The following is a 57,671-nucleotide window of genomic DNA, read 5'->3' on the forward strand; positions in this document are numbered from 1 at the left end:
AATCCATGTTGCAAAGCGACTGAAGCAATTGAAACGTCCGGTGCTTTACAAGCCTGAACGATCTGCTGTTTAAATTCAGCACTGTATGTTCTTCGTTTTTTCGCAAGAGATGCGATGGATGTCTGATGATTTGTAGTCATAAATTTAAGTCCCCACTTGTTTCTAAGTGGGGACTAAATTAAGGCTTATAGGATGAATTCATAAGGTGTGTTCAGCGGACGCTTACTAAATTACCCCTGCCCGATCATCCGAAAAATAAAAAGATTTTTCATCGATCTTATAAATATCAGCAGGTCGCCCAATTACCGTTTTCCCGACTAAAAAGCCATTCATAAAGGTTTCAAGTTTTTGTCCTTTACGCATAATTGCAATTTGATAGCCATGGCCAATCGCTTCTTCGGTAGAGCCATGCAAGGCCACTAAAAAAGAATTTTTGATGGTGTCATCTGTGTCTGGATGATCAAAATAATCAAAACCCAGTGCTGAGGAATGCGAAGGGAAATAAGCATAGGGCGATGGAACATTTTTACAGCCAGATGCACGTTTAAATTTAGAGTCCGCCAAGACTTTTCCCTGCCATGCATAACATGCGGGCCAACCATAATCGACATCCTGTTTTAGCGCATAAAAAGTTTCATCTGGTTTTTTACTTCCCAAATGATCAGAACCTTGATTGGTCGCAAATAGAAATCTACCGATCCATTTTAGCCCAACAGCATTACGCAAACCTGCCGCATACACCCGTTGCTCTGAACCATCAGGATTCATCTCGATGACGGATGCTCGCACTTTTTCTTTTTCTACACAGGCGTTACAACTCGAACCAACCGACACATAAACTTTTCCATTTCCACCGATAGCAATCGTCCGCGTCAGATGCCAACCGCCGTATTTATAACTCAAACCATAATCAGGAAATGTCGCTAAAACTTCAGCCTTACTCGAAGGCTGAGTTTCTCCTCTACTAAATTTTTGCCGTGTCAGTTGGTCCGTTTCCGCCAAATAGAGCCAATCCTGTCCTTGAGCATCGGTATAAAACTGAACTGAATTTGGATTTCTCAAACCGGTCAGATAAGGAATGATTTTGCCAAATTTACCGGTGTCAGCATTCCAATCATCCAATATATATACAGTACCTTTTTTATTATCTGTTAGATCATACATATCCGTGACAAACATTCTGCGATCAGGCGCTTGCGAAAAAAAGCGTACCCGTTTGAGACCTTCAGCAGCAGGAATGATCTCGAAATTTGCAGGCAAATTTAATGAAAACTGCTTGCCATTTTTTAAATGGATTGGATGAGGTACAAGCTTGGGTTGTTGAGCCCAACTGGTCATTGAACAAACGAAACTAAGGATCAAGATGGCACTTATTTTTATCATATTTAAATACATCTCAATGAATCATGTATATCTGTATTCATCATAGACGCCTTGTATCTATTTTATTCAATTTATATTTTTAGAAAATATTATAATTTTGAAAATTAAGGTTTTTTAAATCATATACGCTGGTGCAGTACACAACAGTCAAAAATAAGGAGGAACTGTATTCCCCCTCACGTCTTTGTTTTTAAATCATGATTTTAATCAAAATCCATGAAACAACTTATTCATGTCTTTGCATACATATTCTTTAAAATGATTGGCGCGCGCATGTTTGGCATCAAATTTAGCTTCTAAATCGCCTTTTTTGAAAATATAAACACGATCCTCTTTACTGACTAAAAACTCTGCGCCCAGTTTCATCAAAAGCGCATCAATTTTATCTTCATCTGCAATCGATTCATCTGCATTGATTTTATCGTAATTGCGTTTAATGCCTTTAATAAACATCGCGCTGCCTCAGAGAAAATAACAATGCGCGATTAAATCAGAGTCCTGCTTTTTTGCAAAGGCTTTTGATGCAATAAAGTCATGGCATTTAAAACGCTAAGGGCAATCAACATTATTTTATAAAAACGCTTTAAATCACAATTCCTCACTTTACATTTACGTAAATCTACCTATGATGTAAAAACCGACAAAAATAACCACCAAAACACATAAACGGAATTATGTGTATGATTTATAAAAGGTTTAAAGATGAAAAAAATCCTATTCGCAAGCATTTTAGCAATGAGCACTCAATTGGCTTTTGCTGAAACCAAAACAGATGCCGTCGATCCTGAATTTGCTAAAGTGGAAGCCATGGTCAAGGCCAAAGATATGAATGGCGCCTACCAAACACTGAGCAAGCTTGCAGCAAAAGGTAATGCTCAGGCCACTTATAATTTGGGCTATCTTACTCAAACAGGTCAAGGCGTAGCGAAGGATGAGAAAAAAGCCATCCAACTCTATGAACAGGCTGCAGCCAAAGGCTACCCAGTTGCTAACTATGTGTTAGGTAAAAATTATGCAACGGGCACGCTGGGCTTAAAACAAGATACCAACAAGGCCAAACAATATTTAGAACGCGCATCTTCGGCAGGTTTTGACGATGCCTCCATCGACTATGCCATTTTACTTTTTGCAGAAAATAAACCTGAGTCAGATAAATTGGCACTCAGTAAACTTGATCCGCTGATTAAAAAAGGCAACTACCCTGCGATTCATGCCAAAGCGCTTTATGACATCAGTGCCGGCTTTAAAGCTAAAAATGAAAAGCCTATTCAACAAGGTCTAAATAGCATTCAAGAGTTAGCGAAAAAAGGTTATGTCCCTGCATTGATGGCAGTGGGCAATATGTTTGTAAATGGCAATATCATCCCGCAAAATTTGCCTGAAGCTAAAAAAATATTTAGCGCATTAGCCAAAGAAAATATTCCGCAAGCCAAAGAATCTTTGGCAACCGTGGATAAAATGATCGCTGAACAAGCCAAAGCACCTAAAGCCAATGCGAAAAAGAGTTAATTAAGCATTAAAAAAAGCCCTGCATATGCAGGGCTTTTTCATGGGACAAAGAAAATCTTGAGCTGATCAAAATCACGCCCACCACAGACTGATTAATACACCTGTTACGACAAAGCCCAAGATGGTACTCATCAACAAAGGCGTTAAGGTCTTTTCATTTAAGCCATAAACTTGTCCTAGCATGGCAAAAATCGTCGGCATCGGTAATGCGGCAATAATCGTCCCTGCATATAACATCTCTTGGCTGACATCAGTCAAATAGCGTAAGCCCAAATAAGTCAGTAAAGGCATCACCAAGTTGCTTGAAATCACCAAATAGAAGCTCTGAGCATTCACATACTTTAAGCTCATACCGACAATCCCACCACCAATTGCAAACAGCGCCAGTGGTGAAGCCGTTTGACCTAACATCGCCAGTACATCATTGATTTGATGAGGCAAACGGATTTGGAAAATTGCAAACCCAATCCCTAGCATTACCCCTGCAAAGAGTGGATTTTTTAACAGGGTCATTAAGGTATTTTTGATGATGTCGCCAATATTGGCTTTTTGCTGTGAACTTCCTAAATGTGCAAGGACCAGCACCGTTGGAATCAGTAGCACACTTTCAATAATGACGATCAGTGAGGTATAGGTCATCGCATTTTGACCGACCAACAAGCTTAGCACTGCAGTGCCAATTAAGCCTGTATTTGACATGCCAGCGCCTAGTGACAGTACTGCTGTTTGCGACATATTATTTTTAAAATGTGTCGACAATAGCCAATAGGCCATGCCATACAGTAAAAACGTGACTCCGGTATAAACAAAGAAATAGCCGGGATACCAAATTTGATGCAAATCTTTAGAAGCTAATGACTGAAAAAACAAAGCCGGCAGTGCAATCTTAATCACAAATGCACCAATGGTTCCGACCTGTTCTTTACTCAATAAACTGCATTTTACAGACAGATATCCCAAGGCCAAAAGAAAAAAGATTGGACCAATCACCTCAAAGACCATACGAAATATCCTGTGTAATAGACTCTTCCATCCACACCCTCAACCTAAGAGTGTAGATCGGACCGCTATAAATTTTGATAATTAGAAAGCCGTAAATTGACTTCTTTGTGCATGCGGCTGACAGCGTAAGTACTGCGGAGAAATTTTTAAATTTTCACCGAGTTCTGCAGCAGCATGCCATGGCCAACGCGGGTCATATTGAATTGCACGAGCAAGACCAATCGCATCTGCCATGCCATATTGTAAGATGCCTTCGGCTTGCATTGCTTCGGTAATTAAACCCACAGCAATTACGGGAACCTGAACGGCTTGCTTAATGGCTTCAGCAAAAGGCACTTGATAACTGGCTTGTAATTGAATTTTTTGCGCAACATCTAAGCCGCCACTAGAAACATGAATATAGGCTGTGCCTAGTTGTGCAAGCGCTTTTGACAAACCAACAGCCGAGTCTAGATCCCAACTCGGTGCTTCAGTATATTCCATCCAATCAGTTGCGGAAATACGTACCCCTATTGGATAATCTTCAGGCACGGCATTTTTCATGGCTTGGAACACTTCAAGGGTTAGACGAATGCGATTTTCCAAACTGCCACCATATTCATCGCTACGTTGATTCGACAATGGTGACATAAATTGATGCAGTAAATAACCATGTGCAGCATGTAGCTCAATTAAGTCAAAGCCTGCATCTACCGCGCGTTTTGCTGAATCGGCAAAGTCTTGAATGATCTGCTGGATTTCATCTCGACTTAAAGCATGGGGTGCATGATCTGTGACATTAAAGGGCAAATCACTGGCTGAAACAGTTTGCCATCCTTGAGGATGATCTGGGGGTAATTGTCCACGTCCTGCCCACGGTTTATCTGTCGATGCCTTACGCCCTGCATGTGCCAACTGGATAGCAAATGGCATAGGTGAAAGTGATTTCACCTTGGCCAATAGTGCCTTCATCTGTGCGCGTTGCATATCATTCCAAAGGCCGAGGTCCGCATAGCTAATGCGCCCCTCTGCCTGTACAGCCGTTGCCTCGATGATACATAGTCCGGCACCTGACAAGGCATAATTCGCCCATTGTTGCTCATGCCAATAGCTTAACTCCCCTTGCTCATTGGCAGAATATTGACACATGGGTGCAATCACGATTCGATTAGTCAGCCCCAATGTTCCAAACTGAATTGGTTGAAATAACAACGCCACATCACTCTCCTTTTAGAAGGCTTTGGTCACACTTAATCCTGCACTCCAATTCAAACCATCCGCTGGTTCAAAGAAGCGTCCGTTTCCATCATTGACGATCACTGAACCGACATAGTTTTCATCAAACAAATTATCTGCACGTACATAGGTTTTAACTTTCCAATCTGCTTGTTTCCACACATAACCTGCGTTGGCAGAAACCACGGTATAGCTCGACGCAGCATCACTGTTGGCATCATCGACATAGACTTTATCCATATAGCGAACATCTAGGCCGGCATTAAAGCCAATATCTGGCAGCCAATTCAGTGCGGCAAACGCTTGGTTTTTGGCAATACCCGGAATATAGGTGCCTTTGACGACATCACTGTCAGGAATTGCGGCATCAAAAGTGGCATCGATATAACTGTAACTTGCTTGCGCGCTTAAATCTCGCCATAGCTGTTTATTCCACGAAAGCTCCACACCTTCACGTAAGGTTTTATCGGCATTTTTATAGGTTGCACGACCATTGATACTTCCTGCAGAGACGATGTCATCTTGAGTTTTGCTTTGGAACACCGCTGCAGTGAAATTCCCCAATGCATTTTGTGATTTAAGCCCAAGCTCGTAGTTATCGCTACTGGCCGGTTTTAAATCAAAATTCATACCGTCATCTTTAGAATAGGCCATTTCTGTAAAGGTCGGTGTTTCAAAACCTTTGGCATAACTGGCATAGGCATTCAGTTGAGGCGCAATATTCCAACTTAATGCTGCTGAAGGTAAAACTTTGTCATAGTCGGTTTTACCGCTGTCATCCTTATTTAAACCCACGACATATTTATCGTCAGATTCATAATGAACATTGCTATATCGTAGCCCTGTATCTAAAGTCCAATTGGGTAAAAAATTCCACGAAGCTTGGACATAGGGATCTAAATTCCACAAGGTGTTATTTTCATTTCGACGAATATTGCCATTCTTGCCAAAATTTCCATTGGCATCAAAATTTTCATAGCCCTTACGGTCTTCATCCATATAATCAAAGGCAAGGCCTGCAGTAAAACGCGTATTCGGCAAAAGGTCTTTGCCTGTCCAGCGAATATCTGTTCCATAATAATCACGGCTAAAATCAATCACACCACCTGCATGGCGCGCATTATTTTGTGGATTTTTGGGGATGGACTGATACTGCACCACATCACGTTGCCCCATATACACCATTGCATTGAGTTCATGCTGCTCATTCAATGGTTTTTTCCACGTCAACCCAGTTTGAGTTTGGCTAATTTCCTTACGTACATCATAGGTATTATTGGCATCATTAACTTGTTTCGGATTTTGACGCAATTGCTCCCGATTCAGACCTTGTGGATCATCGGCATTGATATCCACATGATTCACAATCCAATTGACCTTGGAACCATCATCCAAATCCCACGTCAGTTTTGCATTGCTGAGTACCTTATTTGCAGCACTATGATCACGGTAGCCATCGGTTTCAAAATAAGAAGAACTCACAACATAGCTAGGTTCATTGGCCTGTTCTGAGCCACCTTGCAGCACAATATCAGCACGGCTTTTATTATGACTGCCGCCTGAATAGCCGAGTTCGATGGAGTCTTTTCCAGTACCTTGCTTGGTCGTTGTTAAAATCGCCCCACCCGAAGAGTTACCATATAAAGAGGAAAATGGCCCGCCCAATACCTCGATATGATTTAAGCTACTCATATCGATATTTGACGTCTGTCCCTGACCATCCGGCATGGTCGCAGGGATTCCATCAACATATAAACGGATACCACGCACACCAAATGTTGAACGTGCGCCAAAACCTCGCATAGACAGTTGCAAGTCTTGTGCGTAGTTTTCACGGTTATTCAGTTGCAGGCCGGGCACACCTTTTAAGGTTTCGGACAGATTTACACCCGTATTGTTATTATTTTCAGCCTGCTGTACACGGTATACCGATGCAGGTGTTTTTAACCACGTGGTATTGGTTCGTGGTGCTTCAATGGTAATCTCAGGAAGTAAAACAGGTTCCGTAGAACCTGTTTCTGCATACAGCTGTTGGCTAATACATGCCGTCAGGCAAAGTAAATGTGTCTTAAATGATGTGACGTTAAATTTACTTTGCATAGAGCACCTATTTTAACATTAGAAGATTACCTTAGAGCTTAAACCAATTAGGAAAGCATCATCAACTCGATTTGTTGAGCCTGGGTTAATCACATATTGTAAACTTGGACGAATCATCAACCATTTCGTCGGGTTATGGCTATAGTTCAACTCGACATTATATTCTGCACTTGCATCAAATTTCTCAGCAGAAAGTCGATCATTGACATGCACACGGTTCACGCCCAAGCCAACCATATCGTTTGGTAAACGATCGGCCAATCCAATGTATTTCAAACCCAACTGCTGTGAGTTATCAACTTTTGTGGTGACACGATCATGCCAAGTAAAATTGGCAAAGCTATGCAAACCACGTTTGCCTTCACCTGTAGACGTTAACTGTTGCTCAATCGCGACCCAACCACCAAAGGTACGATCTTCTGCTTCGCCCGAAATAATGTCTTTTTGATTTTTGACATTATCTGCGGTGTTGTACATCGCACCAAAGCGGTAGCTCCCCGGTAAGCCATTGACCAATGATTTTGGTGTCCAAATGATTTCTACAGGAATAGTTACACCATCGGCATCATCGGTATCCAAATTCCAACCATGGCGTTCCAAAGCATTTTCAGGGTTGTATTCATACACACCCGCTTGTACAGCAAGTTCTGGGCTAAGCTCTTGCTTCACACGTGCGCCCCACTGTGAAACTGGGGTATTCATCCAAATATTGCCTTGCCATTTACCCATTTGCGCAGCGCAAAACGCAGTACTGGCAAAGTCACAGCCCATCACGTTAAAGTCCATGCCCAAACCTAAACGGCCTGCTTTAATGCTTAAGCCTTGCTGTTTAAATTGCTTTTCAATAGACAGTTCAGATAAGCGAGTTTTCTGATTACCACGACCAAAATTGGCTTGTGCATTTGCTAATTGATGAACATCTCCTTGCAAATCACGAACTGAGGTACTTTGACCTTGACGTGCAGTCATCACGGCACGCACAGTCACGCCATCCCAACCTGCGAGTTTTTCCATATCAAGCTGTGTACCTAACCACAATTGGCTAGCTACCGTTGCTGAATGTCCCGGATTACGACCACCATCGGCAAGATAGGCAGCATCAGCAGCAATATTGGCCTCAAACTTCACACCTTGTTGTGCAAGTTCGGTACGTTTACCATCCCAATCCCCGAGCATGTACTGACCTTTAGTATCGAATGCTTCTGCGGCGTGAACATGTGTCATGGCTGCTGCAACAAATGCAGGTAGAAGAGCTAGACTGTATTTTTTCATGGTAAAACCTAAATCTGGAGAGAGTCCCTAGACAAGCCTTAAGGCTTGAAATCTAATGTCACAAAAATTACATAATTTTTCACGTTCTATCTCAGCATTATTTTTATCATTCACAAAACTTTAATTTATTAATAAGTGATTTTAAATAAATCTATTGTTATGGAATATTTTTAGTTTTTATTTTTCAATATCTTATATTTTTTAAAAAATTAAATTTTAAAATTCTGATCGCTTGCTTAAACTCATCATCGTGACTTATTGGTTTATTATTCTCACAATTAATAATCAATAACCTGTTCATGCATTCCTCAGACCGCGATGAAACTTGCATTCTGTAGGGCTAGACCCAATAGTATGCATAACTTGAATGACCCATTGCTTCGACCTTTATGCCTGAATTACCAGAAGTAGAAACCACTAAAACCAGTTTATTGCCATTATTGAATGAAAAGGTTCTCAAAGTTGAGGTTTTTCAGTCGAGTCTGCGTTGGCCAATTCCTGACGACATTCAAAAACTCGCCGGACAAAAGCTGCTTCAGCTCAGCCGTCGATCAAAATATATTTTGGCTGAATTTGAACAGGACAGCATGTTGTGGCATTTGGGCATGTCTGGCAGTTTTCGGATTTGTGAAGGTCATGAAGCATTACGCAAGCATGATCATCTGGTGATTCATTTTGAAGATATGCAATTGCGCTATCACGATCCACGCCGTTTTGGCTGTATTTTATGGTTAGATGCATCGTCTCGAAGCAAACTGATTGACACGCTTGGCCCTGAACCGCTGAGTGATGCGTTTAATGCTGAATACTTATTCCAAAAATTTAAAAATAAGCAGACCGGTATCAAAGTATCGATCATGGACAATCATATCGTGGTCGGAGTCGGCAATATTTATGCAACGGAAAGCTTATTTAACCTCGGCATACACCCTGCGCAGCCTGCATCGAGTTTGAGTTTTGAACAAGTTGAAAAAATGGTCATCGAAATCAAACGCATTTTAAAACAGGCGATTGATTTAGGCGGTTCAACTTTACGCGATTACAGCAATGCGATGGGTGAAAATGGTTATTTCCAGCAAACCCTGCTCGCCTACGGACGTGCCGGTGAAATGTGCATCAACTGTGAAACCACGTTGCAAAATATCAAACTGGGACAACGTGCATCGGTGTTTTGCCCTGAGTGCCAGCCTTTAAAAAAGGTTAAAATGCAGACTAAGAAAACTCTGAAAGGAAATAAAGCATGAAGTCTGCGATTGTTCGCCACATATTAGTCAAAGATAAAGAACTATGTGAGCAACTGAAAAAGAAAATCAAAGGCGGTGCGGACTTTGCCAAAATTGCGAAGCAGCATTCGACATGTCCTTCGGGTAAAAAAGGCGGCGAGCTTGGCGACATTAAAAAAGGCCAGTTGGTTGGCCCAATTGATAAAGCGGTATTTACCCTACCTGAACGTGAACTGCATGGTCCGATCAAAAGCCAATTTGGCTGGCATTTATTAGAAATTAAGTTTCGGATGTAACATAGCACCCACATTGAACATGCTATAACGAGTATATCGCGAATATGTGCTTTTCATCTTAAAGCACATAATCCCAGTATTTTTTTCAATCGTTCAGAACATTGGCTGGCGGTTTTCAATCATATAATATAAATCATAGCAACCAGATAACATTGCACTAAATCAATTCTACTTAATAATAAACAAAGGACATTCCATTGGGCTATTACAACTATTTTCGTCTTGGCACTGTCGATACAACAGATTTTACAATCATTCGAGGTGAACGAAAGCATGCACTTATCCAAGCATTATATGATGATCAAGATATGAACCCTCATGGTGAAGTCCAGTTGGCACTAGATTTAGATGGGAATCGTAACGATGAATCAAAATGGTATGATGCGATACAGCAAATTAGCAAATTATCCAAAAATCACCCTTTAGTCTTATTTATATTAGGTCAACAAGCCTGCGCACCCGAATCACCTGAAGAAGCAAATGAAGTATTTACAGGCATTCGAAATGGCATTGTTTTTTCGACATCAGAACCTAAGTTTATGAAAATGGCGCCTCAACAAAATTCACAATAAAAAACGGCGCTTTAAGCGCCGTTTTCACTGCTAAAGGATTAACCTTTACGTTTTAATTCATCACGAATTTCACGAAGTAATTCGATATCTTCTGGAGTCGCCTCTGGAGCTGGCTCTTCAACTTTTTGACGGCGCAATTTGTTCATCAATTTCACTAACCAGAATACGACCCATGCCAAAAGCAAGAAGTTGATTAAGATAGTTAAGAAGTTACCGTAAGCCAAAACATTAAGGCCTGCATCCTGTGCTGCTTTTAGCGTGGTTAAATTGTTTGGGTTATCGCCCAATACTAAGAACCAATTTGAATAATCAACGTCACCACCAAGGATCCAAGAAATAAAAGGCATGATAATGTCTTTTACCATTGAATCGATGATTTTACCGAAAGCACCACCAATGATGACACCTACAGCCAAGTCCATCACGTTGCCTTTTACGGCAAATTCTCTAAATTCTTGAATAATACTCATGTGATCTCCAGAAATTTTTTCAGCTTTAATTTTGTGACGAAGTATACATTATATCTGTATAACTATTTCCACCTAATTTACTTGGTTTATATTAGATTCTAAATGCCATGTATAAAAATTCACACAAAACATTTTTGATTTTGGTAATACATTCTATGAAAAAGGATTTATCAAAATTATGCATGTCGAATTAAATGAATAAAGTCATTCAATTTTTGCATTTTTATTCAAAACGCCCATGCATAAAAAAACCGCTAACCTAAGTCAGCGGTTTTTTTGAAACTGTAAAATTAAACGTTACGGTTACGTTTACGTTCGTTTTCAGTCAACCAGCGTTTACGGATACGGATTGACTTAGGCGTTACTTCAACTAATTCGTCGTCTTCAATAAATTCAAGCGCTTGTTCAAGCGTAAATTCAATGTGCGGAACAAGAGTCAACGCATCATCAGTACCAGAAGCACGTACGTTAGTTAACTGTTTCGCTTTAGTTGGGTTAACAGTCATGTCGTCTGAACGCGAGTTAATACCAACGATCATACCTTCATAAACTTCTAACTGAGGTTTAGCGAATAGACGGCCACGGTCTTGTAAGCTGAATAGTGCATAGCCCAAGCAAGTACCTTGAACCATAGAAATCAACACACCATTTTGACGTTTCGCAACAGTACCTTGTTTCATAGGACCGTAGTGCGAGAAGCTTGAAGTCATGATACCTGTACCTGAAGTCATAGTTAAGAATTCAGAACGGAAACCAATCAAACCACGTGAAGGAACTGTTGCTTCAATACGGATACGGCCTTTACCGTCAACTTCCATATTGGTCATTTCACCTTTACGGTGACCCATTTGTTCCATTACAGCGCCTTGGTGCTGCTCTTCAACGTCAAACGTTACGTTTTCGTATGGCTCTTGTTTTTCACCATCAATTTCTTTGATGATTACTTGTGGACGAGATACGCCCATTTCGAAGCCTTCACGACGCATGTTTTCAATAAGAACTGAAAGGTGAAGCTCACCACGACCAGATACTTTGAAACGGTCAGGACTGTCAGTATCTTCAACACGTAATGCTACGTTGTGAATCAATTCGCGATCTAGACGTTCACGGATATTACGTGAAGTTACGAATTTACCTTCTTTACCAGCAAACGGTGAGTTGTTTACTTGGAAAGTCATCGATACAGTAGGTTCGTCTACAGAAAGTGCAGGTAAAGCTTCAACTGCTTTTGGATCACAGATTGTGTCAGAGATATGAAGTTCATCAATACCCGTTACACAAACAATGTCACCAGCAGAAGCTGATTCAACATCGATACGCTCTAAACCATGGTAACCCATGATTTTTAAGATACGACCGTTACGTGTTTTACCGTCTTTGTCAATTACAGTTACAGGAGTGTTTAATTTCACTGAACCACGTTGAATACGACCAACACCGATAACACCTACGAAGCTGTTATAGTCAAGTGAAGACACTTGCATTTGGAATGGACCGTCAACGTCAACCGCTGGTGGTTCAACGATGTCTACAATTGTTTCGAACAATGGAGTCATGTCTTCAGCAAGTTCTTCTGGAGATGGACCAGCCACACCACGAAGACCTGAAGCATATACAACTGGGAAGTCTAACTGTTCGTCAGAACCACCAAGGTTGTCGAACAAATCAAATACTTGGTCAATTACCCAGTCTGGACGAGCGTTTGGCTTGTCCACTTTGTTAATAATTACGATTGGTTTCAAACCACGTGCGAACGCTTTTTGCGTTACAAAACGAGTTTGTGGCATTGGGCCTTCTTGAGAGTCAACAAGAAGAAGTACGCAGTCGACCATTGACATTACACGTTCTACTTCACCACCGAAGTCGGCGTGTCCCGGGGTGTCCACGATATTGATACGGTATTCAGTATCAGTACGTTTGTCTAACCATTTGATTGCAGTGTTTTTTGCAAGAATGGTAATACCACGTTCGCTTTCAATAGCGCCCGAATCCATTACACGTTCGATCTCGCCTGCGCGATCGCCAAGAGCACCTGATTGCTGTAAAAGTTTGTCTACAAGAGTAGTTTTACCATGGTCGACGTGCGCGATGATGGCAATGTTACGGAGAGTTTTAATATCTGACATGTGAATTCGATACGCCTAAAGTTTGAGGGCAAATTATACAGAAAAAATATAGATTTTAGTAGTGACAGTTTATTGACAATCGCATTTTTTTTGACGACTGGCACGCTTTTGGTTTTGTTAAGCTGTGTAAACAGATTAGAATAGCGCCACCTAGCCTTAATTTTCAGTGCCGCATGTCTGATTTAAACCAATCTCCCGAAGCAAAAGATCAACTCGATTTAGTCTATGGATTGAATGATCGACCAAAACCTTTTATTGCTTTTCTCGCTGCGTTCCAACATTTATTGGCCATTATTGTCCCAATTGTGACGCCGGGTCTGCTGATCTGTTTGGCACTTGGTGTGTCAAAAGAAGACACCAATATGATTCTGTCGATGTCATTGGTGATCTCTGGTATCGCAACCTTTTTACAATGTAAAAAAGTCGGTCCATTTGGTGCAGGTCTCCTGATTGTACAAGGAACCAGCTTTAACTTTATTGGTCCTATTATCGGTATTGGTTCTGCAATGGTTGCGGCAGGTACACCTGTAGAAGCAGTGATGGCATCTATCTTTGGTGTGGTGATCGCGGGTTCATTCATTGAAATGGGTGTGTCACGGATCTTACCGTGGGTGAAAAAACTGATCACTCCATTGGTAACAGGTATCGTGGTGTTATTGATTGGTCTGACTTTAATTAAAGAAGGCCTGATCAGCATGGGTGGTGGTTATCAAGCCATGGGCGATAAAACATTTGCCAATGCAGACAACCTCATCATGTCATGTACCGTTTTGGCACTGATCATTTTATTGAACCGTGTGCGTATTACATGGGTAAAAAGTTCTGCCATCCTAATTGCCTTAGTCGTGGGTTACATCCTTGCAGGCTTTATGGGTCATTTAAACTTTGATGGTTTAAAAGATGCGCCACTGGTTCAAATTCCAACACCGATGCACTTTGGCTTAAGCTTCTCTTGGAGCTTGTTTATTCCAATGGCATTTATCTACCTTGTGACATCTTTGGAAGCGATTGGCGATATTACCGCGACTTCTAAGCTTTCAAATCAAGCTGTAGATGGCCCTGAATGGATGAAGCGTATTAAAGGTGGTGTATTGGTGAATGGTGCAAACTCATTCCTTGCCGGTATCTTTAACACGTTCCCAAGTTCTGTATTTGCGCAAAACAACGGTGTTATTCAGTTAACAGGTGTTGCAAGCCGCTATGTAGGCATTTGGATTGCTGCCTTATTGGTTATTTTAGGCTTACTTCCTGCTGTAGCAGGTGTCATTCAGGCGGTTCCACAAGCCGTGCTTGGTGGTGCTGTGATGGTGATGTTCGGTGCTGTGGCTGCCTCTGGTATTAATATTTTGTCAGGCATTCATTTAGACCGCCGCGCACTATTAATCATTGCGATTTCATTGGCATTGGGTCTAGGTGTTGCACAAGTACCACAAATCCTTGAACATCTTCCTGAATTGTTCCGTAATATCTTCAGTTCAGGCGTTGCCACTGGTGGTATCGCTGCCCTTATTTTGAATATTGTTCTTCCTGAAGTGAAGAAGTAAGTTCATTTGTCAAAGAACACTGCCTAGGTTCCGCCCTAGGCAGTGTTTTTTATGATGGAGAAATCTATGGATCTCACAAGTGAAGTCGTTATACGACAGATCGATTTATTACAAGATCGCGTGCTTTTCGTAAATGCACCGACAGATGACTTACTCAGTCAATTGAATGACAATATTAAGCCATCGATTTGGTGCTGGAATTTTAATGATTTTCAGTACTTTCAAAATCAACAGTCAAACGTCCATTTTGGTGTCGATTTTCCTGAGGGTCAGTTTGATCAAGCGGTTATTTTTGTTCCAAAATCAAAAGAACTGCTAAATTATTTATTACACAATGTCGCAAGTCATCTTGCTCAAGGTGCTTCTATTTTCCTCGTGGGTGAGAAAAAAGGCGGTGTTGAACGCGCTGCAAAACAATTACAGCCCTTTGGTAAAACCCTAAAAATTGATAGTGCGCGTCACTGTCAAATGTGGCAAACCCTATTGGAAAAAACTGTCACACTGAAGCCACTGCAAGAATGGGTGCAAAAATATCCAGTAGAGACCCCAAATGGTGAGCTTACGATTTGCGCACTGCCGGGTGTATTTAGCCAGAACCGTTTAGATGTGGGTACGGCTACATTATTGCCTTATTTATCACAGGTGACTTCTGGCAAAATTGCAGATTTTGGCTGTGGTGCGGGTGTTATCAGTGCTTATTTAGCCAAACTGAATCCTAAAAATCGTATCTTTGCCATGGATGTAGATGCCTTTGCACTAGCGTCTACACAAATGACATTTGAACAAAATTTGCTTGAACCTGAACAACTTGAGATTAAAGCGGTCACAGGAATCGAGGATGCTCCATTATTTTTACATGCCATAGTCAGCAATCCACCCTTCCATCAAGGGATTCAAACCGACTACAATGCCAGTGAAAATCTATGCAAAACTTCGCGCAGACATTTGAAGTCTGGGGGTGAGCTTTGGATTGTTGCCAACCGATTCCTCAATTATCCGACTTTAATTGAGCAACATTATGGTCAATGTACAATCAAAGCCGACCAACAAGGATTTAAAGTCTTGTTTGCGAGCACGCAAAAAAATCTTAAGGAACAATGATGAGCGAAACTCAAAAACCAGCTCAGCTTCAGCGTAAGTTGGGTGCTCGCCATCTCAACATGATTGCAATTGGTGGTTCAATTGGTACAGGTTTATTCCTTGCCTCAGGTGCAACCATTGCCAATGCAGGCCCGGGTGGCGCCCTGCTTGCATACTGCTTAATTGGTATCATGATTTACTTCTTGATGACCAGTCTAGGTGAGCTTGCAACACATAATCCAACTTCGGGTGCATTCTTTACCTACGGCACCAAATATGTCGAGGGTGGTTTCGGCTTCGCTTTGGGTTGGAACTATTGGTATAACTGGGCGATTACCGTGGCATTTGAATTGGTTGCAGTCCAATTCATTATGAAATTCTGGTTTCCAGATATTCCGGGCTTCTACTGGAGTGCGATTTTCCTCGCAATCGTCTTTGCCATTAATGCACTGACCGTAAAAGGCTTCGGTGAATCCGAATTCTTCTTCTCGCTTGTTAAAGTGCTCGCAATTGTTGCCTTTATCATTATCGGCCTGTTTATGATTGGCAAAATCATGCTGACACCGGGCGTAGAAACATTTGCCAACTGGACCAAGGGTGAAGCCCCATTTGTCGGCGGTTTATCTGCCTTGATTGGTGTGGCCATGATTGCCGGTTTCTCTTTCCAAGGGACTGAAATGGTTGGTGTGGCTGCAGGTGAATCGAAAGATCCTGAAAAGACCATTCCTATTGCCATCAAGCAAATTTTCTGGCGTATCTTGTTGTTTTATATCGTGTGTATCTTCATTATCGGCACTCTCATTGCCTATGATGACCCACGTTTATTACAAGCAGCATCTACTGAAAATATTGCACTTTCACCATTTACCTTACTGTATGAAAAAGCAGGTTTTGCATTTGCTGCATCGGTGATGAATGCGGTGATCTTGACTGCGATTTTATCAGCGGGTAACTCTGGTATGTACTCCTCTACTCGTATGCTGTTTGATATGGCACGTAAAGGCAGTGCGCCGAAAGTCTTTGGTCGCTTAGATGCACGTGGCGTACCAATGAATGCACTTTATGCAACGACGGCGATTGCGGCACTGTGCTTCTTAACCACTTTTATCGGTGAACAAGCGGTCTTTAACTGGTTACTGAACATGTCAGGTATGTGTGGCTTTATTGTGTGGCTCGGTATTGCAGTTTCACATTATCGCTTCCGTAAAGGCTACTTGGCTCAAGGCAATAAATTAGAAGATCTTGCTTACCGTGCAAAATTCTTCCCATTTGCACCGTGGTTTGCCTTTGTTTTGTGTGCCATCGTAGTCCTTGGTCAGAACTATCAAGCCGTTTTAGATGGTGAATGGTTGGCCGTTGTTTCTACCTATATTGGTATTTTCTTATTCCTTGCCATTTGGTTCGGTTATAAGTGGAAACACAAAACTAAGTTGGTTTCATATCAAGAAATGGATGTAAAACCAATGAAAGTTGATCAAGAATAATGTGATCACTGAATAAAAATAAGCAGCTTCAGGGCTGCTTTTTTATGGCTAAAATTGTATCTCAATACATTCACGCTTTAACAAAATGCTTAGTGTCTATTTAAAGTACGCTGTCTCACCTATAACCGCCAATTTATCTACTCATTCGATCATTTTTAAGCGCTCAAATAAAAACGCCCAATGCAATGCATCAGGCGTTTGTTCAAAAGTAACTACGTTTTCAGGTTTGATTTTCAATACTTAAGAAGCATTATGCTGTTGTACAAAGGCAATAAACTCGTCTTCGCTCATCACAGGTACACCCAGCTTTTCAGCCTTTTCTAATTTAGAACCTGCCTTTTCACCTGCAACTACACATTTGGTTTTACCCGAAACACTACCACTGACACGTGCGCCTAAGGCTTGAAGCATTTGCGTCGCTTCATCACGACCCATGGTACTCAATGTCCCTGTAATCACCCAACTCTCGCCATTCAGCGGCTGACGACTTGGCGCAACGGGTGCATCCCAATGAATCCCAGCTGCCAACAAACGATCAACCACTTCGAGGTTATGCGGCGCTTGGAAAAAATCGACAATCCATTCAGCGGTAATATCACCAACGTCTGGCGTTTTTTTCAAGGATTCGAGATCTGCATGACGAATCGCATCAAAGGTTTGGAAGGTATTGGCGAGCATGCGTGCCGTGGTTTCACCCACGCCTCGAATGCCGAGTGCATAAATAAATGCACCTAGTGTCGTTTTCTTACTGTTTTCAATAGAATCGATGAGGTTTTGAACCGACTTTTCACCCATTTTTTCAATGGTCAGTAATTTTTCACGATGCTCAGGCAAGCTATAAATATCAGCAACATCTTTGAGCAAATCCAAATGTAAAAGTGATTCCGCCCAACGGTCGCCTAAGCCCTCAATGTCCATAGCTTTACGCGATACAAAGTGACGAATCGCCTCAATACGCTGTGCAGCACAGTACAAACCACCTGAACAACGTGCCAAGGCTTCACCTTCGGGCATCACCACTGGAGATGAGCAGACTGGGCAATATGCAGGTAACTGAACTTCTACCGTATCTACAGGACGGAATTCAGGCCATACTTTTTCCACTTTTGGAATCACATCGCCACTACGGTAGACACTGACTGTATCACCCACACGGACATCTAAACGGTGAATTTCACCAATATTATGTAAAGTGACATTGGAAACCGTTACGCCACCGACTGCAACAGGATTTAAACGTGCGACTGGAGTTAAAGTCCCTGTACGCCCCACTTGCCAATCAATATTTTCAACCGTCGTTAGCGCTGCGACTGCAGGGAATTTATATGCCGTTGCCCAACGTGGTTCACGACTTAAAAAACCCAATGTTTGCTGTTGCTTCAGGCTGTTTACCTTAATCACCATGCCATCAATTTCAACGCTCAGGCTTGGACGATCAATAATCATTTGTTCATACGCAGCTTGTACGTCCTGAATGCTGTCACAAATAAAGTGACGTTCACCGACAGCAAAACCAAACTGCGTCAACCATTCTAAGCTATCAGACATGGTGGTTTGACCATGATGTGGTTCGCACTGTGCAATGCCATAGGCATAAAAAGCCAATGGACGTGAAGCCGCAATTGCAGGGTCGAGTTGACGTAAGCTTCCTGCTGCTGCATTTCGTGGATTGGCAAAGGTTTTTTCACCTTTGGCTTCGTTTTCAGCATTGAGCTTTTCAAAGCCTGACTTTGGCATCAGGACTTCACCACGAACTTCAAGCAGACTTGGAATTTCAGTCTGTGTAGAAGTCAGTACTTTAGGTAAATTACGAATAGTTTTTACATTTTGGGTAATGTCTTCCCCTGTTTCACCATCACCCCGTGTCACACCACGGACTAAAATGCCATTTTCATACCAAAGAGAAATGGCCAGCCCATCAAATTTTAATTCGACATCATATTCAATTTTTTGATTCGGTAAGCGCTCTTCCGCACGACGGGCAAAGGCAAATAAATCTTCTGCATTAAATACATTACCCAATGACAACATGGGTACTGCATGGGTTACAGATTCAAACTTAGACAAGGCCTTTCCACCCACTTTTGTGGTTGGTGTATCAGGTTGCACTAAATCAGGGTATTGCTCTTCTAAGGCTTTTAATTGGTGAAAAAGTTGATCATATTCACTGTCCTCAATTTCTGGCGTGTCCATGACATAGTAGGCATGGTTATGTTTCGCCAAGAGTTGAATCAGTTGTCGCATCTGTGCAACGACAGTGGATTGTTGTGTCATACATTCACCATAAAAAAGGGCGGTTCATGCTCCGCCCTCAAATTTCATTATCTGTTGCTATTATAGAAACCCACTCGGTGAGTTTCAATCAAAGACGCTTAGACTTCGATGGCTTGACCTTGACGATAATCAATCGCTTGATGACGCCAATGTTCACGCATCTGCGGTGTAAATTCTTGGTTATTTTGATCATACACAGTACCGTCAATTTCACGTGCAATCAGACGTGAAATGCTGTCCATGGTATCAAAGGCATTTTGCACATCGCTGTGTGGCAGCGCCAAGAAGAAGGCCAAACCTTTTACTTCTTCCGTCGATAAAGTTTCAAGATCAAAACCTTGCGCAGCGCCATCATTATTCATTTGCAATACAGAGAATAATAACTTTGTACCTTCTTCATCATAGCGATGGAAACAGGCCATTTCGCCAAAACGCAGGCCGTATTTGAGTAACACTTTTAATGCTTTTTCACCTGACAATGCACGGCTATCTGGGAAAACATTTAAGGCGATATAAGTTTCCGCAGTTGCTAAAGCACTTTCTTCATCAACAATTTTTTGTTCATGTAAATGCGCATCCAAAATACTGCTTTCTTCATCAAAATCGCTGATTTCAGCTTTTTCAATTGCGCTATTTACACTAAACTCTGGCGCTTTTTCCGCAGGAACAGCGTCAGCCTGAACGTGTGTCGCAGCAGTCGCTGCGTCATTGGCATCGGCGGCTACAGATGCAACAGTTGTAGATTCAGTTGCTTCTGTAGACAATGTACTGTCTTCTGTTGCAGTTTGAGCGTTTTCAACTGAAACGGGATCCGTCGTTGTCGTCTCAGTCTTTGCCGTAGCCTCAACGCTCTGCTCCGCTTGTTCCGTTGCCGTTGCTTCTGGCGTTACATTTGCTTGAACAGCTTCAGTCGTTTCAACCGCTGTGACTTTTTCCTCAGCCAAAGTCGGCTCTACACGTTGCGTGGTTTCAGGTGTATTTAACTGATTGCGTACATGGCGCGGAATAACAGGTTGCTGACTATCAGGATCAATATGTAATTCGGTGTCAAGTGATGGCGCTGCATCTGCAGGTTTACGAAACATCATTCGAATGCCCACAACCATGATAATTACAGCGATTACAATCCCAGCTATAGTGGTGATTTCCATGTTATGCCTCCGCAGCTAAACCGTATTCTTTGGCTTGCTCTATATTCACAGTCACTAATTTTGAAGTTCCTGGTTCTGGCATGGTCACACCAAGTAAGTCAGTTGCCATTGTCATAGCCAGTTTATTGTGTGTAATGTAGATAAATTGCACTTGTTCTGAAAGCTCTTTTACAAGATTACAAAATCTTCCTACATTTGCATCGTCTAAAGGTGCATCGACTTCGTCTAAAACGCAAAATGGTGCAGGATTTAGGCGGAAAATCGCAAAAACCAAAGCCAATGCGGTCAGTGCCTTTTCACCACCTGACAATAATGCCAAAGAGCTGTTTCGTTTACCCGGTGGTCGTGCCATCAGTTTTACACCCGATTGCCAACCATCTTCAAGGCTTAAACTTGCTTCACCACCATTAAATACTTTCGGAAACAACTCTTGAAGCTCTGCATTGACCTTATCAAAGGTGGTCATAAACAGCTTTCGCGTTTCCTGATCAATGCTTTTCATCGCGGCTTGCAGTTGTTCAACGGTCTTTTGCAAGTCATCAATTTGGTGGCTTAAATCATCAAAGCGTTTAGAAACTTCAATATATTCTTCTGCCGCAGCCAAGTTGACTGCACCCAATTTATCAAACTGCTGCTGTGCTTTTTCTAGTTTTTGCTGATGGGATACCACATCAATGCTTAAACCTGTCAGCATTTCGCTGTTCATTTCTTTCAGCTGTTCAGAATAATGCTGCAAATCAGACTGCGCGGATTGCCAAGCCAAACGCTTTTCTTCCAATTGCGTACGCAATTTTTCATCTTGCTGTTGATGTGAATGGCGTTGTTCCGTCAATGTCTGTTGTTTGCTCTGCACGTTATTCAGTTCAAGCTGCCAGTCATTCCAAGTTTTTTGTAAACGTTCAGTGACTTGAGCCTGCTCTGAATACTGTGACTCAAGCGCAGGCAATTCTAACTGTACCGGATCGACAAATTTCTTTGCCTGCTCCATCTGTCCAATAATTTGCTGAGTTTGCGCTTTCAAAAAGACCGTGTCTTTTTCTAATAATTCAATCTGTTGTTTCGTCTGTACAGACTGACGACGCACGATTTCCAATTCTTGCTGACTGTGTAATGCCACTTGCTGAGCACTTTCCAGCGCTAGACTCAATTCCTCAACTTGGAATTGCAAGGTTTTATAATTGGGCAAGGCTTGCTCAAGCTTCATCGTCAGCGCATGCAGATCTATTTCCAAATCATCTTTTTGCATGGCATCTTCTTCAAGCTGTGCTTCAAGTTGCTGCAATTGATCTTGTAACTGCTGCTTTTGTAATGCAAAAGCCTGATTGGAACTTTGTACCTTCGCAATCGCAACATCAGTATTTTGAATGTCTTTTTGCCAATTTTTTAATTGGCTATGTTGCTGTTGCAGATTTTGCTGTAAAGCCTGTACGGCATTTTGCAACTCTGGCAATTGGCCTTCTAGTTGCGTCAGCTTTGGCTGCTGCTCTGCAAGTAATTCAGTCAATTCATCTAAACGAATACGGTGGCTCAATGCACCTTGCCCTGCTTGGCTGTCCTCATCATAGTCTAGACCAATCACCCAATCTGCACCGACATGATAACCATCGAGCGTGAGTATCGACTGACCAGCAGCCAGTTTAGCCTGATGACTCAATGCCACCGTCAATGTTTCAGCAATCGCGACCTGCTGCCAGATTGAAAGCTGTGGTGCTTCAATCCACGTCGCCAAAGCGTCTAATCCAACGATTTGTGCTGCGGTGTGATGACTGCCTTTGACCTGACGTGCAATACTGTCTTGAAAATTATCACTGTGTCCCAAGACTTGGGCACTCAGCCATTTAGACAAAAATTTCTCGACCAGTTGTGCATGCTGTTTACCTTGTGTGCTCAACTGCAACTGCTGCATTAAATGTTGACGCTGGCTTTGCTGCTTTGGACTGGCTTTAATCATCAATTGATTTAGGTTTTTCTGCTCTGACAACAGCACCTGTATTTCTGACTTTAGCTGCAACACCGTATTTTTGTGCTGTGCCTGCTGTTCTTGTGCAGCTGCAAGCTGTGCTTGAGTTTCGGCAATCACCAGCTCTTGTTGCATAATTTGTTGTTCGAGCTGTTGCTTATCTTGCTGATACTGCTCCAACTCATCTTGCTGCGCCTGATGCTGAATTTGACCTCGTTGCTGTTGCAGAGTCTCACGTTGTTGCTCAATACGACCAATATTTTTGGTCAATTGTTCACTCCGCGCCAGCATCTGTAGCTTTTGCTGTTGCTGCTTTTCAACTTGCCCACGGCATTGTTCAAATTGTTGAACCGCTTGTTGATGCTGAGCTTTCAAATCGGCCAATTGTTGAGTCTGTTCCTGACTACTGCTTTCTTGACGCTGTAATTGTTCAACAAATCCATCTTGTTGTTCTTGCAGCGTTTCCAGTTGTAACTCTAATAGCTGTAAACGTTCTTTGGTTTGCGCTTTTTGCTTTTCAAGCTCCACCAAACTTGCCGAATTTTGTGCAAATAAACCCTGTTTTTGCTCCAGCGTCATTTTCAACTCAGACAGTTTCTTTTCCGCCTGTTGCCATTCGCTTTGTAATGGCGTGGACTGTTGAATAAGCCGTTGAAATAAAGCACTGGTGGAAGATAAGTCATGCTCTAGGGTGTTCAGCTCAGAACGCACCAGTTTGAAGGTTTCCCCGAGCTCATTCATCTGAAGCGTGTATTCTTGCTGTAAACGCGTGCTTTGTTCACATTGGAAAGACAGCACTTCGATCTTAATGGTACGAATCTGGGTTTCTAATTCTTTGTATTGCACTGCCGTTTCAGACTGGCGTTTTAAGGTTTTCAACTGAGACTTCAGTTCTGATGCAATGTCTTCGAGACGTTCTAAATTTTGAGTGGTGTGTTCTAGATGCTGTAAAGTTTCACGACGACGAGCTTGATAGCGAGAAACCCCAGCGGCTTCTTCAATATACACACGCATTTCTTCAGGTTTGGCATCGACCAAACGGTTGATCATGCCCTGTTCAATAATCGCATACGAACGCGGACCTAAACCGGTACCTAAGAAAATATCAGTAATATCACGACGGCGGCATTTGGTGCCGTTGAGGAAATATTCGGATTTACCATCACGATTGACCTGACGGCGAACTGCCAGTTCAGTATAGGCATTATAAGCACCACCTAACTTGCCATAGGTGTTATCAAAACGCAGTTCAACACTCGCCATTCCGACTGGTTTACGCTTTGCCGTTCCGGTAAAAATAACATCTTGCATGGTGCCACCACGCAATTGACGGGCACTGGATTCACCCATAACCCAACGAATGGCATCAATCACATTGGATTTACCACAGCCGTTCGGTCCAACAACCGCACTACGGTTGCCTTCAAATTTTAGAGTTGTGCTATCGGCAAAAGATTTGAAGCCGGAAAGTTTTAAACTGCTTAAACGCATAATGTCCTGATCAGCGGCGTGAACGTCTCGCCCACGCTAATTCGATTTGTTTCATCCGTGTTAGTGATTCCAACACAAGGTTGCGTAAGTGTCGACAAAAATCTTCCATAAATAAAGTGGCTTGATGTGATTTTCTGATTAAAACTGCATCAGTCACTAATTTAAACAAATCAAAAGATTCTTGTATTTCACGTCGTGAAATATTCAGTGTCAGGAAATAACTACGTCTGAGTGATGGCAACAATTCTTGGTAATAACGCATCAGGTAGGTATTTCCCACCATTTCATGCTGACGAGCCATGCCCTGAAAAATCAGATCATAAAACTTTTCGGTATTGCCTTGGCGAGTTTCTACGTCTAATTGTTCAAGTAATAACTGAATACGCTCAGCTTCATGGCTGCGCCACGTTTCCGCCATACGATGCACAATTTGACCCAACAATAATGCTGCAATATTAAATAATGAGCGCACTTGTAAAGCCGACATTTCAGAGACTAAGGCGCCACGTCGCGGGTAGATTTCAATGAGTTGGGTCCGTTCTAAAATCAATAAAGCTTCACGAACAGAGCCACGGCTCACATCCAATTCGGCCGCGATTCTGAGTTCCTGAATACGCTCGCCTTCGACCAACTCACCGCGAATGATTTGTTCACCGATGTGTTTGGCAATTTGTTCTGACAAACTGTCCGCTTCTTGTTGTTGCATACTGTTCCTATCTTTTTTTTATAAGATGCAATGTTCAGATTTACACTCAATCTATTTGCATTAGAAACGATAAGCAACCTAATTGAACATGACATTGTCTGACAATCTTGTGTCAACAAAGCCAATTTTGTCAGTCAAAACGGACAATCAAGCGCCAAAGGCTTGCATACCTTGGTAAATAAAATAGCAGCCGACTGTTGTTAATAAACATGCAAAACAACGCTTTAGCATAAATGGCGACAACATATGAGCCACTTTCGCACCCAATTTCGCAGTGATGAAGCTCATTACACTAATCCCGATAAATGCATAAATATGGATATAACCAATGGTATTGGGAACCACGATATCGGCTTGATGACCAAACCACATAAAGCCGAGTGCCCCAGCAATCGCAATCGGTAAACCACATGCAGCAGACGTTGCGACTGCTTTTTGCATAATGACGCCATTTTTATTCAAATACGGGACGGTTAAGCTGCCACCACCAATACCGAAGATCGCAGAGGCAATCCCAATGCCACCGCCTGCTGCCATTTGCATGGCTTGTGAGGGTAAATGTTTATTCGGATCGACAGGTGTCGCAGCACCGCGAAACATTTTAAAGGCCACCCAGACTGCAAAAAAGCCGATTAACAGTTGCAAACCCTGCCCTGAGAGATAATCTGCAATGCCTGCACCGAGAAATGAACCGATCACCAAACCCGGTGCCAAATTCCGAAAGACATTCCACAGCACTGCACCTTTTTTATGATGAGCCGAAACCGAACTGAGTGAGGTCACAATAATCGTGGCCAAAGACGTGCCCACCGCCATGTGCATAATCACACTGGGGTCATACTGAAGTTGGGTAAAGACAATGAATAAAATTGGCACAATAATCAGGCCACCGCCTACACCAAATAGCCCCGCAGCGAAACCAGCGATTGCACCAATCAGTAAATATATGATTAACTCCATCAATATTATTCCACAACTCTCAGATTCAAATGGATTTAGAGACCAGACACTTACAGCAATTGCTGAGCACAGTACCTGAACCGCCTGAAGTTTTATTACTGAAGCCCATTACCACATCGACCAATGACGATGTCCGTGAGATTGCCAAAAAAGGCATTCAACATGTTTTGGTATGCAGTGAACAACAGACTCAAGGCCGTGGGCAACGCGATCATCAATGGGTCTCACCCGTTGGTAATATCTATTTAAGCACATTGCTGAATTTACAGACAGCAATAGATGGACGGCTTGCACTTGAAATTGCCTTAAATATCTTGCAAATGCCAAGTTTGCAAAATCTCCCTTTACAAGTGAAATGGCCCAATGACCTATATAGCCCACAAGGCAAATGGGGCGGGATTTTGATTGAACCGATTTCGCCACATCAAGCGATCGTCGGCGTGGGCATGAACTTATTTCCGATTCCATCTGCAGGAATTGAGCAACGTGCAACCTCGTTATCTGAACTCGGACTTCCCTCGCCAAACCGTTTGCAGTTAATTGCTGAACTCTATGCCGCGATTCAACTTGCAGGTGAATGGTTCGATCATAACTGCTACAACCTCGCTGCACGATTCAACCATTATGCTGCATTTATGCAACAGCCCGTTGAACTTGAACACCTGCAAGGCAAAAGCCAAGGTCGCTTTCTCGGCATTGAAAATGATGGTTCGATCAACATCCAAACCTCGCAGCGCTTAGAAAATTATTTCCAAGGCCGCTTACGTTTAGCAGATCAATCATAAACAGGATTGCAAAGGCCTACTGATGAAAAAATTATGGCTCGATGTCGGTAATACACGGCTGAAATACTGGATTACCGAATACGATCAAATCATAGAGCATGCTGCGGAACTGCATTTACAGTCGCCTGCCGAACTCCTACTCGGTTTGATCCAACACTTTAAAAGTTTGGACTTAGATCAGGTCGGGATTTCTTCAGTACTCGACAAGAAAAATAATGATCGGATTCAAAAAATTCTTAAATTTTTAGCCGTTCCTGTCACCATTGCCAAAGTACATGCCGAATATGCGGGCTTACGCTGTGCATATGAAGACACCAGTAAATTCGGGATCGACCGTTGGCTGCAAATGCTGGCTGTGGTCAAAGACCCTACACAAAAATACTGTGTCATTAGCTGTGGCACGGCACTCACCATTGACTTAACGGATGGCTTACAACATTTAGGCGGCTATATTTTGCCAAATTTGTATTTACAACGTGATTCGCTCATCCAAAACACCAAAGGCATTAAAATTCCAGATGCCACCTTTGATGAGCTGTCTCCTGGTAAAAACACCATAGACGCTGTTCATCATGGCATCTTGCTCAGCTTGGTCAGCACCATTGAAAAGGTTCTCGATAAATATCCAAGTCGCTTAATTTTAACCGGTGGCGATGCTGCGCTATTTGCACGCTATTTAGAACAATATCAGCCGGCTGTCGAAGCGGATTTGCTGCTTCGAGGCCTACAAAGTTATGTAAATGGTGTGTAATTTAGCTATTTATTTGATAGCAAACTGTGAAAGCGTGATGGCCAATGGTGATCACGCTTTTTTATTGAGGTTCATTTCATATAAGCGTGGTTACAAATTGTATCGCGATTCATGACCTTTTTTCGTCCAAGGAATTACAATAGCCTGCGATGATCGACAGATACATCAGCAACTTTATAATTTAAAAATGTCTTTCAAGATAGAATATAAGACGAAGAGTATAGATATGAAATTTAAAAATTTACTGGGTTTAAGCCTGCTCGCCTCTACATTATTCTTCGGCGGTTGTACCACGACACAAAATCTAGCCAACTCTAAAATCCCTGCCGAAATCAAATCACAGCTCAGCACCTCTGAAGCTGTTTTGGGTTATTTCGGTGATGAAGATAATCCTGATTACTGCGGCTGCGTATCGTATATTGACTCAAGCTATTACATGACCCCAGTCAAAGACGGCTATTACCGTGTACTTTTAGGTCGTAATGCCACAGGTGATTTTTTAGTCCAAGATTTTTACCAAGAAACCAAAACCCCTCAATCCTCACCTGCTTGGGTTAAAGATCCGATGAAACTATTTAGTTTCAGTGGCAGTGACATTGAAGGTCCGGTAACGCTTTATCGCAAAAACGGCAAAGTAGAATCAACCTTTGTGAACCAAGATGGCGTGAGCATCCACGGCGAAGAGTTTTATCCAACAGGACAACGTGGCGCAGCGTATAAAGTCGATGAAAATGGCAATGATGCCTATCGCTTATGGTATGCCTCAGGAAAAATTGCGGCTGAATATGTCGTCGATACCGATGGTGAATATGTTGGTGCTTATAAAGCATGGCAGGAAGATGGTCGCGAAGCCAATGACAACATTGACGACATTCGTGAACGTGTTGCTTTAGAACTCGACTGATCTATCAACAAATCGAACAAACAAAAGGCGCAGATTGCGCCTTTTTTTATCTTCAATTGCACCTATTGCATGATCAATTTTAGTTTTCACTATTACCTTATCTACAAAACACGCGATCTATTAAACACGCGCACAAAACCTATCTAAGCCGTTAAAATCGGCTCTAACACGTGCCACAGTTGTGGAATCTCAGAAAAGCCATCTTTTGCTGTGAAATGCCCGGCTTCTTTCACTTCATAAATTTGTGCATTTATAAAATTGCCCAATTGGATCGCAACCGGTGGCGGCACGATAGGATCATTGGATGAAATCAAGCTGATACAAATCGGCATATAGGTCTGTAAAACACCGCTATCCATTTTTGCACGTTGAATAAATGCGGTTAATTCAGGTTGTGTCGGTAAACTACTTTTAAAACCTGACACAAAAACGCCCGCTTTAATCCGTGTGCCATGCTGTTCAAAATATTGATTGAGATAATGCAGCGTAGTTAAGCACCCCAAACCATGGGCAATCACAATGGTATTTTCATCCAAATCAGGCATTTGCAACGCTAGAAATTTCTGCCAATGGTCAAAATCAGGTTGTGCTGCATTTGCCATAACGATGCGTCGAGAATAATGTCCTGCTTCTTGCAGCTTTCGTCCCAACCAAGGAAACCAATGATCATTCGGTGATGCATCATGACCATGAACAATATAGATCTTTTGGCTTTCTGGCGTATGCGGTGTATTCATGATTTGATTCTTATTCTAGGTGATTATTTTTAGTGAAGCTTTCAATTTGCAGTTCGGCAAATTTTCACCTCTGTTTTAAACCTGCCACCTACACGCTCTCAATGTCAATTTGGCATCTTTTTGTAATGATTTAGCTCAGTTCGGTATCTATCTGCTGGTATAGCAAGATTCCTTCACCCAGCACGTACTATCAAATGTACCCTACAACTTTGGTTGAGCGCACAGTCTCGTTAAATTTCAGCCATAAAAAAAGGCGCTGAATGCGCCTTTTTTTAAGTCCAAATTACTTCGGATCTTTACTGCCGAACAATGGACCCATGCCACCGCCGCCAAATTGTTTTTGCATATTGCCCAATGATTTCATCATTTTTGCCATACCTGTTGGGTTGGCAAACTTCTTCATCATTTTCGCCATTTGCGCATGTTGCTTAATGAGTTTATTCACTTCCGCAACATCCATACCACAGCCTGCTGCAATACGTTTTTTACGGCTTGGATTCATCAAGTCTGGGTTACGACGTTCTTTAATGGTCATCGATTGAATAATCGCTTCCATTTTCTTCACTTGCTTTTCAGGATTTGCTTGTGCAATTGCATCTTGAATCCCTGAGTTGCTCATGCCTGGAAGTTTATCCAGGAAGCCCATCATGCCGCCCATTTTGTTCATTTGTTCAAACTGCATCAGCATATCTTCAAAGTTGAAGCTACCGCCTTTTTGCAGTTTTTTCGCCATTTTTTCGGCTTTTTCTTTGTCGATTTTACGTTCAACTTCTTCGACCAAAGAAAGTACGTCACCCATACCCAAAATACGCTGTGCGATACGTTCAGGATGGAATGGCTCTAGGGCATCGAGTTTTTCACCCATACCCAAGAATTTAATCGGCTTGCCAGTAATAGCACGAACAGAAAGTGCTGCACCACCACGTGCATCACCATCCGTTTTTGTCAGGATCACACCGGTTAAAGGCAAGGCATCATTAAAGGCTTTTGCCGTATTCGCCGCATCCTGACCGGTCATGGCATCAACCACGAACAATGTTTCAGTCGGCTTAATCGCTGCATGAAGCTCTTTAATTTCATCCATCATTTCGTCGTCTACATGTAAACGACCTGCTGTATCGACAATCAAGACATCAGCAAATTGAATTTTTGCTTGCTCAATCGCACGATTTGCGATGGTAATTGGTTTTTCGTCTGCGCTAGATTCAAAGAAAATCGCGCCAACTTCACCCGCAACTGTTTGTAGCTGTTTAATCGCTGCTGGACGATAAACGTCGGCAGACACCATTGCTACTTTTTTCTTTTGACGTTCTTGTAAGAAACGTGCAAGTTTTGCCGCAGTAGTTGTTTTACCCGCACCTTGCAAACCTGCAAGAAGCACAACAACTGGTGGTTTTGCCGCTAGGTCTAGGCTTTCATTCGCCTCACCCATCATTTTGGTCAATTCGTCATGAACGATTTTGACGAAAGCCTGCCCCGGTGATAACTGAGTCATCACTTCTTGGCCCAATGCTTCTTCCTTAACTTTCGCGATGAATTCACGAGTTACAGGTAACGCAACATCGGCTTCAAGAAGTGCCATACGTACTTCGCGTAACGTATCTTTAATATTGTCTTCGGTTAGCTGCCCTGAGCCAGTAACATTTCTTAAACTCTGCGTGAGTCGTTCTGTTAAGGTATCAAACATTGCAAAATCCGCTTAAAATAGCCATGAGCAAAAAATTGTTTCTTAAAATAGAAAATTTATGCATAGAATGCTATAGGATACTTTAGTTCTTGCAGAATTTATATAAATGAATATTCAACATCCTGAAAAAGGTTTGACATGATCAGTCTCCCCTTGGTTTACACGATCCTAGCATTAATCGCTTATACCACGTCTTTTTGGTATTTATTCAGCCATTTAATGTCTAAACGTGCGCCGAACCATTGGTTTATTGGTGTTGTACTTGGTTTAGGCATGTTATTGCATGCAGGTGTTTTATATAACGACATGTTGACGCCTATGGGTGTGAACTATGACGTGTTCAACCTGATGTCTTTTACTTCAGGTCTCATGCTATTACTCAGTGTGTTATTTAGTACCTATCGACCTGTGCTGGCAATGAACCTGTTAGGCATTCCTGTCGCAGCGACAGGGTTGATTTTAGGCTTTGCATTTAGTCGACAAAATCAATTTATAGAACAACATTCGCTGGGTTTAGACATCCATATTATTTTGTCGCTTTCCGCGTATGCCGTCCTGCTGATGGCAACTATTCAAGCGGTTATTTTGCGTTTACAAGACCGTGAACTGAAAAACAAGCAGAAAAAACGTGTATGGGTGAGCCTGCTTCCATCCTTCCAAGCCATGGAATCTTTGCTATTTGATTTATTGATTGCTGGATTTGCACTACTGACCGTGGCGCTTGGGTTTGGTTTCTTCACCATCGATAACTTCTTTGCACAGCATTTGGCACATAAAACAGCCTTTAGCATTATTTCATGGTTCGTCTATGGAGCTTTGCTTATTGGACACTATCGTTTTGGCTGGCGTGGTCAAAAAGCTATTCGCTTTACCATTATTGGTTTTTGTCTTTTGGCAGTCGGCTTTATTGGATCTAAGTTTATTTTAGAAATGGTTTTGGGCCGCTAAGTCGACGATGAAACGATTTTAAGTTTTATTACGAAGTAAGTTTTATTAAGAAGTAAGTTTTATCAAGAAGGGAGCTAAGGCTCTCTTTTTTATAGCTTGATTATTCACACAGAAATAACAGGCATAAAAAAAGCGCTATACAGCGCTTTTTTTTCATTACGTCTAAATTATAGAGCAACGATGTTTACAGCATTCGGGCCTTTTTGACCTTGAGCGATGCTGAAAGAAACCTTTTGGCCTTCTTGCAAAGTTTTGAAGCCAGAACCAGTGATTTCGCTGAAGTGAGCAAAAACGTCAGGACCGTTGTCTTGTGCAATAAAACCGAAACCTTTAGTTTCGTTGAACCATTTAACTGTACCAGTAACTGTATTAGACATAATAATACCTATTAATTTGTTGATTTAGCCATTGGATGATGACTGACTATAACTTGGAAAATAATAAAGAATTGAACTTCATTTCTGTAAAAAACGAAGGATTATGACTAACACTGCGATACTTAAAGAAAATTTACGAAACAATACTTTTTTTCTAGTTGCAGCCATCATACATGAAATCTTAAAAGATTCAAGCACAGTATATGTTGTTGATTCCATTAAAAAACAACAGTAAAAGCCATCTTCTTATTATTACTATCCATCTGTATTTACTCATTTTATTGTTTAAGTTTTATGTCAGTCAAGACTTTACGACTTTGGTCCTAATTTCACCAAATAATTACATAAAATCTTGTGATTTCGTATTCCGCATCACCAGAAGCACAAAACCTAGACATCCCTTTCAAAACCACGTATAACTCCGTTTTTCAATTTTTGGCTGTGTGACCGTGAAACTTGTTCTTGCGCCGATGGAAGGCTTAACCGACCCAATTATGCGAGATGTGTTGACGCATGTGGGGAGTTTTGACTGGTGTGTAACCGAGTTTATCCGTGTCACGGACTCTGTCCTGCCCGACCATATTTATCATAGTTATTGTCCCGAACTGAACAATGACGGCAAAACTGCAGCAGGAACACCGGTTCATGTGCAGTTCTTAGGTAACAATCCGACCATGCTCGCGGCAAATGCTGTACGCGCAGTAGAACTTGGTGCACCTGCGATTGATATGAACTTTGGTTGTCCTGCAAAAACCGTCAATCGCCACCGTGGTGGTTCAGTTCTGCTAGATGAACCAGAAGTGGTGTATGAGTTAGTCAAAGCTGTGCGTGATGCTGTTCCGAGTCATATTCCTGTATCGGCAAAAATGCGTTTGGGTTATATGGATCATAACTTCACCATGGAAAATGCGCATGCCATCGAAGATGCGGGTGCCGCATGGGTTACAGTCCATGCGCGAACCAAAGCCGATGGTTATACCCCGCCTGCCTTTTGGGATCAGTTGCAACCCATTCGTGAAGCATTGAAAATTAACGTGATTGCCAACGGTGAAATTTGGAACAATGCCGATGCCAAACAATGCCAACTCGAATCTGGTTGTGAAGACCTGATGATTGGTCGTGCTGCGGTGACCACCCCTGACATTACACAGTGTATTCGTCGTAATACCGATGAGCCGCTGATTACATGGCATGAACTGCTTGGCTTACAAATTCGTTTCTTAAACGGTTCGTATAAAAAAGAAATGAATATGGTCGGTCGTTATAAACAATGGCTCGGCATGATGTCGAAGCACTATCCAGAAGCCAAAGTCCTTTGGGATGAAGTAAAACGTGTCAAACCACTCGATGAAATCGTGGAAAAACTCAAAGCTGGTATGTAAGTTTTAAAGCACATATCTCAGCGTAGCCGCAGAGCCTTTGATCACACCTACAGTGTTCAAAGGCTTTGTTGTTTAGCAAACTCTAAAATTGCGTCGATCTCATCTGCCAAAAACTCTTTCGGATGTTCCGAAGTCGGGTTCATCACCAAGCTTGCGCCTTTGGTAATCGCAAATAATTTTTCAGCACTGATCATGACAAATTCTGCATCTGCGCCAACATCCTGTTGAAGCATCGCAAGACTCAGAAAGAATGGAATGGCTTGCTCGCCCTGCTCCGTTTCCATCAATTGAAAATGTAAATGCTGCTCAGCATCACGCTCACCCAAACAATACACTTGGTTGGCTAAAAGTTGCTGATAAAAGTCTTGGTATTGCTCAGGATGATCTAAAGTCGATTCATAAAGATGTTGAAGCGTGTCGTTCATTGTTATTGTCCGTCTATTTTTATCAGTCAGATACTGTTCACAATCCACAGCATACAGGAAGTTTATGAATTATGCCGTTGATTTAAATCTTCAACGTGCTGTCGATTTGTTTTCCACGATTTTTCTAAAATTTCTTTTTCTAAACGCAACTGTATTCGTTTAAGTTTCATTTCAGAGATCACGGGTTGCCGAAAAGTTTGAACATAGTCCACCCAAGCTGTACCCCGAAAAACATTCGACGGCATCTCTGTTTTAAACACCACTTCAGGCATAAAAACAATCACAGAATGCATATTGTCTTTATCCAGTATATCGCTCAACACCTGTTCTAACACTTTCATATGTTTATAATTTTGGTGAATCGGATTTTGAAATTTAAAACTTTTTTTATAAATCTTTTGCGTCCATTGTTTTTGTCTTTCGCTCCCAAAAATCCAGCCCTTATAGTTTTTAGTTTCAATCACAAACACACCAAAAGGTTTAAAAGAAGATGATCAATTTGAGTGGTAGCTCCCTCGCCATCTGGTAAGGTCAAATCATTTAACAATATATAATGGTCTTTCAAATAAAGTTTGACATGAACGGTGACAGCAAACTCCCCCATTTTCCCCTTTAAATATGGTTTAAATGCTTTGATTGCCCCCACAATCAGTAACAATGGAATTAGCCACCAAAACGTCGAAATGAGGGGTGCAAAAATTTGAGAAATATTCACTAATTTGATTCATTATTTTAAATAAGTATATTTTCTATTTTATTGTAATTTCTCAATTTTTAACAATATTTCTTTATTTTCTAGACCGCCCGCAAAACCCACTAATTTTCCATTTGCCCCCACAACACGATGACAGGGTGCAATAATTGAAATTGGATTTTTACCATTGGCTGCACCGACAGCACGTACGGCTTTGACATTGCCGATCTGCTCTGCAATTTGTTTATAACTGCGAGTTTCTCCAAAAGGAATTGTCAGTAAAGCTTGCCAAACTTGTTGCTGAAATTCGGTACCTTCAAAGTCTAGCGGCAAGTCAAATTGCTGTCTTTTACCTGCAAAATATTCATTTAATTGCTGTGCAGTTTTGAGCAAAATCGGGTGTTGCCGATCTTCAACCAAAGCCGCCAATCGCACACGATTAGGGTTTTCATTTTCCCAAAGGACAGCCACCAATGCGGTTTCATGTGCAACAAGTTTTAATTGTCCAACGGGTGAATCTAAAAACTGATAAGAAAGTTGCATGACATACTCCAAGCTCAAAATCGCAGCACTTCATTATTCAGGAGGACGATAATTTCATCAAGACCAGTCCTGAAATAATCAGGACCGCAGCTAGCATGCGCATGGCATTGGCAGGCTCACCCAATACAACGATGCCGAGGATAAATGAACCCACTGCACCAATCCCTGTCCACACCGTATAGGCTGTACCCAACGGTAAGGATTTCATTGCATAAGACAATAAAGCGAAACTTGCGATCATGAAAACGATGGTCAAAATACTTGGCGTCAGTTTGCTAAAGCCTTCAGAGACTTTCATACAATACGCCCAAACCACCTCAAGCAATCCCGCTACAATTAATAAAACCCAAGCCATATTTTTACCCATAAAAAAAGCACAGAGGTCAATGACCGCTGTGCTTTAAAACATATTAACTTGAAGATAATTTCATCAAGATTAGACCAGAAATGATCAGTACTGTGGCTAACATCCGCATAGCAGTTGCAGGCTCACCGAGTATAAAAATCCCCACGAGGAATGAGCCAATCGCACCGATTCCTGTCCAAATGGTATAAGCCGTTCCTAGAGGCAATGTTTTCATGGCATACGCCAATAAACCAAAGCTCAGGATCATAAAAAATAAAGTGACTAAACTTGGGCCAAGTTTTGTAAAGCCTTCTGAGAGCTTCATCGAATAGGCCCAAACGATTTCAAAAATACCAGCGAATACCAGAACAACCCAGGCCATGATGCCTTCCTCCATATTAGTAGAGTCAGGTCGTCCTGACGATTTTTCTTACTGGCTTTGAACAAAGATGTAAGGGAGGTCGTTCCTCCGAATATTGTCTCAGTATAGCAAATATGCTGACTTTTAGTGCAGTCTTTACATTTTTTGACCAAATTCAGGGCGTTATTCAGTTGAGTAAAACTCTAGTGCAGATGATTTGCGCCAAAACATAGCATGTCTGTTCAAAGGACAGATTCAGAAATAAAAAAGGCATCACCAAAACCTGTTGATGATGCCCTCTTTATTTGGTCTATTCGCCGATTAGAACTTCAGACGTACACCTGCGCCATACCACCATTGTTTTTCACTTCCAGTTTCAGCTTGCCATGCCGTATGCTGATTTCCTTTTTCATAGCTGTAAGCAACATCGATAAATGGCATCAACTTTTTATTAATTTCATAGCGTGTTTCTAGCCCTAGCCATACAGCACTGAGTCCTGTTTTTTGTGCATAGGCAGAATCATCACTCAGCACCACATCTAGGTTCAGATACGGTTTTAAAATCAATTTTTGCGTCAGCAGCAGATCACGTTCGGTTTCTAAAGAAAAACTGACCTGTTTTTCTGCACCAAGATATAAATAAGCATCGGTTTCAAAGAAATAAGGTGCCAGACCATGCAGACCCACCGCAGCATCTAACTGTTCCTTGTCCGTCACTTGATGTTCATCGACACGATAACGTGCGCCAATTTGCGCATCCCAAAAGTCAGAGATCATACGGCTATACATCACTTGAGCCGCATAATCAGCGTCTTGAGATTCTGCTTTATCGGCATGTAGTTTGATGAAGAGCTTATTTTCATCGGTCCCGATTCGACTCTCAATTTCAGTCTTTAAACTTCCACGACCATCGGCATTATTGAGCCATCGACTGTCGATCTCAGTCGCTTGATAAATCTGTCCACCATGTTCACGCTTATGATCAACAGGATGCTGCGCAGAAGCAGCACGTGACGCAATAGATGATACATTTGCATGTTCTGCATGTTCTGCATGTTCTGCATGTTCTATCTGGCTCGATTCAATCCCTGTTTGCATCTCTTGATGCGACGAATCAAGTGAGGAATGCAACTCATGTTGAGCTGACATCGGCATGCTGTGATGTGCATCTTGCGCCATGGTCATTTGAGTGACCGATGCCAAAGCTAAACTTAGAACCGTATATGTGCATGGTTTAATGATGCGCATGAGACACCTCCTTTTGCGGTACAGATGCCGTTTTCGTATTCTCTGCGACATTTGCGACCACAAGTTTATTCATCATCCCTGCAGACATGTGATACAGCAAGTGACAATGAATCGCCCATTCCCCTAATTCATTGGCCGTTAACAGAGCCGTCACTGTTTTCCCCGGCGGCACAATCACCGTATGTTTATTTGGCATTTCAGAAGACACTTGCCCATTTTCCAATTGCATGAACATGCCATGTAAATGCATCGGATGCGCCATCATGCTGTCATTGACAAATTTCAGTCGAATTCGCTCACCATATTTCACCTTTAGTGGTTCAGCTTCACTGAATTTTTTGCCATTCATGGTCCACATATAGCGTTCCATCGTTCCTCCCAAATGAATGACCAAATCTTGCGTCGGTTCACGTGTATCAGGCTGCGGGGTTAACGCTTTTAGATCACTATATTGCAGTGCCTTATCACCCATAGGTGTTGATGCATTGGCCCAACCCATAACCGTTGCTGAATTTTCAACTGCCTGCTTCTCCTCTTTAGACTGTGCATGCTCCATCGCTGTATGCATATCATGTTTCATAGATGAATCTATTGAGGAGTGGTTCATAGATGAATGATCCATCACACTATGATCCATATTGGCATGCGCTGAATCAGACATATTCTGTTTATGCATATCTGGATGCTGCATAGTAGTATGCGCAGTCACTGGAGAATGGTCCATGTCATGTCCCATAGCGGCATGGTCATGTGCTTGATTCGTCTGAATCTTTGATGGATTGACAGTATGCGCGCTGTACTCATGAGCATTCGCTTGCTGGATTGCTGAAGTTTGGGTTGAACCTGTAGCCGTATGCTCCATATTGCTATGATCCATACCTGCCATTGAACCATGCCCCATATCTTCCATGGTCAGCAAAGCGCGTGGTCGTGCTTTTGGCATGTGAATGCCTGTGTGCTGAGGCTGAGGCTGAGTTTCATCATGTAATGTACCGATCGCAAATCCTGTCCGATCGATCGACTCAGCCTCTATCTGATAGTGCGCAGATTTAGGCTCTACGATCACATCGTAGGTTTCCGCAGCACCAATTCGGAATTCATCCACAGCGACCGGCTTGACCGCTTGACCGTCTGCACTGACCACCGTCATTTTGAGCTGAGGAATACGCACATCAAAAAACGACATGGCCGCAGCATTTACAAAACGAAGTCTAACTTTTTCGTTAGGCTTAAATAGACCTGTCCAGTTTTGTTCTGGAGTTTTACCATTCAATAAGAACGTATAACCCGTTACATCAGACAAATCCGTTTTCAGCATACGCATTTGATTCCACATCGAACGGTCTTGCCAAGTATTTTTCAAACCCGTTCGTTGCATTTGCGTCCATACATCTGAAACTGTTTCACGCTGATTTTGATAGTATTCGGCAGACTTTTTCAGATTTGCCATAATCTGAGCGCTAGATGATTCATGAAAATCAGACAGCATGACCACATAATCACGTTGCGTCTGTTCATGTACGGCAAGTGCTTGTTTACCTTTCGGATAAATTACCAAAGCGCCATACAATCCGTCTTGTTCTTGGCCTTTGGAATGCGCGTGATACCAATAGGTTCCGCTTTGACGGACTTTAAATTTATAAGTAAAGCTACCATCAGGCTGAATTTCATTAAAACCATTAAAGCCGGGGACACCATCCATTAAGCCGGGCAGTAATAGACCATGCCAATGCACTGAGGTATTTTGTTTTTTGAGCTGATTATGCACATGGATGACCGCATCATCGCCTTCTTCAAACTCCAGTAATGGTGCTGGAAACTGACCATTGACGCTGATTTTCTTGACCGCTTTACCAGTCAAATTGATGGTCTTTTCATCAATATTCAGATGATATTCTTTAATGGCTGCAAACGCCCACGTTGGAGACAGCAGACATACCCCGAACACGAGGCCTGATTTAAATAAATTAGACATGACTTAACCTTTATAAAATAACGAAAAAACGTATTTAATACTCAGGTTAAGCTTGCGGAGGTCTTAGAATTTCTTGCCAAAAGCCTTTTAAATGCTGTCCAGCAAAAATGAAACGAGGAGGTTCTGCATAGTGATGCACATGGAAGGTCTGCAATGCGACCAAGGCGCTATCGACATAAGAGGTACTGATTTGGCAATGTGCGAGTGTACAGTCCTGACAGTCTGTGTTTTGTATCGATGAATGATGCACCAGACCATCTTGCTGTGCAGATGGCGAATCTAAAGATTGATGACAGTCCATCATTGAAATGACTTCAGGTGTCGGCTGCTTGCCATGATGTGCTGCATGCTCTGGAACAGCTTGCCGCTGATTTTGATGGCAATTTGCTATATTTGAACGTGAAGGATCAGTATGTGCTGCATGAACTGGTGCCTGATGGGCATTCGCTGTCATCATTTGTTGATGTTGAAAATTTTGCTGTGCACTGACCACACTGCTCCACCCCATGACAAATGCCATGAGCCAAGCAAAGCCAAGATGCTTACGCAAAAAATTAAACAATTTAGTATCCTAATTCAACCCAATGATGCACTGTGACAATATATCCCTATTAACACATCTTTAGAAACATCACGCGATCGGCTCAGCCGAAATCCGCATGAAACACCATGATGATATTATTTACGATTCAAATGCAATCACATGACATTTGTATCAACATGACATGCAGCTCGACCGATTTATCCATCATGAACGATACATTCAGAAATATCTAAAAGCACTATCTAGTGCGATCGATGATGTGTTTTGCCAGTCGCAGCGTATCTCAATAGTTGCTAACAGCATAATTAATTGTGCAGTTATTCACAACAGTTTTAAATTTATTGCGCTGTCATAAAAATCAGCGCATATCTTCCAGTTAAAACATAAAAGTTATTTTTTAAACTGATTAATTATTTACCATAGATTAATAAACATACAGCATTTCAAACACTTTACTCCATAAAAAAAGGACTCAATTGAGTCCTTTTTATACTTAATACGTCTAATTATTAAACCATTGATGCACAATCGTTTATAATTTATCCAAGTTATCCATATAGTTATCTACACAGATATCCATACGGTTATCCATATAGTTATCCACAAGCGAGGAATAACTTATACCCAAAGGCTTAAGCCTCTTGAGCATGCACTTTTGCCAACTCTGAACGCATGTCATCAATCACAGCTTTATAATCAGGCTTACCAAAAATCGCTGAACCTGCAACAAACATGTCTGCACCGGCTTCAGCAATATCACGAATATTGGCTGGAGTAACACCACCATCCACTTCTAAGCGAATATCACGACCTGAAGCATCAATAATTTTTCGTGCTTGACGCAGCTTTTCCAAGGTCATTGGAATGAACTTTTGACCACCAAAACCTGGGTTCACACTCATCAACAAGACTTGGTCAACTTTATCTAAAACGTAGTCTAAATAATGCAGAGGTGTCGCAGGGTTAAACACCAAGCCCGCTTGCGCACCGCCAGATTTGATTAACTGTAAAGAGCGGTCAATATGGTCAGTCGCTTCTGGGTGGAAAGTGATGATATCTGCGCCAGCTTCCAAGAAATCACCAATCATACGGTCTACCGGTGAAACCATTAGATGCACATCAATTGGCGCCTTAATGCCGTATTTTTTCAATGCCTTACAAACGCCCGCACCAAAAGTTAAGTTCGGTACATAATGATTATCCATGACATCGAAATGAACAACATCTGCACCTGCTTCTAGAACATTTTCAACTTCTTCACCTAAGCGCGCAAAGTCTGCTGACAAAATTGAAGGTGCGATTAAGAATGGCTTGGACATGAAAAACCTAGCTTTGAAAAGGGAGTGATTGACGCATTATAGCAAATTGTCCCCCTATTCGCTGCCCATGCCCTTAGTCGTTTTTTTCGATACTGATGATTGAGATCTCTATAATAAAAAACCTAGGATGAACTGATATTACGCAGTAACATCAGAAGCGGAATTTGATTCAAATAAAGGAACGATATGCGGTAACGTCATCCGCAATTGTTTGAGACAGCACGACTTCTCATCAAAAATGTTTTTGCAATACTTTAAATAAATAGACGCTAGAGAGCGAGTATTGTGGTGAGGAGCATTGCTCCGCAGAATGGTTTCCTTGCGAAGCTTCGCTGCTCATTTTGCCTAATGCGAAACATCGTTTCGTAAGAGTACCTCCAGCCGAAGGCTAATCCCTTTATTTAAGCCCTAGATGTAAGACTCAGTCGAATTGACTTAAATATCATTTTAAAAATGCAAAATTATTTTTTGCGTGCGTAACATCAGTGATTAATATGGATAAATATCTCAGGGATAGAAACACAGCGTTGCATATTTAGACTTAACGGGTATCTATGTACTTTGCTAAGTTAAAGGACTGACGACTTAACAATAAAATTGCAACTATGAAAAGTTCAACACACATCACCACCGCTCAAGCAGCACGTGTTGCTAAGCGCTTAGTCAATCATTGGAAACATAAATTTGAAGTCAATGAACAGATCATTGGAGAAAATACTGCATTCAAGATTCAACTGCCCTCTGCAGAGGTCAGTCTTTTACCACAAGCTGCATTTTTAGATGTGGTGATTTCAGCCCAAGATCCAAGTACAAATCTAGATCAATTGGAACATGTGGTATTAGATCATTTGATCCGCATGGGACAAGAAGAACTCAGTGCAACATGGCAACGCGAACCGTAGTCTACGTCGCCATATTGTCAAAGCCTTTTACTCAATGCTGATGTGATTGATAATTTCTAACTGCATCAATACGGGCTTTCGTCGCTGGATGTGACTCAAAGAAGTCTGTCCAAGATCTCTGATCTTTTGCAGTTTCATCCTCTGCACCTTTCTCTTTTGCTGTTTCACCATCAGCTTCATCTTCCATACGTTGTAAGAAGTTTGCAAAATGTGCCGTTGGAATTTGATGTTTTGAAAGTTGTTTTAGGGCATATAAATCTGCTTCAGATTCAAAGTCTCGTGAGTAACTCGCACCCACCGCAGCAACCGGTAAACTGGTAAGAATGTCAGAGCCATCCCCTGTGATCATCAACAAAATAATACTGATGCCTAAACCTGACAAACTTTGCTGCAAACTATGGCGTTGAACTAAATGCCCCTGCTCATGTGCAAGTACTCCAATTAACTCATAATCATTTTTCGCTAATTTAACCAACTCATCTGTCACGATAATGGTGTTATTGGGTATCGCCAATGCATTTGCACCGATACTGCCACCACCGCGGAATAACAACTTCGCAGGACGATTTTCAGCCACCAATTGTTGATATTCTTGCTTTAACTTGTCTTGACGTGCTTGTGGCAATTTTGTGGGTTCAGTTATATCGATAATATATTTTTCCGCCTGATCCCCCCAACTCTTTAACGCTGTCTCAGGCAGTTGATTGGCCACCACATGCGACGCCACAGGAATGCCCCATTTAATCAATACAAAAGCAAACGCCACCACGAAAATCACACTAAAAATGATTAAAGAGGGTGAACGCTCCAACTTCCAAATCGAATGCCAACGCGACTTTACGTCGAGATTAAACCACTCTGGCAAGGGTTGATGAAACTCTAAACGAGCATCGTCCTTTAACTCGATCACTGGCTGAATATCACCTAAAGCACCGATCAGCGTCATATCTTGATAGGTGTAATGCTGCGTTTGTTCTAGGTCTTGACCATAACGCACAATCACAGCATGTTCCCCATCTGCGCTGATTTGAGCAACAAAGGGTTTTGACACTTTCCCATCATAATAGGTTGCATTCACTACTGATGTTTTCATGTAATTCACCTACGTTATAAGGAAATATCTAGGTCAAAAATATCGGATAATTCTTCAGCAATCGCATTGTGATCTTGCTGCATTTGATTGTGTAATTGGTCAGGATCATCGACCAACATTAAATGCAAAGATTCAGTCTGATATTTATATAGTCGTACAACTGCCCATGGTGTCAGTAAACCGAGGCTAATCACTTTAGCCAACCAATTACTCAAGACAATCCATGCATAGCGCCATTGATTACAGTCCGTATGAAACTGACTGCGGCTCAACGTGGTGTTATTCCAAGTGGTAATAAAAATACGTGCAGCCGTGAGTGGCCAAATGAACATGTAGCCAATCAAATACATCCCAAAAATGATGAAAACATAAGATGCGTCATTTAAACCATCTGAACTACCAAACAGTATCGCAAAGATCACTGCCAGCAATGCACCAAAGCCCATAAACAGAAATAAAGGCACATACATGGCACGCATATAATCGCCCCAAGTATTATTCAGATTAAATTTCAACTGACCCAGATACAAATGATTCAGACATTCACGTTTATATAACCAGACCGCAACTGGCGTAAACAACCCAAGTGTAAAGACAACCACCGCAAGACATTTAACAAAGCACCAATACGCGCTTTTATTCGTCCCAGAAAAAAAGAATCGGCTATTACTAAACTTACTGTTGCGAGCACGGAAACGAATCGTAGATCGAATGAGCCAAGGAACCGCAAAGAAGATCAGGACAAAGCCCGCTAAGAAAGCTTCCCAAGAATAATTTATAGCAAAAGAGAAACCACCATAGACCACTAACGCAATGATTCGTCCAACTAAAATTTTTGTAGGCAAACCGGTAAAGTCAAAACGACGCTGAAATACCCAAGTATTACCGTAAAAATAACGTAAACGGCGGACCTTTGCCCAAGGCGCATAAAGTCCAAGCGTGACAATCGTCAGTAAGATATTCACAATCCAAATACCGAAATATTCAGACGCATTACCTTTAAACCTAAAATGATAATTTCTTCCCAAAACATCAGCCTGTTCTGTCTCACCAAATAGACTCGGTGGATTCATCACGGGCAGCTCTGGCGGAAGCGGCGTTTCCATTTGTGAATTTTGCATAAGTACCCTAAATTATTTTTTTTGGTATGTCGAATTTATTCATGTGCATGGCAATGCTCATCACCATGCTTTATTTATACGTATATCAAAGCAAGCTATGCCTCAATATTTTTAACTACTGGCTTTTAGATTAATGAACTACTGTTTGCAATTGGACAGCGTGAAATTGCAAATGATCATCCATAAAACTTTGAATAAAATAATAACCATGATCATAGCCTGCATGTTCACGCAGTTCGAGTGGCTGCCCAACTTGCTCACACGCTTGCTGAAACAACGCCGGATTTAACTGGCTATAAAATTGATCATCAATGCCTTGGTCAATCAAAATGGCTTTAAACAAAGCCCCTTTGGATTGCACTAAAGCTGTAGCATCATGCTGAAGCCACTGCTGACGGTCTGAACCTAGATATTGACTAAAGGCTTTTTCGCCCCAAGGACACTGACTCGGCGCACAAATCGGTGCAAAAGCAGAAACCGATTTAAACAGGTCAGGATGCTTCAACGCTAAAGTTAATGCACCATGACCGCCCATACTATGTCCGAATATGCCAATCGCACCCTTTTGTACCGGAAATTCAGCCTGTACCAACGAATACAATTCTTCAGTGATAAAACGTTCCATTTGATAATGCTCGGCCCAAGGTTGTTCCGTTGCATTAATATAAAAGCCTGCGCCTTGCCCAATATCCCAATGATCGCCTTGCGCCACCTGTTCCCCACGTGGAGAAGTATCAGGGCTGATTAAAATCAGGCCGAGCTGCGCAGCTAAACACTGTGCATGCGCTTTAATGGCAAAGGTTTCTTCGGTACAGGTTAATCCCGCCAAATAAAACAATGCAGGACACGCTTGGCCTTGCAAGGCTGCTTCCGGCAGAAAAATACCGAACTTTGTTGGGGTTTTTAGACTTGAAGAATCCAATTGATAAATGCGCTGCTCACCCGCAAAACAAGTATTTCGTTGTACTAATTCCATGATCTTTATCCTAAACTTTTTTAATCTTTTAAGGCGTAACCGTCGTAGCCGGTGCAGTAGTTGTCGGCGGGAACAATCGTTGTTCTAATTGAGGCAACATTAATGCCATGTTTTTCCCCATAGACCACTGTGGTTCAGAAGGTTCGAAACCTTGCGCTGCTTCCCATTTCGCAACAGTCGCTTTGGTTTCATTAAATGCCGCTTGAATACTGGTCTGCTCACGCATCGCCTGATCAAAGAACGCACGGCCAAAATAGGTGTATTCAGCTTCATTCGAACAGCCAAAAGACTGTCGATCAGCTGCCGATGCAGTAATGATTAAAGTATTATCATTTTGTAGCGCTGGAATAAAACTGCCTGAATAACATGAAGAAATCACAATTACACGCCAACGAATTCCGGATGCATCCAAGGCTTCTTTTAACCATTTAGGATCGACTTGCGCCAAATCCAAAGGTGCATTTTCCATTTCAAAGACATTTGGTAAACCATGTGAGGTCATATATAAAAATAAGACATCACTTTCTCGGTTCATCTGCTGACCGATACGACGCAGCGCCAACTCCATACTGGTTTTAGATGCCAGCGGAATTTCAGTGCGTGTTGCAGGGTTATTGATAAGTTCAACCGAACGCCCATAGGTGCCAAAACGTGTATCAAACTGTTCTTTAATCCGTTCAATTTCCAGTTTAAAGACATCTTGATAACTCGCACCCGCCACCCCTAAGAAGTACCAATGGGATTGAGCAAATTCACCATATTCCACTGCGTCTAAAGATTTATTGAGCAAACGGCTTTGTGCATAGAAGGCATCTTCAGCAAAGCTTGGTGGAACTTCTTCCACTTTCCAAATCGGCTGATCTTTGACTGAGACTTGCCACACGACCAAAGTAAATAGCGTCGCACCCATAATCAGTGCTCGCTCCCACCATGGCCATTTCAGCTCACGTGAAAATACCCAAACGACAGCCAGACTTTGCCAAACAAATAGAATAATGAATAACGTTGGAATGTAGTCGTACAAGAAGTATGGAAGAAAATCGAGATCTCCCAAATATTGAATCAAACATTGAAACAACATGATGTGCGTATCAAGCACCAACCAAAGCAATGCTGGGACCAACATTAACCGTGGATTATTCACACGTTGTGACAGGAAAATCCCCACGATTAAAGCAATAAATGGCCACAATGCGTAGCTAATGAGACCTTGGGCATTAAATTCGCCAATACGCCCCGTGCTGAGCCAACTAAATAAACTGTTGGCACAACCACCTAAAATCCCCCAAAACACCAATTGTAAAATCGATGGTCGAACGATTTGTAAAGAACGACGAGACCCCAAAAATAACCACATCCCCGCAGTTTGGTTGCTTTTAAAATCATGCCAAAAATTGATGGAGGGTTTGAAATCAATCATAGAGTTCTGATGGTGGCCTTGGCTCGCTTAATTGCACAAATAATTTTATGCCTGATGTCGTTTTTAGCAATGCTATTTTTTAACTATATAACAAATCTTTGAACAATATTGAAGCAAATATCATTTTAAGTCACAAGATCATGTTGGAAATATGCATCAAAGCGACAAGCATCACCTTGCCACTGATGTTGTGGCTCTTGATTCGCTAAAAAAACCGCCAATCGTGGACGTTTAACCACGACACGTTTAGCAATTTTTTGTGCTAAATCCAGTAAATTATCACCTAAATCCATTTCACCATCTTCAGGTAACAGTAAATGCAATAATTGCATTTGTTTTTTGACCTGAGCTTGCTTTTTGACGGCTTGCTGGTTTTGATCTCGCTGCGGAAACATCGGATCGAGATAAACCACGTCAAAGATTTGATTGGTCGTCGATAAATGTTTCAAATAATCTGCCGAATCTGAAAAGACCAATTCAATTCGAGCCACAACCGAACTTAAAAACGCATCTTGCTGCGCACGTTGATGTGAGTCTTCCAATAGGGTAAATAAAATCGGATGACGTTCCACAAGGGTCACATGAGCACCCAAATGTGCCATTAAGAGACTGTCGTGCCCTAGCCCTGCGGTTGCATCTACAAGCTGTGGTTTTTCAGCCAAATTACACGCACGTGCAATCATCTCAGACTTTAAGGATGCTCGCTTTAAACGCCCCACTTCTGCTTTCCAATCGGGTTGCATCTTCATGCCATTGGCCGCTAACCACAAGCCATCTGCATCGACACACAAACTGAGTTCAGAGTTTAAACGTAAAAAACGCGCGTTTAATTTTTCAATCAATTCAATATTTACAGATACACCACGTGAAGAAAGCACAGCAGAATACTGCTGTGCTTTCTCATGAAACTCTTGTTCTGTGTATAAGCGGATTTCGCTTACCATAATTTCCAGCCTGTAAATGCGAACAATAAAATCAATAAACCTGAAACAATTCGATACCACGCAAAAATCATGAAATCACGTTTTGCCACATAAGCAACAAGCGCACGAATCAAAAGTAATGCCGAGACAAATGAAACGATTAAACCAACGGCAATCACAGTCCAATCTTGAGTGCCTTGAAATACATCATAGCTTTGATATAAATCCAGTAAACCTGCACCGACAATAACCGGAATACCCAAAAAGAATGAAAACTCAGTGGCTGCTTTACGAGAAACACCTAAGAACATGGCACCAATAATGGTCGCACCTGAACGTGAAGTCCCTGGAATTAAAGATAAAACTTGAATTAAACCAATCCAAATCGCATCTTTAATGGTTAAATCTTCTACTTCTTTGGCACGCACCTGCGGTGGATTTTTTTCGATCCAAATAATGATCAAACCACCAATAATCAACCCCATAGCAATCGCAATGTTATTGAACAGCAGTTCTTTCACCGTCTGACCAAACGTCAAACCAATCAACACGATTGGAATCGAAGCGAGAATTAAGCCAAAACCTAAACGGCGACCTTTTTCTTCACCAGTCACCATACCAGTTGCTGCACCCCACAGGCGGCCCCAGTATTCATAAATCACCGCAGCAATCGCACCCATTTGAATTGCGATCACGAAAACATCACTTTTTTCTTTGGTCCAAAAGTTCATTAATTCTGAAGCCAGAATTAAATGCCCTGTACTTGAAATCGGTAAAAATTCGGTAATACCTTCAACAATACCCATGATCGCCGCTTTGAGCAGCAGTAGAAGATCCATATATAACCCTAATTATGGCTTGCCTTGTTCTGAAATTTTCTTCCAGGCGTTATCTCGTAAATATACGGGCAATGCAAGTTCAGCACTCACCCATGCTTTTCTTTGTGCCGCTTCGCGGGCAATAGTAGCAATATCTTGTGCTGTTGCACTTAAGTCTTTGTATTGTGTTTGTTCTGATTGAATGAGCTCACTACCAGAACCCACGACGGTAAATTTGATCTGTGGTGTGGCATCTGCGTAGCTTAATAGTTGTTCTTCATCTACAGCCTGCATAATGCTATTGGCATCGAGTTGATAGCTGGCGATGTACACTTCTTGCATGCGCGCATCAAGGACTGCCGTTACTTCAGTCAAACCATGTACACGATGCGCCGCTTGAGCCAAAGCTTGCAAAGTCGAGACTGGAACAACAGGTACGTCATTGGCCCATGCCAAGGCTTGTGTTACCGCTGCATTAATACGAACACCACTAAATGAGCCAGGCCCACGACTAAAGGCAATCGCAGTTAAATCCGCTAACTCAATAGCAGTTTGATTAAGCCCTTGCTCAATCATTGGGAGAATAGTTTGCGTCTGCGCTTTTGCCCGTAAATCGAGTTGAAAATAAAGCTCTTGAGTTTCATCTACAATCGAGACGGAACACTGCTCATTGGCAGTTTCCAATGCCAGTAATTTCATGCGCAACCTTAATTAAATTTAATCTTAAAAAACGTTGAATATGATACTCCACTCCATCGCAGTTCGCGAGATGTTCCACCACAGACTCAGCGCTTTCTGTCTTTAAGCCATAAAAAAGCCTTGACAAACTTCGAGGCTTTTTTGCTTGCCATGTATAGCGTTCTAAAGTTCAGCGACTTCGAGTTGAGTAAAATGTTTAAAATGAGCGGCATAGTGCATGGCACTCATTTTTAGACGTGCTTCCGCTTGTTCATCTAAAGTCTTAACAACCTTACCCGGTGAACCCATCACAACAGAATTATCCGGAATCACCTTCCCTTCTGGAATTAAAGCATTCGCACCAATGATGCAATTTTTACCAATCACGGCATGATTTAGGACCACGGCATTGATTCCAATCAGACTATTATCACCTACGGTACATCCGTGTAGCATGGCTTGATGCCCAATCGTGACATAATCGCCAATGGTCATTTCAATGCCCGCATCGGTATGCAACACCGCATTTTCTTGTACATTGGTAAAATCACCCAGTTTGATACGACTGTTGTCCCCTCGAATGACGGCTCCAAACCAGACATTCACTTCTCGGCCTAATTCAACTTGGCCAATCACTGTTGCATTTTCTGCAACCCAACCATCCCAAGGTTGATGCGTGGCTTTCGGGCTATATCCTTGAAACTTGTACAACATGATCAAACATCCTATTTTGACTTTTTAATAAAGGTTTAAGGCTCACGGCCCAAATGAAATGAAGGAGAATTTAATAAAAAAGGCCATTCTTTTTGATAATTCAGACCATATTGAAATAAGGAAATCAGCATCCGTGCAGTCAAGCCCCATACGATTTCGTTTTCGACTCTTAAACTAGGGAAATATAGTGATTGCTGGGCAAAACGAACTTCATACGGCGTTGGCGGTGTTTCTAAAAGCTGTCTTAATGATACAAAAAAAATACGGTCAATTTCAGTGGGTTGAGGTATCAAATTTACATCAGGCGGGATCAACCCTACGATCGGTTTAACCAACATCCCATTCCGAGCTTTTTGCATCGGTAAATCACCCAAAAGCTGCACATCAAATGGATTTAGAGCAGTTTCTTCTTGAGCTTCTCTTAAAGCCACCACGATATTACTGGTGTCTTGGGCATCACGTTTGCCACCGGGAAAGGACACTTCACCTGCATGATTATTCATATAGAGTGAGCGGCGGGTCAATAAAATACGTGGATTATCTTCTTGGGTAATCGCAATCAATACAGCAGCATGCGCGGGTTGAATACGCTTAGAAAAACGTAAACTTTGCTGCAATCGCTGAGTCAATAAACCCTCATCCATCCACATTACATCCTTATAATTATCTTATTTTCATCATAGCTGAATTTCGACCAAGCTGGTTAGAAATGATGCCAAAGTTTTATTTTTAAGTTATTCTGACGGTTCACACAATCCATGACGATGAATATGAACTTTTGCTCAAACTGCGGACAAAAAACAAAAGAAGCGATCCCGCTTGGAGATCATCAGATACGCCGTATTTGTACCGCATGTGGGTTTATTCATTATGTGAATCCTAAAGTTATTTGTGGTGCTTTAGCCGTTTGGGACAATCAAGTTTTACTTTGCCGTCGTGCGATTGAGCCACGTTATGGGCTATGGACATTACCCGCTGGCTATATGGAACTCTATGAGACAATGGAGCAAGGTGCAGCGCGTGAAACTCGCGAAGAAGCCGAAGCAGAAGTCAACATTGAGCAACTATATTGCATGTATAACATTCCCCGTATTGGGCAAATTTATGCCTTGTTCAAATCTGAACTAATCAATGGTGAATTTGGTGCGGGTGATGAAACCATTGAATCTCGATTGTTTAGTGAAGAAGAAATTCCTTGGGATGATTTAGCCTTTCCAAGTGTGGAAAGAACGCTGCGGCATTATTTTGCTGACCGCAAAACAGGTCAATTTGAAATGCATCTCGAAACTCTCGGCACTCGACTCGATCACACAGGTTAATTTGCTGCTCTCAATATTAAAAAAGCCCATCACTGATGGGCTTTTTTATTTTACTCATATTTGACGATTATTTTGCCTTGATGGTGTAACAAGGGGCCAACTCTAAAGAGATATCACCACCGCTTAACTTCGCCGTTTGAGCCGCAGCAGTATCATTTGGATTTTTTAAGCTATAAATATAACTAAAGCTGGCCAAACTATTCCCCCATTTCACCACTTTATTATCCGAATCTGTCAAAGCAACGCCAGAGGGACGTGTGCCTGCATTGGCATTGATCATATTGTGTAACTGCACTAAAGCACCGCCCACAACCATTGAGGTGTCCGCTGAAGTTTTCACACTTGAGTTCATTCCAATCAGCGCGCCATCAAGCGTATGGAAATATGGGTCAGCTAAAATCATACGAATCGAAATGGTATTTGGATTAATATTCCCTTCAGGCGTAAAGGTACGGGTTGTCGTTCCGATACGGTATTGCTGTACACCTTTGTCATCTTTCATTAATAGTGGGTCAAGCACATCTTTTCCACTACAGCCTTCCGTCGCGTGTGTAGACAAATCGACAATTTGACTATCTTGACGAGTAAATACATCGTCTGGCACGCCAGATTTTATATTTGTGCGAATATCACCATTACGGTCAATCACCACACCCAATTTCACTGTTTTAATCGAGGTATCGGTAAATTTAAAGGTTAAATCTGCATATAACGGGAAGATATAATTTTGTCCAGCAGCAACATTTTCAACAGACTTAAAGACTTTTTTGTCTAAATACGATAACGGATAAAGCTTGTATAAATCCATCGTGCCTTTAAATTGCACTTGGTTAATGTTTTGCTCCCACAGGCCTAATTTTTTCTTATCATCGGCCGTCAGAACATAATCATCTTTTTTAGCCATTAACGTTTTATATAAACTTCCACCCGTACCGACCACCATTTTGTCGGCAAGTAGCGTCCCTTGTTTAATAATCAGCGGGCCAGAGTTGGCTTCTTCTGCATCAAAACGGAAACCCAGAATGCCAGGTTTATCAATTTGCTTGGTAAGCGGATCAATCCAATTGTCCTGCGGCGTTGCTGTTAAACGTGTTGGTCGTACCTGTGTCAAGAGCAAGACATTCACACCACCAATGGTACTCAACTGTTGATCAACTTTGCCCTTCCACTGTAAACCACTACCAAATGTCATGCCTTGGCGGTCCGTCATTAACATGAAATGACCGAATAAATTGACTTTTGAACTATCGGTCGGCAAACATTCATTTTTGTCACAGCCCACCAATCCATTTGAACCACTGGCATTGGTAATCACGCCATCAGTTGAAAATAACGCAAACTCAGGCTGATATACCGCAGCCGTTGAGATATTCATGAGTTTTGAAACTAAGGTAAATGCATTTTCATTGCTGACTTCGGACAGGTCTAGCCAAGGTGTAAACAGGTCATTAAATTCCGTATCTGAACTGATACTGAAATCTGCTGTCGCGACATTTCGAGTGATTTGATCAATCAAAACTTTATCTGCATTGTTGATATAAACCGCTTGGATGTCTGTAGCTGTAACTGCGCTATTATTTTTCAATGCCAAGGCTTGAATGATTTTGGCTAAACGCATGGCCACTTTAACCGTTGCGTCGCTATTTGAAATCGTTGCAGCAGGTTTACCCGCGATGCCGGCAGCCAAATCCAATAAGGTCAAACGTGGGGGTGTCGTGCCACTGGCTACATTTGAAATTTGCTTCAAATCCACTTTACCCAAATCAATTCGACGTGATTTTTCACCTTGGACAAAGAAAGTTACCGTATCGCCAATCTTACAAGCACCTGTCGAAACACCTTCTTTTAGATCAAACAAGGTAATATAGGTATTTTTAACGTCGCTCGAACAATTAAAGTTCAGACCTTCAATTGGATAATCTAAAACAAACTCGACACAGCCTTCGGTATTACTTTTACAAGTACCATTGGTTGTACTGGTATCATAAATTTCAGGATTCACATTTGCACTTTCACCGCCACAGCCACTGAGCGCTGCAACCAATGCCGTTAAAGCAAACGGTAATAAAATTTTATTTTTCATCCTAATTCTCTTTTTTATGTCCTTAACGGATTGCTGTTAATTTAAGTTGGCCTTGATTGGTTAATACGCGACCATCGACGTCAATTGCTGTTGCTAAAGGCGTTAAAAATAAATACTGGCTACCTTTAGGCACTTGAATCACGCCTTCAATTTTTTCATGGTAAAGATGATCCGCTTCACCTTGGTTATTTTTGAATCCACCTGCGCCTTCCATGACACATCCATTTTTGTCTAAAAATACCGCAAATGGCCAATAAAATGTAGGATTTTGTACTTTGGATGCAAATGAATGTATACGAATATTTTGTAATGGTGATTTTAGTTTTACGACTTCATAGTCAAATTCGTCTGATAAAGGCGCTCGAGGCCATAAATTAATATCTTGTGCCAAGTCAAGCTCTTTGGCTTTCTTCATTTTTTTATTTGAAAAACATTGCTGACCTAAACCTTGAATGGTATCAGCTTGTGAGACCCGATAATATGATGTGGCTAAAGTGATTGGGCCTGTATCTTCGGGTTGATTACGTTTAAATAAATTATCAATGACGGAGCGACTTACACCTTTTTCACGTTCAATGGTTTGCATCCGCGTTTGCCCCATCTTGCTATCAATAACGCCTTCGGGCATGGTGTAAAAGCGCTTTTTGCCTTCTAAGTTAAACTCTTTATCTTCAAGATATTCATTATTGACATACTTTTCACCAGCCATCGTCGAAAAGCCTTGCTCTTGTTTTGCCTTAGCCGATTGTTTTGAAGGATGATTTTCTAAGTTTTCACCTGAAGATCGTACGGATTGATCAGTACTGACTACTTTCTCAGCAAGGATGTTTTTCTCGACGACAGGTTTATCTTTTTCAGCTAGAACTTTGGACTGATACGCTTCACGAGGTTGGGTTAGCTCTGATTGCTGTAACTTCTCTGTCCATGCGGTTGAAGGTACCACTTTTGCTGTCGTATCTGCCGCTTGTGCTGACTTTTCAGATTTGCGAACTTTATCCCCTGAGACGTCTTTAATTTTATCTACTGTGACAGCTTTAATTTCATCCCGTTTTTCCGGCTCACGTATACTTAAATGTTGAGAATTCACTGGTCCAACAGCCTGTGCTGTTGGACTCGTTTGACGTGTCATCGGTGTCTTGGTTTGAGACGGACTAATACTTACGGATGGTTGAATAATTTGTTGTACAGGTTGAGAGTCTATCGTTTTAGCAGTTGGACTTTCTTTAGGTTTTTTTGCCGGTTTTTCTTGCACTTGTACCACCATTGGGCGCCCATCCGGCCCAATAATGGTATGAAACGCCCCGGCATAGGCATACGACACTTGCACCACAGACAGTACAAGTAACGCGTTTATGAATAAAATCCTTTTCATTCTGTTTGCTTATCCTACCAACGAGTTCTGTAATTTAATCCTAGGATGGTGATTTTCGTATCGGTTTTTACATTCATTCCAGCATATGGGTTTAAAAGTATGTTATTCACACCGGTTAAGTTTGCAAGACTACTAGTATTCGCTGGAATGTTATCTTTACTGCGTAAAAAGCCGATTGATAAATCTAGATCCGTATCTGCATCAAAACGATATCCAATCCCCATACCAAAGAGTTGCGCACCATTAATTGGTACCATGGTATTTCGCTTACCGTCAGGAATAGAGGTACTCCGTGGTTCATAGCCTGCACGCAATTTCAAACGATCTGTTGCTGAATATTCAATACCGATGCCCCAGTTCCAAGGCGACGTAAATTTCAAAGGTAAGGCCAAAGAATTATCGGTCACATTTTCAGATAATAATTTTGCAATTTTCAGCGCTGAAATTTGACGGTCGAATTCAAAACGGAATTTGTCCCAAGCACGATAATCGGTCCAGCCCACATCAAAATTGATTTGTAAATCAGGCATAACCTTATATTTGATCCCCGCCTGTACATGCTGTGGATATTCAAAATCCATCGAAACCAAACCCGACTCCGAGTTTGGCACAGCATTTGGGAAACCTAAAATTGCAGCTAAAATTTGACCTGTTGGTGATGACATTAATCCCTTAATCATCTCCTGAGGTGCTTTCGCATTTTGTATGCGATAACGACCTTTCATGCGCATTTTCGCTGCACTTTGGTACACCATACCAAAACTAAAATCTTCGCGTGGCTCCCACAAAACCCCTAAGTTGTAACTTGGGCTCAGTGACTGCTCTAAAGCCAATTCCATCTGACCAAATTTACCAAATGGGTTCATCCCTTCTTCGGTATTACACATCCCCAATAGCAAGATGTCGGTAATAATGTCCGAATTTTCCTTGAATGGCGTACAGACGACTTCATCAATCATCCTTAACATACCGATCAACTCATTGGGAAATCGTAGATCAGATTTCAATCCAATGGCTTGATAGGACATCCCTACACCACCACCAATCGATAGCTCATCACTGACTTGATAACCTACAGTTGGCGATAGATAAGTAATACGCTCTAGAGCAACTTGTTGCCCCATGAAATTACCCGGGTTACCATTTTCAGCACCAAAACCCGCGATCAAAGGTGCATAAACGGCTGATGCAAATGTTGCTTTAGAACCCGGTGGATTATAGGCAATCCCCATCGTTGGCGCGGCAATGGGTTGTCCAGCACCAAAATCCACCATCTTTTTTAAGACAGGTACATATAGAGATGCATATTCAACATCACCAGAAACCTTATCTTTAAAGTCCGTACAAATATCAGCCGTTACTTCAGGGCCATCATTACAGACCATTGGATCATCAGAATAACCAAAGACGTTATAACCCGCAGGAACGGTAAATTCACGTTGAATATCAAAGTTTGCAATAATCCCCTGCATATCGGTTTGCAAACCTTCAATTTTGGTTAATGCTGCAGGGTTAAAATGCACGGCACTAATCCCCGGAGGATCAGCAGTCACTGCATTACCTAATGCAAGTGACCTTACATCAACTGAAAGGTTGGTACCCAATTGTGCAAAAGCAGCACTAGAACAGCCCGTTAAAACGATCGCACTAACAAGTGGGCTGAGTCGAATTTTACGCATACGACAGCCCTCTTAACGAAGTTTTTTTCCGAAACCTAGGATATCCAACGGGAAAGACAGTCCTAAAGACACATCTGGTGCATCTTCAGTTAAACCTAGCCCCACTGTACCGTTCACAATCGTATCCGGTGATACACGTACACCTAAAGAAATCGCTAGAGTTGAGCTGGTTTGGTCTGCAGGTGAATAGGATTCGCCACTGCTATACGTAAATTCAGCGCCGGTATTGAAACTTTGTTGATATGACATGGTGAGGGAAACATCGTAGTTAAACGAGTATGCAAAACCGAATGCAAAACCGCCACTAATTCCCGGTTCAAATTCTTCAATGACACGCGTACCACGACGTTGGTTTAAACCAGTTTCTTTGAAACCATAGTTGGCTGAGACAGATGCAAACAACACAACGGGGTCAATATATTTACGCGTACTCGCACCGATACCTGCCGAATAGTAACCTTTACCTGTTGCTAGATCATTTACTGCATTGACTTCGTATGGACTGTCACCTGTTTTCGTAGACAAATTACCAAATAAAATCAGTGGTAAACGACCTTGCTTCAGTGGGAATGGTTCCCAGCGTGCGCCTAAAGAAATATCCCCTAAACCTGCAGTTGAAGTATCTTTTAATAAATCAGTTTTCGCCACTAAAGGCAAAGATGCAGAGAATGTCAAATTATCCATTACACCGTATTGCACGGTAAATGTATTGGTCATTGAGTGTGTTGCATTTTCTTGTACACGTAGTTGATAAAGCTGGCCTTGTGCCATTTCCATATCAAGCTGTGTATCACGGTAATAGGTGTAATCTATATCGTAAAAAGATGATATTTCACCTTTTTTAATCAATGAATATTGACGTTCATTCGAGCTAAATACTTCCTGTAAATTCGCTTCTTGGCTCGCATCACCTTCTTGTTGCTGAAGTGCTGTCGATGCTTTTTCATTGGCAGGAGCGACTTCGGATTGTGGCATTTCAGCTTGTACGGGCTCTTCTACAGATTCATACTGTCCAATTTCTGGCTCGGCAGCAGCTTCTTGTGCATTATCAGCTTGGTTTACAGTAGCAGGAGATACAGACTCTTCTACGACTGTCTCTTGTTCAACCGGATCATATTCTCCAAGGCTTGGCTCTTCAGCTGCATAGGCAACCCCCATCACCACCTGAATACTCATGGCTAGTAGTGTTTTGTTCATCCATTTACGATTCATGTTCCTTCCCACCGTTTTTATTTTTTTAATCCTGACGCTTTGTTATACGCATTCATCTAATTATTTACTCTTATAGTAAAGCCTTAGAAAGTTGTAATTCGATTTACCATATGACTCCGACTCTTCATTCATATTTTTATCAAGTCGTATCGTAGATGCCTTGTCTGCAATTTTTTCCATGTAAAACTGCGGATATTGAATATCAACCAATGCATAACGGTTCACGGTTGCATCTTCAACATGTCGCAAGTCTGAATCTTGCAAAGCCAATAAATTTTTACGTTGCTCAGGCGCAACATTGATTAAAAATAATGTGTTGTTTTCCCATATTTCTTGGAATCGAACTTCATCGAAACTGATATTGCCCAGTGCTGGATCTGCAACATAAACACGCCCATCTTTATAGGCTTTAAACACCACAAAATGTTTAAAACCAGCATATGAAATGGGAACAATCGCAGGCTGACCTTGCTTAACTAGATCTGAAAACTCCCCTTTGTAGCCCCCACTTTCTAGC

The 57,671-nt window shown here is 41.8% G+C and carries 53 protein-coding genes and 1 pseudogene (1 of these 54 running past the window's edge); 14 read left to right on the top strand and 40 right to left on the bottom strand.

Going from position 1 to position 57,671, the window contains the following annotated elements:
• From FTT98_RS08040 to FTT98_RS08050, 3 genes are all read right to left on the bottom strand, one after another.
• The coding region (locus FTT98_RS08040; RefSeq protein WP_151760684.1) for a transposase at positions 1-140 on the bottom strand (140 nt) is incomplete at its 3' end.
• Positions 141-225: 85 nt separating this feature from the next.
• Positions 226-1,383: a sorbosone dehydrogenase family protein gene (locus FTT98_RS08045; RefSeq protein ID WP_180042208.1), complete on the bottom strand. Its 1,158-nt coding sequence runs from the start codon at positions 1,381-1,383 to the stop codon at positions 226-228.
• Between the two features lie 207 nt (positions 1,384-1,590).
• Entirely contained in the window at positions 1,591-1,836 is a 246-nt protein-coding gene (locus FTT98_RS08050) for a hypothetical protein (protein ID WP_180042210.1), read from the bottom strand.
• 249 nt (positions 1,837-2,085) lie between these two features.
• Here FTT98_RS08050 and FTT98_RS08055 point away from each other — a divergent pair, with 249 nt between their 5' ends.
• The gene (locus FTT98_RS08055) at positions 2,086-2,892 is read left to right on the top strand and encodes a tetratricopeptide repeat protein (RefSeq protein WP_180042212.1); all 807 of its coding nucleotides are present in this window, start codon (positions 2,086-2,088) and stop codon (positions 2,890-2,892) included.
• A gap of 72 nt (positions 2,893-2,964) precedes the next feature.
• Here FTT98_RS08055 and FTT98_RS08060 read toward each other — a convergent pair whose 3' ends face one another.
• The 4 genes from FTT98_RS08060 to FTT98_RS08075 form a co-directional block, all read right to left on the bottom strand.
• Positions 2,965-3,894, bottom strand: a complete 930-nt coding sequence (locus FTT98_RS08060) for an AEC family transporter (RefSeq protein ID WP_180042214.1) — start codon at positions 3,892-3,894, stop codon at positions 2,965-2,967.
• Positions 3,895-3,975: 81 nt separating this feature from the next.
• Entirely contained in the window at positions 3,976-5,091 is a 1,116-nt protein-coding gene (locus FTT98_RS08065) for an NADH:flavin oxidoreductase/NADH oxidase (protein WP_180042216.1), read from the bottom strand.
• 12 nt (positions 5,092-5,103) lie between these two features.
• Positions 5,104-7,209 (bottom strand): TonB-dependent receptor, encoded by a 2,106-nt coding sequence (locus tag FTT98_RS08070; protein ID WP_180026894.1) that lies wholly within the window; start codon positions 7,207-7,209, stop codon positions 5,104-5,106.
• 18 nt (positions 7,210-7,227) lie between these two features.
• The gene (locus FTT98_RS08075; RefSeq protein ID WP_180042218.1) at positions 7,228-8,481 is read right to left on the bottom strand and encodes a carbohydrate porin; all 1,254 of its coding nucleotides are present in this window, start codon (positions 8,479-8,481) and stop codon (positions 7,228-7,230) included.
• Positions 8,482-8,870: 389 nt separating this feature from the next.
• Between FTT98_RS08075 and mutM the strand changes: the two genes are divergently transcribed.
• From mutM to FTT98_RS08090, 3 genes are all read left to right on the top strand, one after another.
• Positions 8,871-9,725, top strand: coding sequence for a bifunctional DNA-formamidopyrimidine glycosylase/DNA-(apurinic or apyrimidinic site) lyase (mutM, locus tag FTT98_RS08080; protein ID WP_180042192.1), 855 nt, complete (start codon positions 8,871-8,873; stop codon positions 9,723-9,725).
• Positions 9,722-10,000 (top strand): peptidylprolyl isomerase, encoded by a 279-nt coding sequence (locus FTT98_RS08085; RefSeq protein WP_078192338.1) that lies wholly within the window; start codon positions 9,722-9,724, stop codon positions 9,998-10,000. Before mutM ends, FTT98_RS08085 begins: the two co-directional genes overlap by 4 nt.
• Before the next feature lie 197 nt (positions 10,001-10,197).
• Positions 10,198-10,572: a hypothetical protein gene (locus tag FTT98_RS08090; RefSeq protein WP_180042194.1), complete on the top strand. Its 375-nt coding sequence runs from the start codon at positions 10,198-10,200 to the stop codon at positions 10,570-10,572.
• Positions 10,573-10,610: 38 nt separating this feature from the next.
• Here the strand turns inward: FTT98_RS08090 and mscL are convergent, their stop codons facing one another.
• A complete protein-coding gene (gene mscL / locus FTT98_RS08095) occupies positions 10,611-11,042 on the bottom strand; it encodes a large conductance mechanosensitive channel protein MscL (RefSeq protein WP_078192339.1) in 432 nt (143 codons plus the stop codon).
• Between the two features lie 290 nt (positions 11,043-11,332).
• Positions 11,333-13,168, bottom strand: a complete 1,836-nt coding sequence (gene typA / locus FTT98_RS08100; RefSeq protein WP_180042196.1) for a translational GTPase TypA — start codon at positions 13,166-13,168, stop codon at positions 11,333-11,335.
• 173 nt (positions 13,169-13,341) lie between these two features.
• On the opposite strand from typA, the gene FTT98_RS08105 reads away from it, so the two are divergent.
• The 3 genes from FTT98_RS08105 (at position 13,342) to FTT98_RS08115 (ending at position 17,276) form a co-directional block, all read left to right on the top strand.
• Positions 13,342-14,712, top strand: coding sequence for a uracil-xanthine permease family protein (locus tag FTT98_RS08105; RefSeq protein WP_078191151.1), 1,371 nt, complete (start codon positions 13,342-13,344; stop codon positions 14,710-14,712).
• 66 nt (positions 14,713-14,778) lie between these two features.
• Complete coding sequence (locus FTT98_RS08110) at positions 14,779-15,813, top strand: methyltransferase (RefSeq protein WP_180042198.1); 1,035 nt, start codon at positions 14,779-14,781, stop codon at positions 15,811-15,813.
• Positions 15,813-17,276 carry an amino acid permease gene (locus FTT98_RS08115; protein ID WP_180042200.1) on the top strand — a complete coding sequence of 488 codons (1,464 nt, stop codon included), beginning with the start codon at positions 15,813-15,815 and terminating at the stop codon, positions 17,274-17,276. The genes FTT98_RS08110 and FTT98_RS08115 overlap by 1 nt, the downstream gene beginning before the upstream one ends.
• A gap of 240 nt (positions 17,277-17,516) precedes the next feature.
• Here FTT98_RS08115 and ligA read toward each other — a convergent pair whose 3' ends face one another.
• The 5 genes from ligA to FTT98_RS08140 form a co-directional block, all read right to left on the bottom strand.
• A complete protein-coding gene (gene ligA / locus FTT98_RS08120) occupies positions 17,517-19,550 on the bottom strand; it encodes an NAD-dependent DNA ligase LigA (RefSeq protein WP_180040880.1) in 2,034 nt (677 codons plus the stop codon).
• Between the two features lie 98 nt (positions 19,551-19,648).
• On the bottom strand, positions 19,649-20,701 hold the full coding sequence (locus tag FTT98_RS08125) for a cell division protein ZipA C-terminal FtsZ-binding domain-containing protein (protein WP_180040879.1): 1,053 nt from the start codon (positions 20,699-20,701) through the stop codon (positions 19,649-19,651).
• A 1-nt stretch (position 20,702) separates the two neighbouring features.
• Positions 20,703-24,152 carry a chromosome segregation protein SMC gene (gene smc, locus FTT98_RS08130; RefSeq protein WP_180040877.1) on the bottom strand — a complete coding sequence of 1,150 codons (3,450 nt, stop codon included), beginning with the start codon at positions 24,150-24,152 and terminating at the stop codon, positions 20,703-20,705.
• A gap of 10 nt (positions 24,153-24,162) precedes the next feature.
• On the bottom strand, positions 24,163-24,858 hold the full coding sequence (locus FTT98_RS08135; protein WP_180177247.1) for a GntR family transcriptional regulator: 696 nt from the start codon (positions 24,856-24,858) through the stop codon (positions 24,163-24,165).
• A gap of 147 nt (positions 24,859-25,005) precedes the next feature.
• The gene (locus FTT98_RS08140; protein WP_168378525.1) at positions 25,006-25,818 is read right to left on the bottom strand and encodes a sulfite exporter TauE/SafE family protein; all 813 of its coding nucleotides are present in this window, start codon (positions 25,816-25,818) and stop codon (positions 25,006-25,008) included.
• A 29-nt stretch (positions 25,819-25,847) separates the two neighbouring features.
• On the opposite strand from FTT98_RS08140, the gene FTT98_RS08145 reads away from it, so the two are divergent.
• From FTT98_RS08145 to FTT98_RS08155, 3 genes are all read left to right on the top strand, one after another.
• On the top strand, positions 25,848-26,603 hold the full coding sequence (locus FTT98_RS08145; RefSeq protein ID WP_180040875.1) for a biotin--[acetyl-CoA-carboxylase] ligase: 756 nt from the start codon (positions 25,848-25,850) through the stop codon (positions 26,601-26,603).
• Positions 26,604-26,625: 22 nt separating this feature from the next.
• On the top strand, positions 26,626-27,354 hold the full coding sequence (locus FTT98_RS08150; protein WP_180040873.1) for a type III pantothenate kinase: 729 nt from the start codon (positions 26,626-26,628) through the stop codon (positions 27,352-27,354).
• A gap of 226 nt (positions 27,355-27,580) precedes the next feature.
• Positions 27,581-28,258 (top strand): hypothetical protein, encoded by a 678-nt coding sequence (locus FTT98_RS08155; RefSeq protein WP_168378522.1) that lies wholly within the window; start codon positions 27,581-27,583, stop codon positions 28,256-28,258.
• 143 nt (positions 28,259-28,401) lie between these two features.
• Here the strand turns inward: FTT98_RS08155 and FTT98_RS08160 are convergent, their stop codons facing one another.
• Positions 28,402-28,995, bottom strand: a complete 594-nt coding sequence (locus FTT98_RS08160; protein ID WP_078191162.1) for an alpha/beta hydrolase — start codon at positions 28,993-28,995, stop codon at positions 28,402-28,404.
• Positions 28,996-29,278: 283 nt separating this feature from the next.
• The gene (gene ffh / locus FTT98_RS08165; RefSeq protein ID WP_078191163.1) at positions 29,279-30,682 is read right to left on the bottom strand and encodes a signal recognition particle protein; all 1,404 of its coding nucleotides are present in this window, start codon (positions 30,680-30,682) and stop codon (positions 29,279-29,281) included.
• A gap of 138 nt (positions 30,683-30,820) precedes the next feature.
• Here ffh and FTT98_RS08170 point away from each other — a divergent pair, with 138 nt between their 5' ends.
• On the top strand, positions 30,821-31,630 hold the full coding sequence (locus tag FTT98_RS08170) for an inner membrane protein YpjD (RefSeq protein WP_078191164.1): 810 nt from the start codon (positions 30,821-30,823) through the stop codon (positions 31,628-31,630).
• Between the two features lie 167 nt (positions 31,631-31,797).
• On the opposite strand, the gene FTT98_RS08175 is transcribed toward FTT98_RS08170, so the two are convergent.
• Positions 31,798-32,007: a cold-shock protein gene (locus tag FTT98_RS08175; protein WP_067761877.1), complete on the bottom strand. Its 210-nt coding sequence runs from the start codon at positions 32,005-32,007 to the stop codon at positions 31,798-31,800.
• Positions 32,008-32,456: 449 nt separating this feature from the next.
• Here FTT98_RS08175 and FTT98_RS08180 point away from each other — a divergent pair, with 449 nt between their 5' ends.
• Positions 32,457-33,389, top strand: a complete 933-nt coding sequence (locus FTT98_RS08180; protein ID WP_180009902.1) for a tRNA-dihydrouridine synthase — start codon at positions 32,457-32,459, stop codon at positions 33,387-33,389.
• Positions 33,390-33,445: 56 nt separating this feature from the next.
• Here the strand turns inward: FTT98_RS08180 and FTT98_RS08185 are convergent, their stop codons facing one another.
• From FTT98_RS08185 to rpe, 9 genes and pseudogenes are all read right to left on the bottom strand, one after another.
• A complete protein-coding gene (locus tag FTT98_RS08185) occupies positions 33,446-33,814 on the bottom strand; it encodes an SseB family protein (protein ID WP_180005011.1) in 369 nt (122 codons plus the stop codon).
• 62 nt (positions 33,815-33,876) lie between these two features.
• Positions 33,877-34,523 (bottom strand): annotated as a pseudogene (locus tag FTT98_RS08190) (NERD domain-containing protein).
• A gap of 45 nt (positions 34,524-34,568) precedes the next feature.
• On the bottom strand, positions 34,569-35,051 hold the full coding sequence (locus tag FTT98_RS08195; protein ID WP_180005010.1) for a methylated-DNA--[protein]-cysteine S-methyltransferase: 483 nt from the start codon (positions 35,049-35,051) through the stop codon (positions 34,569-34,571).
• Positions 35,052-35,088: 37 nt separating this feature from the next.
• The gene (gene sugE / locus FTT98_RS08200) at positions 35,089-35,406 is read right to left on the bottom strand and encodes a quaternary ammonium compound efflux SMR transporter SugE (protein ID WP_078191206.1); all 318 of its coding nucleotides are present in this window, start codon (positions 35,404-35,406) and stop codon (positions 35,089-35,091) included.
• A 55-nt stretch (positions 35,407-35,461) separates the two neighbouring features.
• Complete coding sequence (locus FTT98_RS08205; RefSeq protein WP_180005009.1) at positions 35,462-35,779, bottom strand: multidrug efflux SMR transporter; 318 nt, start codon at positions 35,777-35,779, stop codon at positions 35,462-35,464.
• A 300-nt stretch (positions 35,780-36,079) separates the two neighbouring features.
• Positions 36,080-37,006, bottom strand: coding sequence for a copper resistance protein B (locus FTT98_RS08210; RefSeq protein WP_180177248.1), 927 nt, complete (start codon positions 37,004-37,006; stop codon positions 36,080-36,082).
• Positions 36,993-38,981, bottom strand: a complete 1,989-nt coding sequence (locus FTT98_RS08215) for a multicopper oxidase domain-containing protein (protein WP_180040869.1) — start codon at positions 38,979-38,981, stop codon at positions 36,993-36,995. Before FTT98_RS08215 ends, FTT98_RS08210 begins: the two co-directional genes overlap by 14 nt.
• Before the next feature lie 46 nt (positions 38,982-39,027).
• Positions 39,028-39,543: a hypothetical protein gene (locus tag FTT98_RS08220; protein ID WP_180040867.1), complete on the bottom strand. Its 516-nt coding sequence runs from the start codon at positions 39,541-39,543 to the stop codon at positions 39,028-39,030.
• A gap of 614 nt (positions 39,544-40,157) precedes the next feature.
• The gene (gene rpe, locus FTT98_RS08225) at positions 40,158-40,844 is read right to left on the bottom strand and encodes a ribulose-phosphate 3-epimerase (RefSeq protein ID WP_078192356.1); all 687 of its coding nucleotides are present in this window, start codon (positions 40,842-40,844) and stop codon (positions 40,158-40,160) included.
• 605 nt (positions 40,845-41,449) lie between these two features.
• Between rpe and FTT98_RS08230 the strand changes: the two genes are divergently transcribed.
• Positions 41,450-41,746 carry a DUF2218 domain-containing protein gene (locus FTT98_RS08230; RefSeq protein WP_111884782.1) on the top strand — a complete coding sequence of 99 codons (297 nt, stop codon included), beginning with the start codon at positions 41,450-41,452 and terminating at the stop codon, positions 41,744-41,746.
• A 31-nt stretch (positions 41,747-41,777) separates the two neighbouring features.
• Here FTT98_RS08230 and FTT98_RS08235 read toward each other — a convergent pair whose 3' ends face one another.
• The 9 genes from FTT98_RS08235 to FTT98_RS08275 all read right to left on the bottom strand — a co-directional run bounded on the left by FTT98_RS08235 (position 41,778) and on the right by FTT98_RS08275 (position 50,133).
• Complete coding sequence (locus tag FTT98_RS08235) at positions 41,778-42,839, bottom strand: M48 family metallopeptidase (RefSeq protein ID WP_180040865.1); 1,062 nt, start codon at positions 42,837-42,839, stop codon at positions 41,778-41,780.
• Positions 42,840-42,853: 14 nt separating this feature from the next.
• Positions 42,854-43,960 (bottom strand): YjgN family protein, encoded by a 1,107-nt coding sequence (locus FTT98_RS08240; RefSeq protein WP_180040863.1) that lies wholly within the window; start codon positions 43,958-43,960, stop codon positions 42,854-42,856.
• 130 nt (positions 43,961-44,090) lie between these two features.
• Positions 44,091-44,936 carry an S-formylglutathione hydrolase gene (gene fghA / locus FTT98_RS08245; protein WP_180021431.1) on the bottom strand — a complete coding sequence of 282 codons (846 nt, stop codon included), beginning with the start codon at positions 44,934-44,936 and terminating at the stop codon, positions 44,091-44,093.
• Positions 44,937-44,964: 28 nt separating this feature from the next.
• Positions 44,965-46,356 (bottom strand): C13 family peptidase, encoded by a 1,392-nt coding sequence (locus tag FTT98_RS08250; RefSeq protein ID WP_168378508.1) that lies wholly within the window; start codon positions 46,354-46,356, stop codon positions 44,965-44,967.
• A gap of 125 nt (positions 46,357-46,481) precedes the next feature.
• On the bottom strand, positions 46,482-47,300 hold the full coding sequence (locus tag FTT98_RS08255; protein WP_218945800.1) for a class I SAM-dependent methyltransferase: 819 nt from the start codon (positions 47,298-47,300) through the stop codon (positions 46,482-46,484).
• On the bottom strand, positions 47,294-48,118 hold the full coding sequence (locus FTT98_RS08260; RefSeq protein WP_180008558.1) for an undecaprenyl-diphosphate phosphatase: 825 nt from the start codon (positions 48,116-48,118) through the stop codon (positions 47,294-47,296). The genes FTT98_RS08255 and FTT98_RS08260 overlap by 7 nt, the downstream gene beginning before the upstream one ends.
• 12 nt (positions 48,119-48,130) lie before the next feature.
• Positions 48,131-48,796, bottom strand: coding sequence for a tRNA (adenosine(37)-N6)-threonylcarbamoyltransferase complex dimerization subunit type 1 TsaB (gene tsaB, locus FTT98_RS08265; protein ID WP_180040861.1), 666 nt, complete (start codon positions 48,794-48,796; stop codon positions 48,131-48,133).
• Between the two features lie 162 nt (positions 48,797-48,958).
• Positions 48,959-49,489 (bottom strand): gamma carbonic anhydrase family protein, encoded by a 531-nt coding sequence (locus FTT98_RS08270; RefSeq protein ID WP_180040859.1) that lies wholly within the window; start codon positions 49,487-49,489, stop codon positions 48,959-48,961.
• A 35-nt stretch (positions 49,490-49,524) separates the two neighbouring features.
• Positions 49,525-50,133: a CoA pyrophosphatase gene (locus tag FTT98_RS08275; RefSeq protein ID WP_180040882.1), complete on the bottom strand. Its 609-nt coding sequence runs from the start codon at positions 50,131-50,133 to the stop codon at positions 49,525-49,527.
• A 126-nt stretch (positions 50,134-50,259) separates the two neighbouring features.
• Here FTT98_RS08275 and FTT98_RS08280 point away from each other — a divergent pair, with 126 nt between their 5' ends.
• Positions 50,260-50,808 carry an NUDIX hydrolase gene (locus tag FTT98_RS08280; RefSeq protein ID WP_180009934.1) on the top strand — a complete coding sequence of 183 codons (549 nt, stop codon included), beginning with the start codon at positions 50,260-50,262 and terminating at the stop codon, positions 50,806-50,808.
• Between the two features lie 67 nt (positions 50,809-50,875).
• On the opposite strand, the gene FTT98_RS08285 is transcribed toward FTT98_RS08280, so the two are convergent.
• The 5 genes in view from FTT98_RS08285 to FTT98_RS08305 are tightly spaced (at most 60 nt apart) and all read right to left on the bottom strand, a layout consistent with a single transcriptional unit that may run on beyond the window.
• Positions 50,876-52,891 carry a hypothetical protein gene (locus tag FTT98_RS08285; protein ID WP_180040857.1) on the bottom strand — a complete coding sequence of 672 codons (2,016 nt, stop codon included), beginning with the start codon at positions 52,889-52,891 and terminating at the stop codon, positions 50,876-50,878.
• Between the two features lie 22 nt (positions 52,892-52,913).
• On the bottom strand, positions 52,914-54,263 hold the full coding sequence (filE, locus tag FTT98_RS08290) for a putative pilus assembly protein FilE (protein ID WP_180040856.1): 1,350 nt from the start codon (positions 54,261-54,263) through the stop codon (positions 52,914-52,916).
• 14 nt (positions 54,264-54,277) lie between these two features.
• On the bottom strand, positions 54,278-55,942 hold the full coding sequence (locus FTT98_RS08295; protein WP_180040854.1) for an OmpP1/FadL family transporter: 1,665 nt from the start codon (positions 55,940-55,942) through the stop codon (positions 54,278-54,280).
• A 12-nt stretch (positions 55,943-55,954) separates the two neighbouring features.
• Positions 55,955-57,154: a hypothetical protein gene (locus FTT98_RS08300; RefSeq protein ID WP_180040852.1), complete on the bottom strand. Its 1,200-nt coding sequence runs from the start codon at positions 57,152-57,154 to the stop codon at positions 55,955-55,957.
• 60 nt (positions 57,155-57,214) lie between these two features.
• On the bottom strand, positions 57,215-57,671 hold the 3' portion of the coding sequence (locus FTT98_RS08305) for a C39 family peptidase (RefSeq protein ID WP_180040850.1). It continues 377 nt past the right edge of the window; the window shows 457 of its 834 coding nt (coding positions 378-834); its start codon lies off the right edge, out of view; it ends in the stop codon at positions 57,215-57,217.

The sequence above is a fragment of the Acinetobacter sp. YH12039 genome (assembly GCF_013420015.1).
GTDB lineage: Bacteria > Pseudomonadota > Gammaproteobacteria > Pseudomonadales > Moraxellaceae > Acinetobacter > Acinetobacter amyesii.

Excerpts from the sequence above, each read along its gene's own strand:
- FTT98_RS08045 (WP_180042208.1), bottom strand. The coding sequence starts at position 1,383 with ATGATAAAAATAAGTGCCATCTTGATCCTTAGTTTCGTTTGTTCAATG.
- FTT98_RS08050 (WP_180042210.1), bottom strand. The coding sequence starts at position 1,836 with ATGTTTATTAAAGGCATTAAACGCAATTACGATAAAATCAATGCAGAT.
- FTT98_RS08055 (WP_180042212.1), top strand. The coding sequence starts at position 2,086 with ATGAAAAAAATCCTATTCGCAAGCATTTTAGCAATGAGCACTCAATTG.
- FTT98_RS08060 (WP_180042214.1), bottom strand. The coding sequence starts at position 3,894 with ATGGTCTTTGAGGTGATTGGTCCAATCTTTTTTCTTTTGGCCTTGGGA.
- FTT98_RS08070 (WP_180026894.1), bottom strand. The coding sequence starts at position 7,209 with ATGCAAAGTAAATTTAACGTCACATCATTTAAGACACATTTACTTTGC.
- FTT98_RS08075 (WP_180042218.1), bottom strand. The coding sequence starts at position 8,481 with ATGAAAAAATACAGTCTAGCTCTTCTACCTGCATTTGTTGCAGCAGCC.
- mutM (WP_180042192.1), top strand. The coding sequence starts at position 8,871 with ATGCCTGAATTACCAGAAGTAGAAACCACTAAAACCAGTTTATTGCCA.
- FTT98_RS08085 (WP_078192338.1), top strand. The coding sequence starts at position 9,722 with ATGAAGTCTGCGATTGTTCGCCACATATTAGTCAAAGATAAAGAACTA.
- mscL (WP_078192339.1), bottom strand. The coding sequence starts at position 11,042 with ATGAGTATTATTCAAGAATTTAGAGAATTTGCCGTAAAAGGCAACGTG.
- typA (WP_180042196.1), bottom strand. The coding sequence starts at position 13,168 with ATGTCAGATATTAAAACTCTCCGTAACATTGCCATCATCGCGCACGTC.
- FTT98_RS08105 (WP_078191151.1), top strand. The coding sequence starts at position 13,342 with ATGTCTGATTTAAACCAATCTCCCGAAGCAAAAGATCAACTCGATTTA.
- FTT98_RS08110 (WP_180042198.1), top strand. The coding sequence starts at position 14,779 with ATGGATCTCACAAGTGAAGTCGTTATACGACAGATCGATTTATTACAA.
- FTT98_RS08115 (WP_180042200.1), top strand. The coding sequence starts at position 15,813 with ATGAGCGAAACTCAAAAACCAGCTCAGCTTCAGCGTAAGTTGGGTGCT.
- ligA (WP_180040880.1), bottom strand. The coding sequence starts at position 19,550 with ATGACACAACAATCCACTGTCGTTGCACAGATGCGACAACTGATTCAA.
- FTT98_RS08125 (WP_180040879.1), bottom strand. The coding sequence starts at position 20,701 with ATGGAAATCACCACTATAGCTGGGATTGTAATCGCTGTAATTATCATG.
- smc (WP_180040877.1), bottom strand. The coding sequence starts at position 24,152 with ATGCGTTTAAGCAGTTTAAAACTTTCCGGCTTCAAATCTTTTGCCGAT.
- FTT98_RS08135 (WP_180177247.1), bottom strand. The coding sequence starts at position 24,858 with ATGCAACAACAAGAAGCGGACAGTTTGTCAGAACAAATTGCCAAACAC.
- FTT98_RS08140 (WP_168378525.1), bottom strand. The coding sequence starts at position 25,818 with ATGGAGTTAATCATATATTTACTGATTGGTGCAATCGCTGGTTTCGCT.
- FTT98_RS08145 (WP_180040875.1), top strand. The coding sequence starts at position 25,848 with ATGGATTTAGAGACCAGACACTTACAGCAATTGCTGAGCACAGTACCT.
- FTT98_RS08150 (WP_180040873.1), top strand. The coding sequence starts at position 26,626 with ATGAAAAAATTATGGCTCGATGTCGGTAATACACGGCTGAAATACTGG.
- FTT98_RS08155 (WP_168378522.1), top strand. The coding sequence starts at position 27,581 with ATGAAATTTAAAAATTTACTGGGTTTAAGCCTGCTCGCCTCTACATTA.
- FTT98_RS08160 (WP_078191162.1), bottom strand. The coding sequence starts at position 28,995 with ATGAATACACCGCATACGCCAGAAAGCCAAAAGATCTATATTGTTCAT.
- ffh (WP_078191163.1), bottom strand. The coding sequence starts at position 30,682 with ATGTTTGATACCTTAACAGAACGACTCACGCAGAGTTTAAGAAATGTT.
- FTT98_RS08170 (WP_078191164.1), top strand. The coding sequence starts at position 30,821 with ATGATCAGTCTCCCCTTGGTTTACACGATCCTAGCATTAATCGCTTAT.
- FTT98_RS08175 (WP_067761877.1), bottom strand. The coding sequence starts at position 32,007 with ATGTCTAATACAGTTACTGGTACAGTTAAATGGTTCAACGAAACTAAA.
- FTT98_RS08185 (WP_180005011.1), bottom strand. The coding sequence starts at position 33,814 with ATGAACGACACGCTTCAACATCTTTATGAATCGACTTTAGATCATCCT.
- FTT98_RS08195 (WP_180005010.1), bottom strand. The coding sequence starts at position 35,051 with ATGCAACTTTCTTATCAGTTTTTAGATTCACCCGTTGGACAATTAAAA.
- sugE (WP_078191206.1), bottom strand. The coding sequence starts at position 35,406 with ATGGCTTGGGTTTTATTAATTGTAGCGGGATTGCTTGAGGTGGTTTGG.
- FTT98_RS08205 (WP_180005009.1), bottom strand. The coding sequence starts at position 35,779 with ATGGCCTGGGTTGTTCTGGTATTCGCTGGTATTTTTGAAATCGTTTGG.
- FTT98_RS08210 (WP_180177248.1), bottom strand. The coding sequence starts at position 37,006 with ATGCGCATCATTAAACCATGCACATATACGGTTCTAAGTTTAGCTTTG.
- FTT98_RS08215 (WP_180040869.1), bottom strand. The coding sequence starts at position 38,981 with ATGTCTAATTTATTTAAATCAGGCCTCGTGTTCGGGGTATGTCTGCTG.
- rpe (WP_078192356.1), bottom strand. The coding sequence starts at position 40,844 with ATGTCCAAGCCATTCTTAATCGCACCTTCAATTTTGTCAGCAGACTTT.
- FTT98_RS08230 (WP_111884782.1), top strand. The coding sequence starts at position 41,450 with ATGAAAAGTTCAACACACATCACCACCGCTCAAGCAGCACGTGTTGCT.
- FTT98_RS08235 (WP_180040865.1), bottom strand. The coding sequence starts at position 42,839 with ATGAAAACATCAGTAGTGAATGCAACCTATTATGATGGGAAAGTGTCA.
- FTT98_RS08240 (WP_180040863.1), bottom strand. The coding sequence starts at position 43,960 with ATGCAAAATTCACAAATGGAAACGCCGCTTCCGCCAGAGCTGCCCGTG.
- fghA (WP_180021431.1), bottom strand. The coding sequence starts at position 44,936 with ATGGAATTAGTACAACGAAATACTTGTTTTGCGGGTGAGCAGCGCATT.
- FTT98_RS08250 (WP_168378508.1), bottom strand. The coding sequence starts at position 46,356 with ATGATTGATTTCAAACCCTCCATCAATTTTTGGCATGATTTTAAAAGC.
- FTT98_RS08255 (WP_218945800.1), bottom strand. The coding sequence starts at position 47,300 with ATGGTAAGCGAAATCCGCTTATACACAGAACAAGAGTTTCATGAGAAA.
- FTT98_RS08260 (WP_180008558.1), bottom strand. The coding sequence starts at position 48,118 with ATGGATCTTCTACTGCTGCTCAAAGCGGCGATCATGGGTATTGTTGAA.
- tsaB (WP_180040861.1), bottom strand. The coding sequence starts at position 48,796 with ATGAAATTACTGGCATTGGAAACTGCCAATGAGCAGTGTTCCGTCTCG.
- FTT98_RS08270 (WP_180040859.1), bottom strand. The coding sequence starts at position 49,489 with ATGTTGTACAAGTTTCAAGGATATAGCCCGAAAGCCACGCATCAACCT.
- FTT98_RS08275 (WP_180040882.1), bottom strand. The coding sequence starts at position 50,133 with ATGGATGAGGGTTTATTGACTCAGCGATTGCAGCAAAGTTTACGTTTT.
- FTT98_RS08280 (WP_180009934.1), top strand. The coding sequence starts at position 50,260 with ATGAACTTTTGCTCAAACTGCGGACAAAAAACAAAAGAAGCGATCCCG.
- FTT98_RS08285 (WP_180040857.1), bottom strand. The coding sequence starts at position 52,891 with ATGAAAAATAAAATTTTATTACCGTTTGCTTTAACGGCATTGGTTGCA.
- filE (WP_180040856.1), bottom strand. The coding sequence starts at position 54,263 with ATGAAAAGGATTTTATTCATAAACGCGTTACTTGTACTGTCTGTGGTG.
- FTT98_RS08295 (WP_180040854.1), bottom strand. The coding sequence starts at position 55,942 with ATGCGTAAAATTCGACTCAGCCCACTTGTTAGTGCGATCGTTTTAACG.
- FTT98_RS08300 (WP_180040852.1), bottom strand. The coding sequence starts at position 57,154 with ATGAATCGTAAATGGATGAACAAAACACTACTAGCCATGAGTATTCAG.